This window comes from Collimonas sp. GW821-FHT02H07 (genome assembly GCF_059421505.1).
This window is the reverse complement of record NZ_JBWKVC010000021.1, coordinates 1-57,671: the sequence shown is the minus strand read 5'-3', so window position 1 is coordinate 57,671 and position 57,671 is coordinate 1. Positions and strand designations below refer to the sequence as shown.

Genomic DNA, 57,671 nt, shown 5'->3' with positions numbered 1-57,671 from the left:
CCGTCTGGTTCGTCACTATTGGAACAAGAAGGGACATCCAGAACGTCAGGTTATTATCAGCCGCCTAAATGCCTATCACGGCAGCACGATGGCCGGCGCATCGCTAGGCGGTTGGCCCAGCATGCATAAGCAGGGTGGGTTGCCGATTCCAGGTATCGTCCATATCGGACAACCGTCGTACTTGGAAGGTGGCAGAGGCAAAACGCCAGAGGAATTCGGGCTGGAAGCGGCTTCGTGGCTGGAGAAAAAGATACTCGAACTCGGCCAAGAAAATGTCGCCGCATTCATCGGTGAGCCTGTACAGGGCGCCGGCGGCGTCATCGTTCCGCCTACGACCTACTGGCCAGAAATCCAGCGCATCTGCGATAAATATGGAATCCTGCTGGTTGCGGACGAGGTGATATGCGGGTTCGGGCGTCTCGGCCATTGGTTCGGTTCCGAATATTTCGGCATCCGGCCTGACTTGATCACTTTCGCAAAGGGGGTTACTTCCGGCTATGTCCCGCTCGGCGGTGTATTGGTCAGTGATCGCATCACTAGTACGCTCATCGAGAAGGGGGGCGAATTCAATCATGGGTTTACCTACTCGGGCCATCCGATAGGTTGCGTCGCAGCCTTGGAAAATATTCGGATTCTCGAAGAAGAAAAGTTGGTCGATCGCGTGCGTCTGGACAGCGGGCCGTATCTGCAGAAAAAATTCGAGGCGCTCGCAGCGCATCCGTTGGTGGGAAATGCGGAGGCTATAGGTTTCCTCGGTGGGATGAATCTGGTGCGGCACAAGGGCGCTACCGTGCATGACAACGTCCCGTTTGAGGCATCGCTCCACATAGGACCGATCTGCCGCGCCCATATGATCGACAGCGGCGTCATTATGCGGGCAATTCCCGGAGATCGTCTCGTGATATCGCCGCCATTGACGTTGACACACGCGGAAATCGATGAAATGATCAAATTGATTGTTTTAGGGCTTGATAAAACCGTGGAGGACCTGAAGCAGCGAAAATTGCTGTGAGCCGTAATAATAATTGGCCTTCGATTCGAACCTGCAGGAGACGAAAATGAATAACACGAACCGGGCGCAGAAGCTGCGAAATTATATGCGGCGCAGCCTGGCCAAAATGACCGTTACAGCGGCGTTCGCCGCTGCAACGGTTGTTACGATGCCGGCGATCGCTGCGGAGGAAAAGATTCTCAATCTTTTTAACTGGTCAGACTTTATCGCCGACGACACAATTAAGAATTTCGAGAAAGAGACTGGCATCAAGGTTCATCTCGATACCTACGACAGCAACGAAATACTGCATGCAAAGCTCAGCCTTAAATCGACTGGGTACGATATCGTGATACCAGCTGCGCACTGGGGAAGCATGCAAATCAAGGCTGGCCTGCTGCGAAAAATCAACAAAAGTAAATTGCCGAATTTATCAAATCTCGATCCCGCAATTGAGGCCCAACTGGCGAAGCTTGACCCTGGTAATGAATACCTGGTTCCCTGGCTTTGGGGTTACACCACTGTTGGCATCAATACTGCTAAGGTAAAGGCGGCGCTCGGAAATTTACCGATGCCGGTGAATCCATGGGACCTCGTGTTCGACGTCAAATACGTGTCGAAACTAAAGTCATGCGGTGTCTCCTTCCTCGATGCGCCATCCGACATTTTGCCGGCAGCGCTGGCGTATATCGGGAAAGATCCTTTCTCGACGAATAAAGCCGACTATGCAGAAGCCGGCCTCATGTTGGCAAAGGTCCGTCCGTACATCACCCTGTTCAGCACGACGAGCTACGTGGCCGACATGACCAACGGTTCATTGTGCGCGGCCATCGCATGGTCGGGTGATATGAACCTAGCTCGCCGGGATGCGCTCGAAGCAAAGAACGGCAACAACATTGTCGCCTTGATACCAAAAGCCGGTGGTGTACTGTTCTTCGATACCATGGCGATCCCCACGGATGCCCCTCATCCTGAAAATGCGCACCTATGGATGAACTACATCATGCGCCCGGAAGTGCAAGCGAATTTGACCAACAAGGTGCGCTATGCAAACCCAAATGCCGCCGGTCGTAAGTTTGTCCTCAAGGAATTGAATCAGGACAAAACGATATTCTTGACTGAGGAAGACATGAAGAACATGGTCGCGCCGAAAGTCTTGAGTACTGATCTACGCCGAACAGAAACCCGAGTGTTCGTGCAATTTAAATCCGGAAACTGATGATACGCGCTTTGCCACCCGCTGCGTGGCAAGTGCTCGATTAATCGTCCGTTCCTTCGTCCCAGTTCCAGATCTCCTTACCTTTTCCCGGATCGAGCTTGCCATGACGTTTGTTCCTCAATTAGCATTGCCAACTGACGTAGATCTTCCTACAGCTTCGAAAAACAATATCAATGTGGGACAACCGTTCCTTATAATAAATAATCTCGTCAAAGAATTTGGCGGGGTGAACGCGGTTGATAATGTGTCCATCACCGTCAACAAAGGCGAAATTTTTGCGCTGTTAGGAAGTTCCGGCTGCGGCAAGTCAACATTGTTGCGTATGCTTGCCGGTTTTGAAACGCCTACATCCGGACAAATTTTTCTTGCCGGTGAAAATATCATCGACCTCCCTCCGTACCGGCGTCCGATCAATATGATGTTCCAATCGTATGCATTGTTCCCGCATTTGTCGGTATGGGACAATATCGCTTTCGGCCTACGAAGGGACGGCATACCGAAAAAGCAAGTGGCGGAACGGGTTAACGATATGCTCGATCTCGTTCAGCTAAAAGACTATGCAAAACGCCGGCCGCATCAGTTATCCGGCGGTCAGCAACAGCGGGTCGCCTTGGCGCGCAGTCTGGCCAAACGACCGCAATTACTATTGCTGGATGAGCCATTGGGCGCGCTCGACAAGAAGCTGCGAGAACGCACGCAAATCGAATTGGTCAACATTCTCATGCAGGTCGGTGTCACTTGCGTCATGGTTACTCATGATCAGGAAGAGGCGATGAGTATGGCGTCGCGCATCGCAGTCATGAGCGAAGGCCATATCCAGCAAATCGGAAAACCTACCGAAATCTATGAGACACCGGACTGCCGATTTGTCGCGGACTTCATCGGCAACATCAATATGTTCGACGGATCATTGATCGAAGACGAGCCGGATCACGTTGTCATTGAATGTCAAGATTGCCGTCACTATGTTGGACACGGCATCACAGGAACGATTGGAATGGCAGTGTCGGTCGGCATTCGCCCGGAAAAAATTTCAGTAGGTTTTACGGTGCCTGCCGGTCCTGATAATTACGCGCAAGGGAAAATTCTCGAACTTTCTTACATGGGAAGTTACACCGTGTATCACTTGCTGCTGTCGAGCGGAATGATTCTGAAGGCCAGCGCCGCCAACACAGTGCGTAACGACGCGCACCGGCCGCAATGGGGAGATATGGTCTTTGCCAGCTGGAATAGCGACGCAATGGTCGTATTGACTCGATAAGGACTATGTTATGAAACAATATTTGATGCGGATACTGTTGTGGCGAACGATGCAGCTCGTCGCTTCTTCGCCCGCAACGCACATTGCACATAGCGGCGCCCGTCTCGCGTCCCGGTTGCGGCTTCCCACGGGGAGCGGCCGTCGATTCGTGATCGGCATGCCGTTTGTATGGCTCACGATTACCTTTCTACTACCCTTTCTGATCGTGTTCAAGATCAGTTTACTTGATACCGATGTCGGGGACCCCTTCGGCAGTTTGATGAGCTATGTTGACGGCATAGTCCACATCAAGCTAAAGGTAAGCAATTATCTTTTCATCCTTCAAGACAAACTGTACGTCTTGACCTATCTGCGATCTCTTAAGTACGCAGCGGTTACGACCATGACATGTCTGGTGATAGGGTACCCCTTTGCCTATTTGATGGCGCGCGCCAAAGAGACAATTCGGCCGATTCTGTTGATGCTCGTGATGCTGCCATTCTGGACTTCCTTCCTTCTGCGCATCTATGCGTGGAAAGGAATATTGGCAAACGATGGTTTACTTAATCACTTCCTTCTGTCAGTCGGTATCATCGACGCACCCCTGCACATGATGAACACCGTCGTCTCACTGATGATAGGAATGACGTACGCGTACCTGCCTTTTATGGTTCTTCCGCTGTATGCGAATTTGGTCAAATTGGATATCCGTTATCTGGAGGCCGCCGCAGATCTTGGTGCGACGCCGTGGTACACCTTTTTTCGCGTGACGATTCCGTTATCGAGGTCCGGCATAATCGCCGGATCGATGCTGGTATTCATTCCTTGCATCGGCGAATACGTGATTCCGGAACTGTTAGGGGGGCCGGAAACGCTCATGATCGGCCATGCGCTGTGGGATGAATTTTTCACCAATAACGACTGGTCACTAGCTTCCGCCGTTACGGTCTTCGTGATTTTGCTAATCCTGGTACCTATGGCATTTTTCAATAAATATAAGTCAGTGCAACGGGAGGATAGAGTATGAATCGATTTCGGATATTCGGCCGGGCATGGCTGTCAGCGAGTTACGCCTTTTTGTACCTTCCCATCGTAGTCTTGATCGTATTTTCATTCAACGATTCGCGCCGAAGCATGATATGGCACGGATTCACCCTGCATTGGTATCAGGAACTTGCAAATGACGTCGAAATAATCAGCGGTTTCGGATTGTCGCTGCGAATTGCGCTGATGACAGCCTGTTCTTCGGTGGTGCTCGGCACTTTTGCCGCGTTCGTGTTGACCCGGTATTGCCGTTTCACCGGTCGCACGCTGTTTAGCGGCATGGTCAGCGCGCCGCTGGTGATGCCTGAAGTGGTCATAGGCCTTTCTTTGCTGTTAATGCTGGTGTCGGTGCAAAGGGTGTTCGGATATCCGCACCCCGGGTTATTGACGATGTGGATCGGCCATACCTTGCTCGGCATCGCCTATGCAACCGTCGTCATACAGTCCCGCTTGCAAGAGATGAGCAAATCCTACGAAGAAGCCGCCATGGATCTGGGCTGCCGTCCGCATCAGGTGTTCTTCTTAGTGACACTGCCCAACATCACTCACGCGCTCACGGCGGCCTGGTTACTGACGTTTACGTTGTCGCTAGATGACGTCGTATTGTCCGAATTCTTGACCGGCCCCGGTTATTCGACAATGCCGATCATCATATTTTCACGTGCGCGCCTGGGACTTGATCCGCGCGTCAATGCCATCGCGACGTTGACGATTTTGTTTGTCAGTGTCGGGGTGATTCTGTCGAGCATCTATCTCGCGCGTAATGAACGCTTGCGCCAAAAGCAAATTTCCATGGCGTTTCAAGTCGGAGCGACGGGTTGAGAGTCGTTTGAAGGGATCGGAAAAAACGATGCACGCGGCGACACTTCATTCGAATAAGGGAAATGGTTCGACTTTCAATTGCAATAGAACCTTGTTGTAAGTGATAGACCGTGCTGGCAATCCATCGTTACTCATCACGTCTATTGTATGTAGCTCACAAACTTTCAGGAGAATGTCATGCTGGTCGGTGTGCCTAAAGAGATCAAGAATCATGAATACCGTGTCGGGTTGACGCCTGCCAGCGTGCGCGAGTTGACATCGCGCGGTCACCAGGTCATTGTGCAAAAGAATGCGGGCGCCTCGATCGGCTTGTCGGACGACGACTATGTCGCGGCTGGTGCTACGATGCTGGACTCGGCCCGGGAAGTCTTCGCGCTTGCGGACATGATCGTCAAAGTCAAGGAACCGCAGCCCGAAGAATGTGCAATGTTGCGCGACGGTCAGATACTCTATACGTATCTGCATTTGGCGCCCGATCCCGAGCAAACCGCGGCGCTGATTCGCTCAGGGGCCATTTGTTTCGCCTACGAGACAATTACGGGCGCGGGCGGCGGCCTACCTTTGCTGGCGCCGATGAGCGAGGTGGCTGGCCGCATGGCGATACAGGCAGGCGCGACGCATTTGGAAAAATCCAAAGGCGGCATGGGTATGCTGCTAGGCGGCGTGCCCGGCGTGGCACCCGGCCATGTGGTGATTATCGGTGCAGGCGTGGTTGGCACGAATGCCTTGCAAATGGCCGTGGGACTCGGCGCGCGCATAACGGTGCTGGACAAGAGTGTAGATCGTCTGCGGCAACTTGACCTGATTTTTGGCAATCGCATTGCGACTCTGTATTCCAATACTCAAACGATAGAGGAGTCGGTCCTGCAAGCGGATCTGGTGATCGGCGGTGTGCTGGTTCCCGGCGCGGCGGCTCCCAAGTTGGTGACGCGCAACATGATTGCGCGCATGCAGGCCGGCGCGGTGGTGGTGGATGTCGCAATTGATCAGGGCGGTTGTTTTGAAACATCGCACGCAACGACTCACGCCGACCCCACTTTTATCGTCGATGGTGTCGTGCATTACTGCGTCGCCAATATGCCCGGTGCGGTCGCACGCACTTCAACCTTCGCGCTTAATAACGCGACCATAGGACACGCGATCGATTTGGCCGGTAAAGGATGGAAACAGGCTTGCCGCGACAATGTGCACCTGAAGAACGGGTTGAATGTATGCCACGGCAAGGTGACGTATGCAGCGGTTGCATGTGAGCTTGGCTATGAATACGTATCGACGGAAACTGTCCTTCAATGATTAGCCAAGGGCAATGATTGGGCAAAGGATCGGCCAATTATCTGATTGAACGTACGAATTAACCTAATCCGGATATTTCACCCTAACGTGGGATGATCAAATATCCGGGCTATGGTCTGAACGCAGTCGGAGGGAAATTTTATGAGTTCGACGATTTACGGTGATGGAGCGATTCGTTGCACATCACTATATGGCGTTTCGTTTGAAAACACCTTTGCGGGCGTTCTCAGCTTCATGCGGCGCAATTATAGCCGGGACTTGACCGGGGTCGATGTGGCCGTGTCCGGCATTCCGCTCGACCTGGCAACGACCTTTCGTCCTGGTGCAAGGCTCGGGCCGGCAGCAATACGGGCCGCGAGCGTGCAAATGTCCAATCTGCTTCCATATCCATGGGGCTTCGACCCGTTTCAAGATCTAGCCGTAGTCGATTATGGCGATTGTTGGATCGACTCGCACAATCCACTGTCGATTCCCGCAGCCATCGTCGAGCATGCACGCACCATTCTTGCGAGCGGCGCGAAAATGCTGACTTTTGGCGGCGATCATTTCGTTACCTACCCGCTCTTGAAAGCCCATGCGGAAAAATATGGCAAACCGCTCTCGCTCATCCACTTCGATGCGCACTGCGACACCTGGCCTGACGATAACCCCGATTCCCTAAATCATGGCACCATGTTCTACAAGGCTGTGAAGGAGGGACTGATCGACCCGGCCATGTCCGTCCAGATAGGAATGCGCACATGGAATGACGATTTCATGGCTTTTAACGTCATCGATGCATCGTGGGTGCATGCTAACGGTGTGCAAGCGACGCTGCAAAGGATTTTGGCTATCGTGGGCAACCGCCCGACATATCTGACCTTCGACGTTGATTGCCTTGATCCGGCGTTCGCTCCTGGGACGGGCACGCCGGTTCCCGGCGGGCTCAGTACGGCTCAGGCGCTTTCGATCATACGCGGAATGGAGCCGGTCAATCTCATCGGCATGGATGTGGTTGAAGTATCGCCTCCGTTCGATCAGAGCGAAATCACGGCATTGGCCGCAGCGCATATTGGCGTCGATCTGTTATGCGTTTAGCGCAATCAGAAACTGGCCGCGCGCAAATTTACCTGACATCGCGGTGAAACAATTGGAAATTTCGAAGAAATGGGTATGAAAAAACCGACATTTCAAGCATTGTCGCAATTTGTCCCAAAAATCGGTCTCACAAGCAATATGTGGAAATGAATGGATAATTCTTCCGGATAATTTTGGTGTCGATGTATGCCGCGCAATATTGCGAAAATATTCGGTTGGGAGAGTTTCACTATTCTGGAAATCAGTAACAGAATCATATTAGCCATTTGTTTTCATTAATCTCTCAATGAATGCGGAGATGTTCTTTCCAGATTCAGCACCGCTCACCTTACCGGCCCTACCTGAGGTGAGATCGCACTCAAATGTTGCCCAGAATTTCGATGTACTTTTAGATCTAAGGGCACGAGGCGAGGTCTCCGGGGATAGAAAAGCTGCGGTTCCAATAATACTTTGAGCTTGGGCACAGTGGTTTTGGTTCGGTATTCGAAAGTCGGAAATCCGCCGCCAACTTCAGACGTTTGTGCTTTCGTTGAAGCGGTCACTCGAACGTCAGCTTACCCCCAAGTAACTGACGCTGGCTCAGCCACGACGAATCTTCACGTCGAAATAAGTTCGATCGCGCGCTCAGCGAGCGGTGACACGTAACCATCATCTCTTAGCACCAGACCTAGGGTCTGCTGGCCGCGCAACACCGGGGTGTTAATGCGCCGCAGCCTACCAGCCCAGCCTTCCTCAAAATTTCGATGCCAAGGTACAAGCGTGAATAGGTCAGTGGCCGCTACTGTTTCAAGAATCGTGTTCCAGGAATTGGATTCGAGCGTGACATGATGGGGGGCTTCGGCCGCTTGCCGCCCGGCGCCAAGAGTTTTCGGATCAGCGCGAACGTAGGGGCAACCGTCAGCTGGCGTGCCCTGGAAAATTCGACGATCAGTCGCGCGGGCTCACTTCCCGACTTTGGTTCGTGATGCCAAGTTTTCATATTGAACGATGTTTTTTTAAGTCGCGGGGAAACTTGCAAATGAAAATCGACGCGTAATTTATAGAGCTTTCATTGCTGTTACTACATGACCTATCGGGATTCATTCCGCAGGAAGATTGTGGCTGCCGATCAGGAAAAATCTTGCTTGATCAGTCTGCGTTTCCCAGGCGGGAGGCTGTGGCTGGCCCTCTCCGCCTTAAAACGAAGATGTTGTTTTATCGGCGCTTCACGAACTTGTCAGGATTTTCTCAGGATGCCGTCAGGATTGGCGAATATGCTCAGCACCGATGCTCACTGGTGCTAGCCGTTGACCGGCATGACTTCCGCTGTCAGCCAGATTCCTGCTTCTATGTTGCTTGCACGGCTGGTGGTTTTCCGCCCCTGTGAGACATCGCTGCTCCACCTCAAAAACGCTTAAGAGCATCCTGAGAAGCTTGCTCATGCTGCTCATGTGCAGTCATAAAACGATAGCGCTAGTACACCTACCGGATCCGGCAATCAAGGAAGCGTGTACTAGTTCCGAGGATAGGTATTTCAGCCAAAAATTTGAAAAGAAAAAACATGACTCGCATCAAAAAAAGCTCTTGTAAGGCAGCAGTGCCGGACGCCATTGCCGCATCTGACATCACTAAACCGGCCGACCTGGCCATCATTTTAAAAGGAATCGTCTGGACGGAATTGGCGTTGCTGGCAGCATTTTCCGTACCGGTATTCGCGCAAAGCCAGCCTGTTGCCAGTGCACCTATCTCAACGGCCATTGACAGTGCGCCTGCATCTGCTGGCCAGGCTGCCGCGCCTGCGGGCCCAGCTTACGTCAACGCCGCCACGGCGGCGCCGGGCAGCGAGTCCGCTCCAATCAACCGGGTCGAAGTGACAGGTTCCATGATCCGCAGTGCAGACAAGACCGAATTCAATCAGGTCCAGGTAGTGAAGGCGACCGAAATCCAGGACAGCGGCGCCAGGACAGTGGCGGATTACCTGCGTCAGATGAGCGTCAACTCGGGCAGCAGCTATAGCGAGAGTACGGTGCTCAACCAGTCGCCCGGCGCCACGGGTGTCGCGCTGCGCGGCCTGAGCGTAAAATACACTCTGATGCTGGTGGACGGTCAGCGCGTCGCACCGTACGCCTTTCCTTCCGGAGGCACCGACACATTCTCCGATCTCAATACCTTACCGCTGAACATGATCGACCGCATCGAGATCGTCAAAACTGGCGCGGTGTCGCAGTACGGTTCGGATGCTATCGCCGGAGTGGTTAATGTCATCACGAAGAAGCGCTACCAGGGCCTGCAGGTTGACGGCAACCTGGGCGGGGCGCAGCAAGGCGGCCAGGGTACGAGCAACTTCGGTGTGCTGGGTGGCTTCGGCGATCTGAATGTAGATCGTTTTAATGTCACCAGCGCGTTTAGCTATCTGCGCGAGAGCGGCGTTTCGATGGCACAGCGAGACATTACGAAAAACGAGAATTACCTCGGGTTGAGCGGCGGCTTCTTCGCCCAGCCTAGTTCATTCTGGACGACACCGGATGGTCCACAGGCGTTGAGTACCTGCGGGCCCGGAGCGCAGGTTAGCTCGGCGGAAAATAGTCTGCAGACGAAAGCCCCGGGCACAGTCTGCTCGCAGAATGGCGCCAGCGCACAATCGCTGGCGGCGCAGGTCGAACGCACCAGTCTAAAAGTGCACGCGGATTTCAGGATCAGCGATAAGGTTCAGGCTTTCGCCGATATATGGGGCAGCCACAACAGCACCAGGCTGTCGTCGGGATTAGCCGGTTTCGGCCCCAACGCGCTGGTGTCATCGCTTTACTACACGCCGGGTGTGGGCTTTGCACCGTTCGCGCCGACTGTCGGCGGCAATTCCTTGTCCTATTATTTCCCTACCGCTCAGGCTGTCAACACCACCTCCAATTTCTATCGTATTTCATCAGGACTCAAAGGCTCGTTCAGCAGTGCGAATCTCGGCGACTGGGACTGGGCGGCATCCTACGGACACTCTGAAAGTGATGTGACCAATGCGTATACCAACCAGATCAATGCATCGGTGGTGCAGAACTATCTCAACAGCGTAACGATGAACACCTTCAACCCGGCGGCGTTGAACACCTTGCCGGGACTCTTTGGCACATCCAGCCCCACCGCCAGGTCGAAACTTGATACGCTGGACGCAACCGTTTCGACCGCGAACCTGTATAAAATGCCTGCCGGCGACGTCGGCTTCGGATTCGGTGCGCAATTTCAGCATCAGAGCGAATACGTCGGTTCTGGCTCTACCGACTTTGTGAACCCGATTACGCTGGCGGTCAACGGCCGGCGCAATATCGCTGCGGCATACTACCAGCTCGACATTCCGCTGCTCAGCAGCTTGTCGTTCAGCCAGTCGGGCCGCTATGACCACTACAACGACTTCGGCGGCGTATTTTCGCCTCGCTTTGCACTGCGCTTCCAGCCGTTGCGATCGCTGACCATGTACGCTTCCTATGACCGTGGATTCCGCGCACCGACGCTGCTTGAGCTCGATGCAAAAGGGAGCGTGACCTACCAGGTCGTCAACAACCAGAACGTGAATGAGTATTTTATCGGCAACCCAAACCTGCAGCCTGAGCGCACCAAGAATTACAACCTTGGGTTCCAGTGGTCGCCGAGCCGTAACACGGATTTCGGTCTGGACTGGTACCGGATCGACGTCAACAACGTGATCACTCAGGTGAATATCCAGTCTTTGGTTGACGCCAATCCAGGACAGCCCGTCTATTCGCTGCCCTATGCGAACATTGCATCCCTGAATACAGAAGGCTTTGAAGCCACTTTCAGGCAAGCGCTGCCAACCAGGATTGGAACCTTTATCTTGGCGGGCGACTGGGCCTACGTGTGGCATTTCCGGATGTCCGGAATCACTCCACCCGACTTTGCGGGCAACAACGGCGCGAACAATACGGTGTTCGGCGGTGCTCTGCCTCGCTGGAAAGGCAATACCAGCCTGAGCTGGGCAAACAGGCAATGGACCACCACGCTGACCTGGCAATACACTGGCCCTTATCAGCAGGTGATTAACATCCCCGGCGCAAGTGCTGCCTCATACAGCCAGTTCAATCTGTCGGCCAGCTATGCCAGGTCCAAGCATTGGAAGCTGTATGCGAGCATCAACAATATCTTCAACCGCGCGCCGCCTTATGACCCGGTATGGACCTCTACCTACCGCGGCTACTACGATCCGTCGTTGTACACGCACATCGGCCGTTACGCCCAGATCGGCGCGACGTACACGTTCTGATGCACCAGCCCGTTAGCTAGGGTGAGTCGCTCCGGCTGGCTATGATGGCCACGCCGGAACGACATTCGGGCCTATGTAAATTCGACGCATAATCTAGTCAGCATTATTGGAAAATGTGCTCGCTAACAAGTAGAAAAAGAAAGATCTTAAAGGTACGTCGTTGATGCTCGGCTACCAGCGCATCGCCAACCCTGCCTACAATGCAGCTCGTGGCCCAGTGAACGTCGGTACAGTGCGACTACACGCAGAATTCTAAGTTGAATCATCATGGCCAAAAATTCTACTGTAAAGAAACTCTACACCGATTTTTGCGCTGTCCTTGATGATGTGCATGTTCGCGATATCCACGCGTTTTCGGTTCGACCCGCATCAATGACCATGGCCAGCGCCATACCTGGTGGAGAAAATTCAAGACCCTGCTGGCGATCCTCGGCTCCGGACTTTTTGTCATGGTATCCGCCTGCGGTGAAGGAAATAGCACAGGCTCTGTCCCGTCAATGCCGACACTCCTGATACGAATTCCTCCCACGAAAAAGCATCAGTTGAAAATGGAATTTTCTTAAGTACATCTTTAGCCCGGCAATTCTCGCCTGCTCAAAAGTGCTCAAGTTGAGCGTTCTTCACACGGCCTTCATGTTTCTTTCAGGATTTTGACAGGATCGTCCGATATGCTCCGAAGATCTCCTACCGGTGCTTCATTTCGATTCTATGATTCCTTCAATCTCCAAATTCTCGGTGTGATGCCGCTCCCGCTGTTTGCCAAGGCGTGGCCAGCCGCGCGAGCACAGGACACCGTTGTGTTATATCGGCGGCTTTCGTACTGGATCGATTATGCGGCAGTAGCTTACGCGCCTTGCAATACGATGTAGAAGCACTAAACGCCCAACTGCTGGCGGAACGTGCCGCACCTCACAGCCTGGAGATTTCCTGCAAATCGGTAGAACTGGGAGCCAGCACTCCGCAGACCTTGTTGACCGCCTAGCAAACTTATCAACAGGCGGTTATCAATCTGGCGCAGGCGCAAGCGGCACGTTTTGCCGATAACCGCGGCTTTGTTTCAGGCGCTGGGCGGCGGCTGGTGGAATCGACTAGAAGACCAAACAAAGGCGATGGCGGACAAGATGCCTAGTGTGCTGAATTTCAATCGAAGTCATAGTCAAAATTTTTTTATGCTGACTTTATAAGCCGATTTTTATTAAAAATATTTTCGTTTAACGATTAACACTCATGAAAAGACGAGCATTGTAAATGAGCCATGTTTTAGCACATCAACCATACACGCAAGAGGTTCGATCATGCGTTTTCTGGTAATCGAGGATGACAGCGATAGAGCTCGTTACATTTGTAACGGGCTGGAAGAAAATGGGTATACGGTCGCCTGGTGTGGTAACGGCACTACTGGCTTGAGCCGTGCTACAAGCGAGCAATGGGATTTAATTATCCTCGACCGAATGCTCCCAGATATAAATGACGGGCTGGCCATTATCAATGCAATCAGAGATGTCGGCAAAGTCACCCCAGTCCTAATCCTGAGTGCATTAGCTAGCCTGGATGAGCGTGTGCACGGGCTACGCATTGGCGGGGATGACTATCTCGTCAAGCCATTTGCGTTCGCAGAGCTACTGGCGCGGTGCGAGGCGCTGTTGCGGCGTGTCGGTGGGCGGGACGAGTCGCAGGAACTATGGGTGGCGGACTTGAGACTAGATTTGAGAACGCGGCGCGCAGATCGGGCCAGTCAACCGATTGCACTACCGCCCAGAGAATTTCGGCTACTTGAATATCTGGTTCGGCAACAAGGGCAGGTTGTCACTCGCTCAATGTTGCTTGAGTCCGTGTGGGACTATCACTTCGATCCGGAAACGAATGTGATTGATGTCCAAATCAGTCGCTTGCGCAATAAAATAGACAAGAATTTTTCCTTGCCGCTGCTACATACAGTACGCGGTGTTGGCTTCATGCTAGGTATTCGTGGATAAATTTTGGAATTCGGCGGCGTTTCGTTTGTCGCTTATCTGCGGCGGACTGGTCGTGGCATCTGTGATTTTTTTGTCGTTAGTTTTTTATTTCGGGACTGTCGAGGTGTTGAAAAATAAGGTCGACGACAAAATAATTTCGATCATGGGGCGGCTCACACAGCACGGCGAGCTGGACGATTCCAGTAAGTTTGGAAAAAAAATTGAGAAAATTCTTAACGATGGTGTCGACTCAGATACTGAGATTTATTTACTCGCGGATGTGTCGGGGAAAAAGATCGTGGGCAATATCCTGATAGGGAGTCTTTCGACCAAACCTCTCGATCGTCTGATTGAACTAGATGTAGTCCGAGGCGGAAGGCCGACTTTCGGCCGGATGATGTTGCACAAATTGTCGGATGGATCACTACTGGTGGTGGGGCGTGATCTAAGTGATATAGCAGAAATCAATGCGCTCATTTGGCGCGCCATCAGCATCGGCGGATTACTAGTTTTGATGCTCTCCGTGGGGATAGCCATCTTCTTTCGCTTTCGTATAGAAAGCAATCTGCGGGCAATCCGCAATGCGGCGTTGGAAATCGAAGCTGGTAATTTGAGTCGACGCATCCTGGTGGTCGGTGTGGGTGACGAATTCGCTCGGTTGAGTCACGACTTCAATCGTATGCTAGACCGAATCGAAGTCTTGATGGATGGTGTTCGCCATGTCTCCAATACCATTGCGCACAATTTGCGCACCCCGCTCGACCGAATCCGATCCCATCTCGAGGAAGCATTGCTGGTCAAACCTGGCGAGAAAAGGTTGATGGCAGCGAGCAGTTTTGCGATCGAACAGATTGACGGATTGATTGGCTTGCTTGACAAGTTGCTACAGCTCGCCGAGACGGAGTCTGGGATGCGGCGCCAAATCTTTGAAGCTGTGCCACTGCGAGCGGTGGTGACGAACATCGTTGAACTTTATGATGCAGTTGTAGAAGAAGAGGGAGGGGCGTTGGTCGCGGAAATCGAAGGTAATCCAACCATTCTCGGCGACAAGGAATTGTTAGCAAGCATATTGGCCAATCTGCTCGACAACGCATTGAAGTACGCAGGACGTCCCGTCACGATCGGTGTGCATGTAACTCAACAAGGAAATAGCGTTACCGTGTTGCTTCATGATAGTGGCCCTGGCATTCCGCTAAAGGAGCGAACAAACGTTCTGCAACGTTTTTATCGTCTCGATCATAACCAAAATGGCAGCGGGATCGGTCTCGCCATCGTCGCGTCCATCGTTAATCTTCATGGCGGCACGCTCCATCTGGAAGATGCTGCACCTGGTCTTTTAGTGCGCATGGTGTTCCCTGCGGTCGACGGCGAAGTCTAACCAAATCGTAATGTTTTGTTGGTATTACGAATAGGTTCGCAACGTTAGAATATGTGTCGAGATTTCCGTCTGGAAAATATGTTATCTAGAATTGCATCGGCAGAAAGACCGATGCAATTCATGCTGGCTAACGCTTATAAATTACTTAGTTTCACGGATCGCGTGACTGCAAAAAAATGCCAATTCGCTCTTTGTTTTTTGGACCAACTAGTCTATCGAGATATGAGGCCCAGATGCTTGGGCCGATGGCGATACCTGCTCCGGACGTCCAATCAATCTTAGCTATTTTCCCTGTCCCTCAACGCGGGCAATTTAGTAGTCCATTTCTTCTCCGGAAATTACCGGCCAGACAGCCTCGCATTGCGGGATTCACGTTGATTGAACTTTTGATCACGATCGCTATAGCCGCGATTTTGATGGCGCTTGCCGTGCCGTCCTTCACACCCATGGTGCTGAATAATCGTCTGTCAGCACATACGAATGTTTTTGTGAATTCATTGAATTACGCTCGATCCACCGCGCTCACTCAAAATCTCAATGCTAAGGTCTGTCCATTAGGTGCTACCGGATCTGTCGCGTGTGGTACGAACTGGGGCTCAGGATGGATCGTCACAACTGCGCCCGCTACGGGCGCTGGGGTTCTTCTGCAAAGCTATCAAGCCGGGCCGCGCGATCCTGTGCTGTCAGCTGTCGCATCTAATGGGGTAACAGCGTCAAGCATTATCTTCGATCCTCGTGGGCTCGCTACGACCCAGTCCAATTTCAAAATCTGCGATAGCCGCGGCGCCGACTTTGCGCGCTCGCTGCAAGTAGTTGCCACGGGGGCCGTTCAACAAGGGCCCAGCCCGGGCCAGGCGGTATGGGGGGGCGCGGTCAGCTGCCCTTAAGTGAGACATAATGAATCAGAAAAAATATTCTAGTCAGCGCTCGGGATTTGCTTTGTTGGAAGTGATGATCGCGGTTGTCGTATTAGCTTTTGGCATGCTGGGTATAGCGAGTTTGTTAATGGTAGCCCATAAATCCAATAGCTCGAGCTATATCAAGCAGCAAGCGGTGCAGTCCGCCTACGATATCATCGATCGCATTCGCGCTAATCGGCAAATCGCTGTTGACGGCGGCTATGCGGCTAATAACATTGCTGCTGCCGGTCCCTTAGCGGCGGCCTCTCCCGATTGCAGTACGACTGCCTGTAGCCCAAGCCAATTGGCAACATACGACGTTTGGTATTGGCTTGCCAGGGACCTCGCTCAGTTGCCAAACGGTAGCGGCTCAATTGTTACTGGTGCAACGCCGACCGGTACCAATACGCTTTTGACCGTGACGGTGCAATGGGATGACAGCCCGGCACAACACAAACTCGATGCAGCGAGCCAGGCACAGGCGTCCAAACCCAGTCTTGTGCAGTTTGCCGTGCAGACACTCTTATGAAGACTATACACAAAGCATTGCGCGGATTTTCTTTGGTAGAGCTGATGGTGGCAATGGCCTTAGGGCTGTTCGTGAGCGCTGCAATCATCGGAGTTTATCTGGCGCAAACACAGATGTATAAATCTACCGTATCGCAGGTCGCCATTCAAAGTGCAGAAAATGCCATTGCTGCATTGGTGACACCAGTCGTGCGTTCCGCCGGATTTAACGGTTGTTCATCAGTGACGCAGTCTGTTTCGAATTTGAACGCTGGAGGTCCGCCACCACTAGGCACGCTGGCTTCGGCCGCAAGTCTGTTGTTCGGTTATGACGCGATAGGAACCGCTGGCAGTGGTAGTTCATTGACCATCACGCAGAATAACAGTACGAATAGTGTCAACACCGGTGACTGGTCGCCTGCACTCGATACTACGCTGGCCGGCAATGTCCAGGCGGGCAGTGATGTTCTTGTTTTACTTGGTGCAGTGCCAGGTACCAGTCCTGTAGGCGTCACGTCGATCGCAGCTGGTAACAACACGATGACATTACAAAACGCGGGCGGCCTCAGCGCAGGTCAATTCGGCATTGTTTCCGACTGCTTGAAGGCAAGTGTTTTTCAAATCACGTCAGTCTCTGCGGATACGATTACTCACGAGGCCGGCAGCGATGCGATGACCAATAGCAGCGCTGCGTTAGCAGTGAACTACGCTGTTGGTTCACAGTTTGTTCCGCTTCAACAGACCGCATTTTACGTGGCTCAAGGGCAGGGAGGTCAGAGTACTCTTATTCGTGCGACTTACAGTCGCGGCACATGGGCGGCACAACCTTTGGTGCCGGGCGTCGAATCGATGCAAGTTTTGTATGGGATCGGCACAAATAGTATCGTTACTCAATATGTTGCCGCTAGCGCGGTGACAGACTGGACCAAGGTCTACGCTATACGTCTTGGTTTTCTGATCCAGGGGCAGGTGGGATCGAGTACCACGAATAACGTTGCTTCCAGGCAGTTCACGGTTCTGGGCACCACCATCACGGTCCCCGCGGATGGGCGTTTGCGGCATGTTTATGAAATGACTGTCAATACGAGAAATGCGGTATGAAAACTCGCTTGCCCCAATTCCTTCCGTTACGAGCCCAGCGCGGCGCAGTGTTGCTGATCACTATTATGCTGGTATTGATGTTAACCATTGTTGGAATCAGTCTGGTGGCATTGAATAGTACCCAGACAAGGGTTGCGACAAACAGCGCCGATGTTCAAATCGCATTTCAGACTGCAGAGGGTGCGCTTAACCAGGCGCAAAGCAATATCCTCGCCGGCAGCTATCCAATCAGTAGTTTTTTGGCCAACAACAACGGCCTATATGTATTTAATCCCGTCAACGCTCCTTTATCGACGAGTGTCAATTGGGGTAGTACCAGTGCGGTCATCGAGAGCTTCCAGGGCGGCTCAAAGGCCCCGGCAGCATACATCATCGAACTTCTCCCATCGGTCGTTCTACCGGGGCAGAGTTTCAAGACCCCGACTCGGGTGCTGCGAGTCACTGCGCGTGCGGTCGGCCCCAGTGGGGGAGCACCAGTGATGCTGCAGACTACCGTACAAATCCAGCAATAAGTTTGCAGTAATCGCCAGGAAATAGAAGAACAAATCATGAAGCAACCGCCAAAAAACAGGATTAACTTGCCGCGCGTTTCCATCATTGGGGCGCTGGTAGCAGTCGTCATATTAGTTGTAGCATCGGTGTCCGTTCTTCTTTCAGCACACGCTGGGGCGAGCTTAGTTTTACCGATTTCCCAAGTACCATTGACCGTTTCGACATCGGTACATCCCCAGATATTGATCGCCATGGGCAACTCGGAATCCATGGATGGAACTTTAAGTGGCGCGATTATGACCGGCTCAGGTAATTTGTCGAACAGGTTGACATCACTCAGTGGTTCCAGCTCTCCAGCAGCCTACGCTGTACCAACGGGGTTTACTCCCCCACTTCAAACGGCGGATAGCGCGGGAAACGCGCCTTATACGGTCAGTCATGATGGCAATCTGGCCGACAATGGTGCAAGTCGTCTGAACATCGCCAAAGCTGGGATACAAGCGATTATTCAAGCTTACATGCAAAATACCGACTTCGCGCTTGCGACGTACGATACTAGCGGCACCAGTCTCTACTCAACGTGGGTGTACTACATGTCCCCAGTCGCGGGTGATTTTACGTTCACGAATACGCAAACAAGTGGTAATCGTTATGTCGCGAATCCATGTTATGGGTACACGACCGCATCATCCGATGTCAAAAGGAATTGCAATTCAATTGCCCGATCCGGCTTATACACCTCGTCCGCCGTATCGTCTTCGGCTTATATGCAGATTGGCGCGTCCAGTGACGATGCGAATATCAACGACGTCTTATATACAAGTTCCGGAGCGGGCATTTACATAAATTACGGCCAGATATCTCCCAGTACACCTTACCCGCCAAATTATTCACTGGCGAACTACAATAACAACTCCATCACTATTACCTACGCCAGCAGTGTACCGTCTGCGGGCCAACAGGCTTCGCCTACTAACGCGGGATTTGTGCCGTATTCACCTCAAGTCATGTATGCGCAAAGGGGATTTGGTTATGGCGGAAGCCAGTCCTCGAACTCTGGCAACGTGCTGGTTCCGATCACTACAGCCGGCGCCACTCCTACCACGAGCTCGATAACGACTGCTGTCAACAAATTTTTGCCTTACCTGGCACCGGAAACGAACAGCTTGCAAACAGGTGAAATCAAAGCTGTAGCCGGGCAAGCGCCAACCGCAGGATTGCTAGCGAAGGCGCAAAGCTATCTTGCTTCAGTGGCGGCGTCCAACACCGGCTGTACACCAAAGCAATATGTGGTACTCATTTCTGACGGTTTGCCAACCCAGGATTTGAACGGAGCCTCCTGGCCGCCGCTGGGCAGCGCAGCGGCTCAAGGGTACGGCCTGACCGCGACGTTCAATGCCGACGGTTCTTTGAATACGACTAACGACCAAGCTTTGACCGATACGATTACCAACCTCACTAATCTGAAGAGCGCTGGTATTAAAACCTACGTCATAGGTTTAGGTGCCGGTGTCGATCCGACCATCAACCCGCAGGCAGCAGCTACATTGCAAGCGATGGCGATCGCTGGTGGTACCGCAAATTACTACCCAGCCAGCAGCCCAAGTGCATTGGTTACCAATCTCAATACTATTCTCATCTCGGTCCAAAACGGGTCGCTATCGACGACGGCGGCTGCCGTGAACTCGACTACCTTGCAGAATGGCAGCGTAGAATATCAATCGAATTTCACCTCAAGCGACACACCGTACCAAGACTGGACAGGAAATTTAATCGAAAAGGCACTTAATCCTGCTACCGGGGTGCCTACTGGTTCAGCACTATGGTCAGCACAGGCCCTATTGGACTCTCAAACGAGCCGGATTATTACAACTTGGAATACGGATATCAATAGCGGCAGCGGTGGCGGCGCTCCGTTTGAATGGGCAAATTTAAGCGCTACCCAGCAAAATTTGCTGCAATCCGCCGATACTCAGGGCCAGAATCGGCTCGGATATTTACGTGGTAATACGGCCGTGGAACAGCGCAATGGCGGTAGCTTTCGCAATCGATCCCATATCCTAGGAGATATCGTCGATAGCCAGCCGCACTACGTTGGAGCGCCATCGGCAACTTATTTGTCTTCGAGTTACCTCGCTTTTGCGCGTGCTCAAGCTGCGCGACCGCCGATGTTATATGTGGGAGCCAACGATGGCATGTTGCACGCTTTCAACGCTAACACCGGTGCCGAGCAATTTGCTTTTGTGCCGAATGCCGTTTTTGCGAATCTGCAAGCCCTTACTGCTCCGTTGTACAACCAGAACCATCGTTTTTTTGTTGATGGATCTCCACAAAGTGGAGACGTCCAGTTCAACGACGGCGTTTGGCACACCCTACTGGTCGGCGGCGAGGGTGCGGGGGGGAAAAGTATTTATGCGATGGATGTAACCAACCCCAAATCACTTATTTCCGAATCTGCGGTAGCCAGTTCGGTTCTATGGGAGTTTAGCGATACCGACATGGGGCTAAGTTATAGCGAGCCGCAGATTGCGCCAGTCGCCGTGGCACCCGGTTTTGGTGTCTTCTTCGGTAATGGCTACAACAGTTCGAACAACAAGGCAATCTTATACACAATAAATCCGCAGACAGGACAGACCATCAGCAAAATTGACTTGTGCGCTGCCGTCACGAACACGGCCTCAGCGAACGCTTGCAATAGTACTTTGCCGCAGGGCCTATCGACTGTGGCCATCGGCAATTCAGATGGTCTTCAAGGGCAACCCATCACGCAGATCTATGCGGGAGATTTGCAAGGAAACCTGTGGGCAATCGATGTTGGCAATTCTGATACAACGAAGTGGTCAGTGCGCCTGTTATTTCAGGCTCGCGATGTCGACGGCATTATTCAAGCAATCACCACACCGCCACTAGTAACCCTCCATCCAAATTACCCGCGTTTGCAAGGCCAATTCATCATGTTTGGCACTGGTCAATTATTGACATCAACCGATCTGACTAGCCAACAAAAGCAGACTGTTTATGGCATTTGGGATAAACCTGGAAATACAGCCGTGTCGGCTCGCAGCAATCTTCAATCCCAGACGCTTGCGTTGGTGACTGCGGCGTCATCCAGATTGCCGCAGGATGTGCTGACGGCTACGAGAAATACGATCAATTGGACCACGCAGTTAGGCTGGTATGCCGATCTTACCTCGGCCGGTCAGCGTATCGTCACGACGCCGCAGTTGCTCCATGGCGCATTTCTAACGTCGTTAAATACCCCGCCGGCTGCCAATTCCTGTAGCGCTGGTTTTACATCGATGCTTCTCGAATTGAATTTTCAGACCGGCGGTGCATTCAGTCAGCCCCAACTCAACGTCACTGGCAGCGGCGTCATTAATGCGAATGATGCTTTGAACGGCACTAATCCTGTGGGCATTGGGCTGGGAACAGGGTTTTCCAGCACTCCGACTCCCATAGGTCCCAACAAAAAAAATCAAATCGTCAAACTGGTTACGATGTCAGGAGGGCAGCAGGTGTCCGTTATTGATCCCAACAATACACCACGGCGTCTGACGTGGTGGCAACTTCAATAAGATTTATACAATGTATCTATTCCGCTTGCAGAGTCGGTCTCACCGCGGGTTTACGCTAATCGAATTAATGATAGTTGTGGCGATTGTAGGTATCCTTGCCGCTGTTGCATATCCATCCTATCAAGCGTATGTCCTCAGGTCGCACCGTGCCGATGCATTGACGACACTGTCACAAAATCAAGTAATCTTGGAGCGTTGCTATGCGCAGAATTTTGCATATAGTCAGGCTTGTGAGTCACTTCTAACGTCAGTCTCCCCGCAGGGATACTACACCGTCACGTTGACCAATCGGACTGCAACGACTTACACGCTCACCGCTACCCCCATCGGGGTTCAAGCTAAGGATACCCAATGTGCCGCTCTGGTCATTGACCAAGCGAATCAGAAATCGGCAACAGACGCTAATGGCACCTTGCAAACCCTGTGCTGGAATCCCTAAAAAATCACCGTTTCCTAGGAGGCCTTCATAAAAAATTGGACGGCGGTCGTCAATACTTCGACGTCGACTTTGTTCTTAATGAGGCTAATCACGGTCAATGAAACAGCTAAGCATGCCATGGTTTGCAAAATCGAATAAGCAGGAGCTAATGTGAGCAATCGACGACGGACTTCAGGTCATGCGTCAAAATGGCGGCTGCAAAACCGTGTTCGAAAATCACAAATTCACGTCCAGTTTCTTGCTTGTTAAATTGTGGGGTGGTTAACCATCACCCGACCGTCGTCAGTCAAGGCTCCGATCCTGGCGATTGCTTGGTTCTCACGTCCGATTTCAGCCGTGCGGAAAACGCTCTCATCAAGTGCCGTGCTCTACGTCGGACGGGCGAGCGAGGGGCCGGTAAGACAGTATGGAAATAGTTGTGCCAGCGCTACGGGGTGTAGGTGGGTCTCAATCATTGGTTTTGGAGTGATTGACCGTTAGCACGCTGGCGGCGGTTCCAAAGGTGAGGGAGGCGTAGACGGTGTGTGTCGGCGACGGTTCGCTCGACACGGCACGCCGTGCAGGCTTGCAGAGAAATGCCCAGCCAGGCGTTGGTATGGTTTTGACGGCATGAAAATTGCGCCAGAAAACTCGTCCTATACATTTATGTGCAGGGCCATCCGACCAACCGGAAGCCGCGATGAGGCCCTTGCAATGTTCCGCACGCAGCACATGACTTTCAAATGCGTATTGAAGTAAATTATATTTAAGTCGGTCGACCGGTTTTTCGTTGACTTTATTTTTTTAATGTTTATTATCGTATTTAGTCGGTCGACCGACAAATTGATGATGTAAAAAAAAGAACCGTAATTACAATACGGCGAACGTTGATGCGAGGAAATTACATGTTCAAAGGTGAGGGATCTAGATCTCGCACCGGCAGCAAAAAAATCGAAAAATATCACATGGGGGAGAGAGAGTCATGCGTCAAAAAAGCAGGTGGTTCTTTGCAGCACTATCGGTATTCATGATGAGCAGTGCCTCGGCATATGACTTCGAAACTGAATCGACTAACGGCTCGATCAATTCGAACGTCACTGCCGGCATCGGCATTCGCACCAAGAACCAAAGTTGTGCTCGTATCGGGGCCCCATATGTTGATAATTGCGGGGCCGATGTTAATACCGCGCAATGGGCAAATGGTGACAATGGAAATTTAAATTACAACAAAGGAGACCTGTTCACTGGGTATCTGAGCCTGACCAGCGAAGCTTTATTGAAAATCCCCGGTCAAAATCTGAAGTTCCTCGTGCGTGGCACCGGTATTTATGACCCAACGGCGGCCAACACTCGAACCACGCCTTTGGATAGTGATGTACGTGCTCAGATGGTGCAACGCCTCACCCTGCTTGACTTCTGGGGCCAAAAAGATTTTCAAATCGCTGGTGAGAATGCGCATGTTCGTCTGGGTAATCAAGTGATCAATTGGGGAGAAAGCCAATTCGCATCGGGTGGCATTAATGCGACCAACGCGCTCGATATTCAGAGTCTGTATATTCCAGGGACCCAACTCAAGCAGGCATTATTACCGGCCCCGATGATCAGCTTCGCGACCACATTGCCGGCTGGCTTTAACACTGAAGCCTACTACCAGTTCGGATGGAACGCCAATCGTTACCCAGCAGTTGGCACCTATTGGTCACTTAGCGACAATGTTGGACGCGGATCCGTACCGGCCTTGTCCAACTCGTCAAACGTCAACCAAAGCGGCCTGGATCCAGCGACCGCCCTCCCGTTCATCACCGTGAAACCCGGCAACGCGCCGCAATACGGTATTCGTTTAGGTTACGTTCCTGCAGGAAAATCGATCAGCTTCGCCGCCTACTACGAAAACTACACCGACAAGAACCCCGTGTTCGGCTCCATCGCAGGCGGTACGGTGGAGAAGGTGCAATACCTCAAGGGCCGAGACCTGTTTGGCGTCAGTACGAACTTCCCGATCGGTCTCTGGGCCATCGGTGCCGAATTGTCTTATCGGCCGCATGATGCCGTCGCCATGTCCGGATGTTTCCTTCCTGGCGGGCCGTCCGATTTCAATACGAATGGGGCGTCAGGCAATTGCAACTCGTGGAAGGACAACAAGAAATACCAGCTTATCGTAAATGCCCAGGAACAGATGTCGCCGACCAGCCATCCGACTATTCTGAAACTGCTAGGTGGCGCCAATACGGCAACCTTGACCGCAGAAATGGCATTCATCTACTACCCAGGGATTGATGCCAACAAAACTTATCCGACCACAGTCGCCGGGCAGCCCGCCTATACCATACCGGCGGCCGGAAACTCTGTCTGGCTCACTGGTCAATCGAATCTCGGCTATCCGATCACGGCAGGGCAGGGCACTGCTAAATCTGCTGGTTACGTCATTGACTTTAATTGGACCTATGACGGCAGCCTGCTTCCCGGATGGGGAGTGACGCCGGGCTTGACGTTCAGTAACGCATTTTCTGGCTACACACCGAATTACGCGGCGAACTATATGCGCGGTGCAAAATCGGCCAATTTCTATCTGGTATTGACGAGAAATCCCGCCAGTTGGCAGGCCGGTCTCAACTATACGGCATTCTTTGGTGGCAATAATCCTAACTCCCAGCCGTTTGCGGACCGCAATTTTGTCGGTGCCTATGTCACGCGCAATTTCTGACCCACACGCCATGAGTCGTCGCGCTATGCGCCACTGATGGCTGTTGCTGGAAATTGGTGAATGGAATACGTTTTTGTTTGGAAAAAAAAGGGACAAATGCTCTGCTGTAAACCGGCTTGACTCCCGCTTGCGCAGGGCATCGATAAAATAACCAACACTCTCGGACCTAGAAAATTGAAGGAAAGCAAAATGAACATGAAGATATCGACTTTCGTTACCGCCATCGTCTTGTGTGCCGCAACTGACGTGTTCGCGGCTGAGACAGACAAACTTGGCACGGAATTGACCCCGCTTGGCGCAGAAAAAGGGGGGAATAAGGATGGCAGTATTCCTGCGATTGGGGCGCCGGATGCTCCACAGTCCGGCTGGGTTTTCGGCAAGAATCGCGAAGACTATTGGTCGCACAAAGGCGAGAAGCCTCTATTTACCATTGATGCATCCAATGTTGACAAATATGCTGACAAATTGTCGCCATCGCAAGTGCAGATGTTGAAGCAAACAAAGGGTTACCGGATGGACATCTATCCGACGCACCGGAGTTGTTCGGCGCCGGACTTTGTTCAAGCGAACACAAAGACCAATGTCACGCGCGGGAAAATCGGCAGCGACGGCTGGTCGCTGGAAGATGCTGCCTTACCTGGCGTACCCTTTCCGCTGCCGAAAAAAGGAATTGAAGTGGTGTGGAACTACCTGGTCGGGTATCAAGGCGTCGGAGTCGAACTGAAAACCGGCTACACCTACATCTCTCCACGGCCGGGATCAACGGAACCGATTAACGCTGGTTGGGAGCAGGTCAATTATTGGCCGTGGGCCAAAAAGGGAGTGACGTCGCCCTCTGAGGTGGGCGGGTATAAGGGAGGCTTCTACTATGCTTACCATACGCCAGCTGCCTTTGCCGGCCAGGGTACCGTGCAAAATATCTATTTCAAAAAAGAGCTGGAGGCATTTTATTATTTTACCGGACAGCGCCGCGTGCGTCGCCTGCCTGCCTACGCATATGACGCGCCGGTGATCGGCTTTGAAAATCAATATCCGATTGATGCAACGAATTTATATTACGGTAACCCAGATCGATTCGACTGGAAGCTGCTTGGCAAAAAGGAGATGTACATTTCCTATAACAATTTCAAGTTCAACGATGGATCGGTCAAGGTAGCGGATGCGTTCCGCGAACACGGCATCAATCCCGCTCTGGAGCGCTATGAGCTACACCGAGTTTGGGTGGTCGAGGGAACCGTCAAAGCAGGCTTCCGTCACTCCGCGCCAAAGAAAGTCATGTATTTTGACGAAGACAGCTGGATCGCAGCTGCCGGCGACGACTATGATGCCCAAGGCAAGATTTGGAGAATGAAGGAAAACAAGATTCTTCCGGTCTGGGAACTTGGCGGCGCATGTGCCAACACGGTCATGGACATGTATGACCTTATAGGCGGTCGTTATGTTGTCGATAACGTTGTGTTTGGCGGCGGCGCCGGACACGACATGCAATGGTTTTCCGAGGCAGGAAGCAATCCGAAAATGAAAGACAACTACTATACCGCCGACAATTTGAAGTCGATCAGCGAGCGATAACAGTCGGAGCCAATGCGTCTGGCGGCGTGAAGAGATAGGTCGTGCTTCGCGTCTATCAAAGCCCTGCCAGGCGCACCGGGAAAAGTCTTCGTACACTTTGCAAGCGGATTATTGAACAAGAAAAATCGATGATGCCGGCATTCTTACGGCACCAGGTTTTCTCGTTCTATTGCGTGCTGTCGCCGCAGATGGCGTTTTGCAGGATAGACCGATTATCGGCGTGCGCGCTAGCGCAAGCGAATCAATCGTTCCGTCGGTAAATTCAGAGACGTTCTGTTCATGTCAAGGCTCCGAAGTGTTGGCCGGAACTGAGATTTTCTGCAACTTGAATATCTGTACTCCCAGTTTGAACAAGAGAGAGCCACATTGTGTTAAATAAATTAGTCACCCGAACTGAAAACTGGTTTTTCTCGCATCGTGCGCTGACCTTGAGCGTGTTGTTTATTGTTACTGCGGTCATGGCGGTTTTCGCAGTCGGCCTTCGCATGGAGGCCGGCTTTGAAAAACAGATGCCCATCGGTCACGAGTATATCAAGACATTCCAACAGTATCGAGAGGAGCTTTTCGGGGCGAATCGCGTCACGGTGGTGGTTCGTGCACGCACCGGAACAATTTGGACAAAAGAAGGCTTGACACGTTTACATGATGTCACTCAGGCGGTCACATTCTTACCCAACGTAGATCGCCCTAACGTGCAGTCTTTATGGACGCCAAATAGCTTTGTTACTGAAATCACAGAAGAGGGGCTGCGCGCTGATCCTGTGATTTCCGGAGCGATTACACCGGAAAGTCTTACGCCCGAGATTATCGACGGAATCCGGAGAGGAGCAAGTCAAGGAGGATTTATTGGCCAGTTGGTCTCGCGCGATGAGCGTGGCGCCATGATCACCGCGGAATTAAATGAATTGACGCTGGACGGCAAGACCTTAGACTATGTGGCCTTCAATCGGCTTCTGGAATCGGATATACGCAAAAAATTCGAAAACGATAATTACGAAATTCAGATTATCGGCTTCGCCAAACAAATCGGCGATATCGCCGACGGCGGTTCAGGGGTGTTGGTGTTCTGTGCCATCGCCTTGCTGCTGACGGCGTTGGCGGTGTACTGGTATTGCCATTCGATGCGCCTGACTATCCTGGTGATCATATGTTCGTTGACCTCGCTGGTCTGGCAATTCGGGACTTTGCGCTTAATGGGTTACGGGCTCGATCCTCTAGCCGTGCTCGTTCCTTTCCTCGTATTCGCAATCGGCGTATCGCACGGTGTCCAGCAAATCAATTTCTTTGTTCGTGGTCTGAGCAACGGTTTGAACGTCATGACGGCGGCGCGGGCAAGTTTCAGCGGGCTGCTCATTCCGGGCGTTCTGGCGCTTGTCACTGCGCTGGTATCGTTCTTGACTTTGCTGATGGTGCCAATCCCTATGATCCATGAACTGGCAATCACCGCCTCGCTTGGCGTAGGCTTCAAGATCGTGACAAATCTTATCATGTTGCCGGTGGCACTTTCTTGCCTGAAATTCAGCCCGGGTTTTGGAGCGCACGCGGAAAAGAAACGTGCTCAGCGTATACGCTGGACCAAGACCTTGTCAGTTTTTGCGAAACCACGGACTTCCATCCTCACGCTATGCATCGCGCTGGTAGTTTTCTGTGTATCCGTATACGAAAGCCGCAATCGTGTCGTCGGAACGCTTGAACCGGGGGCACCGGAACTTCGCTCGGATGCGCGTTTCAACCGCGACGCGGTCTCGATTGCAAACAATTTCGACATCGGCCTCGACTGGATCTCTATTGTGATTGAATCTCCGCGCGATTCCTGTATCAATCCGGCGATCGTGGATTTTGTGGACGACTATACCTCGTATATGCGGGGCGTTCCCGGAGTAGCATCGGTCAATTCGTACTCCACGGAGGTACGCAAAATTAACGAGGGCGAAAACGAAGGCTATCCAAAAATGCGCGTAGTTCCGATAGACGGTGGCAACGACGCGAGCGTCAGTACTGAAGTTGGACGAATTCGTGGACACGCAAATGCCGATTGCAGCATGACGGCGGTGCACCTCTACCTGACTGATCACAAGGCTACCACGCTCAAGAAGGTGTTAGCCGAAACAAAACAATTTGACTCGGAGAATCATGTTGCCGGAATTCACATTCGTCTCGCTGCAGGTAATGCCGGTGTGCTTGCTGCGACCAACGACGAACTGGAGAAATCGGAACTGCCGATGCTGCTGTATGTTTATCTCGCGATTGTCCTTCTAGTTTTCGTCGTCTATCGAGATTTTCGTGCGATGTTGTCGTGCTGCCTTCCTTTGACGATCGGAACGTTCATTGGCTATTGGTTCATGGAATATTTCCAAATTGGTTTGACGGTGGCTACGCTACCGGTGATGGTGCTCTCAGTCGGGATCGGCGTCGACTATGCCTTCTATATTTACAACCGGCTTACTTTGCATCTGGCAAAAGGCGATGATATCCATGTCGCGATGGAGCACGCACTGGAATTTGAAGGGATGGCGACAATTTTTACAGGTTTGACGTTGGCGATCGGCGTGGCGACATGGTCGTTCTCTCCACTCAAGTTCCAGGCGGATATGGGAAAACTGCTGTCTTTTATGTTCATCATCAATTTGGTAATGGCTCTCACTGCGTTGCCCGCGCTTGTCGTGCTGCTTGAAAAGGTGTTCCCGCGCCGCAGGCCGGTTCGCGCACCGGGCTTGTTTTCCCACTAACTCGAAGGCATCAGCATGATTAAGATTCATAAATTTTCATATGATTGGATGCGCAACCGGGCTCCGTTGATGAGGGTGTCACTGGCTGCGCTAATCGGACTGTCCGTGAATTCAGTACTTGCACAGGGGACGCCGGAGGTCAGCGCTCCCGCAAATGCGGAAGCGCCCAGTCTCAAAATTAAGCCGGCCAGAGTCGCCCCGGCGGCGCAGACAGCAATGATGCTCGCAGCGACGTTTGCGGGGGCGCGTATTGTTGCCGTTGGCGAACGTGGAGTTGTTTTGTTATCCGATGACTCGGGAAAAACGTTCCGCCAGGCCAAATCGGTTCCGATTTCCGCAACCTTGACTTCGGTGCATTTCGTCGATAAGAAAAATGGCTGGGCGGCAGGGCACTGGGGCGCAATTCTGAAGACTGGGGACGCTGGAGAAACCTGGCAGTTGCAGCGTAGTGACATTAAAGTCGATCAACCATTGTTCTCGATTTATTTTAAGGATGAGCATACGGGTTGGGCCGTCGGTCTTTGGTCACTCGTACTGGCGACGACGGATGGGGGCGTCACCTGGCAATCATTGTCACTTCCTGTTCCGGCGGGCGAGTCGAAGGCGGACCGAAATCTGTTCGACATCTTCCCGGATCATGAGGGCGGACTCGCCGTCACGGCAGAGCGCGGAACGATCGTGCGTTCGGCGGATGACGGAAAGACGTGGACCTATACTGACACCGGATATAAAGGTTCGTTGTGGACGGGCCGCGTGCTGCATGACGGCACGTGGTTAGCCGGTGGCTTGCGCGGAACGGTGCTGCGCAGCGCCGATCACGGTAAAACGTGGCAGCCATCGCGTACTGGTACAAAAAGTTCAATCAGCGGAATTATGCAGGACGAGGGTGGCAGAGTTGTCGCGGTCGGTCTCGACGGCGCATTTCTGACGAGCCGAGATAATGGCGTGACATTCTCGATTGCGCAAAACCCCAACCAGGCCGCGATCACAGCGGCGGTAATTGCTCCGAGCGGAAAATTGGTGGCGTTTTCCGAGTCGGGGCCGATCAAGGATGCTGGCGGCATAAGTGAATGAATGAAACGCTCGTCTAGCGCTCTCGAGGGCTTTATTTGTACGATGTTTCCAATGAGGCGAGTCAGCACATTTTCTGTCAATGATACGAAGGCCGATCTTTCTTGACGATTGTTGAGTAATCCAACTTTTGCTTATCTGGGACATGCGAATTCCATCACTCAAGCTACTCGCGGGTTTCGAAGCTGCGGCCCGTCTCGGTAATTTTTCGCGGGCGGCCGACGAATTGCATGTTTCGCAATCTGCAGTCAGCCACCAGATTCAGCAGTTGGAAGAACACGTCGGCATGGCACTATTTCGTCGTGTAGGGCGTGGCGTTGAGCTGACGATGGCAGGAGAGGTTCTGCAGCGTTGTGTGTTTCGCTCATTGGAAACCTTGCGCAGCGGTCTCGATCGAATTTCCACCTATATGAATCCGGGAATGGTCGTGCTGACATGCCCAGGTCCACTTTTACATGGTTGGCTTCAGCCACAGATGGCGCGTTTGCAACTCACAATTCCAAACCTGTGTCCTATGCTTTCGACGGACGAAACGGCTCGCTACATCGATGAAATCAACGTTGACATCACGATAGGCGATCGTCCAATTCAACAACCCGGGTTGCTGGAACAGCCGCTATTGAAGGACGAATGGGTCGTTGTCGCTACCGCTAGCGTGGCAGCACAGCTAGTCAACATCCCGCTGGCACAACACCACCTGCACATCGGCATGGTGTGTCTCGAGAAAAATCTGACCGATGACGCGACTGCGGGTATCTTCCGCAGTCAGTTGGCGAAGTTTCGCCATTGCGGAATCTATGACGACCAGCGCCTGCTGCTGGATGCGGTATTGCGAGGTCGGGGAATTGCGTGTCTTTCGCGTTTGGTTGCTAGAGATGACCTAGCGAGTGGGCGTTTATTCATTCTGCCCGGCTACCCGCGTTTGCCTGGGACCACTTGGTGGCTATCGCGTACTGCTGGTGAGCCTCGAGCGAGAATCGTGCTTGAGGTATTCAACTGGTTACTGGAGCAAGCCGAACAGGAAAATTTGACGTGGAAGCCATGAGGGTGTTATCACTAGTTTGTTATAAGCGATTTGCGAGTTGCGGTTGTATTCAAACCAAAAAAAACATCTCCGTATGCCAATAACCGCGTCATGGATCGTAGCGTCGCCAGCGATCTGAGCATTTCTAGAAGCGTGAAAATTCATTTTGTTCACCCATAAGGCACGATAAAGATTTTGGCGAGGTGTGCTCATGGGGACGCCATACATCGCGCTACGTGACAGCAATCGGTGCCATGATCAATTTTGATTCAGGGGCTATGACGCAGCTTTATGCGCACTTCAAATGAATGTTAAAGGAGCTTCGCATAGGGCTGCTATCTCCAAATCAATTATAAATACGTTTGACGCGTTTCATGCACTGTCTGCAAATTGATCGAATCAATCATCGGGAAATTCTGTCGGTCGCGCCCGTCGAACGGAATGCTATTTTGGGAATGAGTATTGCGGCCATCAATTTTATGGCGTCACTGTAGCTCGTCAATACCGTATCGGATACAGATTCTGTGCGTACGAACGCTTGTGCAGACGATTCAATCTTTTGCCGTGAAAGAAAATCAGGCGTCGAAGCTGAAAATAGTCATCGCTTATGGGTACCAAATCCTTCGGTCAGATATGACTAAAACCGATCGATAGCCTGGAAATAATTCATCTATGAGTAAGTCAATTTGTGCCAATATGGTCTGAGAGATAAAGTGTCATCTTGTTCGGTAAAGTGGACATTGTGCAACCGAATGACTCAAATGGCTATCGTGTTATTTGTGAGTTTTACGATAGAAAACGTCACCGAAAGTTGCCGCGTAGTGTCGCAGTTATCGCGTCATATTTTCGTCAATCTTGGAAAAAAAGACTCCCAATAATTGGGGGAAATAAGGAGAGTGAAATATGGCTGACTTAAAAAATCAATCGCGTCGTGATTTTGTGAAACTCGCGAGCGCAGGTGTGGCGGGTCTTGCAATGTCGGGAGTTGCCGGTAACGTTTTGGCGCAAAGCCGCGCGTCAGCATCGGGTACTTTTTTCGTTCCGGATGAAAATCTTCCACATACGCGCACTTGGATGGCATGGCCTTCTAGCACGGCGATCTGGGGCTCCAGCCTGCTTAAAGGGATACAAACCGATATCGCCCTCCTGGCGCGCACGATCGCCAAATACGAACCCGTCTACATGATCGCCAACGGTTCCAGCAACGCAAGTGTTGCAAGGAGTAAGATTGGCACGACAGTTTTTCCGGTGAAGATCATTTCTACTATTCCGAATGACGATTGCTGGATGCGGGATATGGGCGCAATCTTCCGCAAGGACGGCAACGGCAACCTTAATTGTTTCGGTTTGAACTTCAATGGCTGGGGTAATAAACAGACGCACGTCAATGACGCCAGAGTTGCGCAAGGCGTGGCGTCCTATTTGGGGCTGAATTTCACTGCGGCCGCTGTTGTCGGCGAAGGTGGCGGTGTAGTGGAAGACGGCGATGGCACCTTGTTGGCCAATCAAAGCTGCTGGGTTAATTCCAATCGCAATCCTGGCAAGACCCAAGCGCAGATCGAGGTAGAGCTGCTCAAGCAATATGGCGCGACCAAGATGATCTGGTGCACCGGTGTAATCGGCCAGGATATCACGGACGATCATTGCGACGCGACTGTGCAGTTTACCCAGCCTGGCACCGTCGTGATCCATGTACCTGACCCTTCCGTTACCGACGCATTTGCGGCGAATGCCGCGCAATGGCTGCAAACTCTCAGCACCTCGACCGATGCGAAGGGTCGTGCATTCAGCATTATCAAGATGCAAGCGCCGAGAGCGACGTCCAACCTTATGCTGTCAAGCTATATCAACTATTGCGTCACGAACCACGCAGTGATCGAAGTGGCTATGGGCGCGCTTTGCAACGATCCAGCCAAGGACGTGATTGCCAAGGCCCAGTTGGCTGCCGCTTACCCAGGTCGCACCATCGAAATGCTGAGTCTCCCCACTCTATATGGTCAAGGCGGCGGCGGTATCCATTGCGTTACGCAACAACAGCCTGTGCCTTGATTGAATCACCATCGTCCACGTGATTGTGTATTGGTTTTTCAACGCAGGATTTTAGTCTTGAGCTGCCCTCCCCCTCGGCCTGAAAATGGTTGAGGGTTTTTTTTGCGATCTGTTGAAACCTGGGTCACTTGCACTCAATGCCGATAGGATCGACGCGGAAGACGCCGTGCCTAGGTTAGGTCGATGGATTGCACTGTCGACGCCGCGATGCCCCGCGTGGACACTTTTAACGGAGCCCATTGAGTGCATTCTCTATATCGCGCGACATCATGGACTTGGAAATCTTCTCGAACCAGAAATTGCCCGCAGATTGTCCTGGCGAGATATGAGCAAATATGAAGAGTTCCTTCAAAAGAATTCAGCAATGAATTATCAGATTTGTGTCAGCATCAAAGCGATATCCTATGCGTTCTGCTAATGGTGAGATAACACATTATTCACAGGACTATTTCGATATTGAAGGGACAAGTTCAGGCATTAGAACACGCACTTATTTGAATGAGATTCTGTAGATTGTTTTTATGCTGTTTATTCATTACCCGTAATAAAAAACACTCAATAATTGGGCACACTAAGGAGGAGAGAATGAGCATGGATAACATTAAATTTACCAAAAAAGATCAATCACGCCGTGATTTTATGAAGCTCAGCGCCGCTGGCCTGGCCGGTTTGGCAATGTCTGGAGTTGCCGGCAATGTTCTTGCACAAGTAGTGACAGCATCAAGTGGCTTAATTGTTCCAGATGAAAATACGCAGCATACGCGCACCTGGATGGCATGGCCCGCTAGCACTGCGATTTGGGGCAGAGATTTGCTCCCAGGAATACAAGCGGACATCGCGCTGCTGGCACGCACTATCGCCAAGTACGAACCCGTCTACATGGTTGCCAATGGCTATTACAATGCCGAGGATGCCCGCTATATGATCGGCTACACGGATTATCCAGTAACGGTGATTGAAAGCATCGCCAACGACGATTGCTGGATGCGCGATATCGGTGCGGTATTTCGCAAGGACGGCGCGGGCGGGTTCGATTGCTTCGGCGTGAACTTCAACGGCTGGGGAAATCATCAGATTCATGCCAATGACGCTTTGGTTGCAAAAAAAATGGCATCCTATCTGGGCCTTCCTTTCACGGCGGCCGCAGTCGTCGGCGAAGGCGGCGGTGTGGTGGAAGACGGCGAGGGTACCTTACTGGCCAACGAGAGTTGCTGGGTCAATCCTAACCGCAATCCTGGTTTAACCCGTGATCAGATCGAAGCAGAGCTGCTCAAACAATATGGTGCGACCAAGATGATCTGGTGCAAAGGGGTGATAGGGAAGGACGTCACTGACGACCATTGCGACGCTACTGTGATGTTTACGCAGCCGGGCACAGTGGTAGTTCATGTGCCAGATCCTTCTGTTACCGACGCTTTTGCGGTGAATGCAGCAGACTGGCTCCAAACCCTTAGCACATCGACCGATGCGAAGGGCCGATCCTTCAACATCATCAAACTGCAAGCACCGAAAGCTACAACAAAAAACATGTTAGCAAGCTATATCAATATGTGCGTCACAAATAACGCTGTGATCAACGTAGCAATTGGTGCGATTTGCAATGATCCAGACAAGGACGATGCCGTTCGTGCCCAGTTGGCTGCTGCCTATCCAGGGAGAACCATTGAAATGTTGAATCTCCCAACGCTGTACGGTCAAGGCGGCGGGGGCATCCACTGCGTCACGCAACAGCAACCAGTGCCGTAAATGGAACGCAGTTTTGAAGACGCATGTTGCGTGGCCGGGGGAGAGCGGATGCGTGGCCATTGATAGACGGTTCACTCATTTTTCTCCAGTCCAATAAGATGCAGGCACGCAGCGCTTACGTGCTGCGTGCCTGCGCGCTTTCAGTAAAGAGAAATACCGTGAAGATTTCACCGCGTTTTAATTTGCAATCTGCTTTGGCCGGCAGTTTGCTGTATGTCTGCGCTGGTAACATGGCGGGTGCAAATTTTTCAATGAACGCTCCGGTCCTGACGTGTGCCTTGCAGATCATCAATAAGCTGAGGTCTCTTGCATTCAGTCCGCAAATTGAACAAATGGTTACGCATGAATATGGCAACATGGCGTTGTGAATTTTTTTGTGGAAACTCGATGCCGTCAGGTTTAGGCTACTGGCACGACAGATTTTTATTGTCGACACCTGAGATAAGTCGAAGGAAAATGGCTAGTTGACGCGCGTTATGCGCCTACGGCCGATAGTAAAGGCAAGATCATTCACGGCGTCGCTGCGCCTCAAATCTGCTGCGAGAAGAAAATATGATTTTTTCCACGTTATCCGGTCGGCGCTGGATGTTGGCCGGTCTTATCGCCCTGATTGCAGCGACGCTCTGGTTTTGGCAAAGTGAGCCTGAACCCGCAACGCCTGCGCCAGGCAAAAATATCCAATCATCACCGGGTCGCTTTGGCCCCGGTGATTGGACGGCGCCAAGCGTCGACAATGGCGCGTTTTCTGATGTCGGTGTGCCGCGAGGACTGGCGACGACGCCAGATCAGCGTTTGGTTATCAACCAGGCGTTGCGTGAGGTCATGGATTTTTTTCTATTGTGCGGCAGGGACGGCGACCGCGACATTCATGCGAATGCCTTGCTTCAGTATTTGCAGAAGAAGCTGCCGCTCCCTGCGTATCAGGATGCGTCGCAAATACTCCAGCATTATCTGAACTACATGGATGCGCATGATCAACTGCTGACGGGGCAGACTTTTCCTGCACGCGGCAGCGAGCTCACCGAGCGAGACGTGCAGCGCCTGTTGAGTTGGCTTGAGCAAAGGATGCGGCTGCGTCAAAGTCTTTTAGGCATGCAAGTGACGAAAGCCTGGTATGAAGACGAAGATGCGCAACTCAAGCAAACACTGAGCTATTTGCGTGATGCTGCCGTTGGCGGTGGCCATGCAAGGTTTGCACGCGGTATGCAAGATGCGCTGGTCAATGTCGAAAAAAGTTTTCAGCGTGAGATACAGGAAGCGCGTAAGAACGAAAACGCACATTGAATTAACTGGACTGGAAATGTAGAATTCCTATTTCCAAAACAGATGAAGCCGCGACAAAGCCTGCTTAATCGCTACGTCCCTGCCATACTAGATCCAAGGCGCTTTGCCAACGAATAACGCTGCATGCATCGTTGTATGCCGTCGAGAAATGCAAGGTCCGCAGCGTTCATCTTGCGTTCGTGGTTCCACAGAAGATGAATGTGGACATCGACCAGGCCCTCGTCCGGAGGTAGGCGCCACAGATGTTGCTGCCGAAGATCTTCTCGTACGATATGCTCCGGCAGGCAACCAATGCCAAAACCGGCGAAGATCAGGCGCCGCACCTCGTCCAGACTCGATGAAGACGCAACGATGCGTCCGGTAAATCCGCTCTGATCGCGAAATACCGCAAGTGGCGAGAGCTATCACCTATATGGTCGCTTGTGAACGATACGAAGTTTTCAGCGAGTAGATCTGCCGTCGTTAGTTGCGAACGGCCAAACAGGCGATGGTGGGGGCCGCAGAAAATCGCATAGCGTTGATGCAAAAAGCAGTGCCGTTCCAGTTTCCCAATTGGGCTGCGGCACAGACCCAAGCCGGCCGTCGCGGTTTTTTGTAGCAGTGACGAAATAATGTCGGATGATCGCATCACCGCGATCTGCAGGTCTATGCGTGGATACGCGCGATGAAATTCGGCTAGAAACTCATCGTAGACCGCCGATTCGATCCGGCTGATTGTCAATATACGTATCGAACCGGTGATTTCATCGGTCTTATCGTCCAGTTCGGTTTCAAGCCGCGAGATATGACCGTAGATATCACTCGCAATCCGGCAAACCTCTTCACCCGCTTCGGTGATTTCAAAATGCGAGCCGCGCCGCTCAACCAGTTTGCGACCTAGTGTTTCTTCCAACCGTCTCAGCGCCTGACTTACTGCGGGCTGCGTTATGTGCAATCTTGCTGCCCTTGGTCCGGCTCAAATTGCGTTCCTGCATGATGACCATGTAGGTGCGCAGCAGGTTCCAGTCGAGTCGGTTGTTCAGGTAATGTGAAATGTCGCGGCGCATAGGGAAACACCTAAGTATTAGTTAAATTTATAATTCGGATAATAATTCGAAATTTTACTAATAAAATCTCGTGTCCCTCGACAATTTAGTTGCACATCCAACTTGCTGTGCTGTGCGAGGTGACCGCAACAGCGGCGTCGCTAAATAGAGGGCGCGCCGCAATTCCATGTGAGCGCACTCAAAGGAGATCGCATGACCCATTCAATACCTTCCGCGCGCCAGCCCGTGTGTGCTGCGCAACGTGCTTGACCAATTTCACTTGTTTTTTTCGCGTCCCCCGGATTCACGGAGTATTCAGGGAAGTACCGTAACGTGGTTTTTGTTACCCACGAGGTGTACCTTGATAAAAATGAACCTGATGACACAGGGGCATACCGTCTGCATTGGGCATAGCAAGCGAACCCTTTCGCTCAAGCCGATTACAGATACGCGATTTCTCTCATTCGACACTCGTTGTTTGATTTTTTTTACTTCACACAAAAGCCGCCTGTTCTTGTTTCGGAAGGATCAAACTACGGAAGGGACTTCCGCGCGATTCCAGCGCTTGCAAGCATCGCGCCAAGCAGAACCTGACATCCTGCAGCCAAATGCTCTGGCTTGGCATCCTCAATTTCGTTATGACTTACTCCATCCTTGCACGGTACAAATATCATCGCAGTGGGCGTCACCGATGCGATATAGACTGCGTCATGCCCGGCGCCGGTGACGATATCCATATGCGACAAATCCAAGGCAGATGCACTTTCGCGCACCAGTTTAACCAAGCTCGATTCGAATGGCGTTGGAGGGAAATACTGCACATCCTTTAGTGCGACCGTCAATCCGAATGCCCGCTCTACGGTTGCGCACGCATTGCGCCAACGGGCGTCCATGGCGTTCAAGATTGAAACGTCTTCGTGGCGCAAGTCGACGGTAAAGCTAACCTCACCGGGAACTACGTTGCGAGAACCGGGGTACACCTGCACGACGCCGACCGTGCCGCGCCCATGAGGCTGATTGGCATTGGCAATAAGAATGACTTGTTGCATCAAGTGAGTCGCGACAAACAAGGCGTCTTTGCGAACTTCCATCGGTGTCGGGCCGGCGTGCATTTCCATGCCAGTTACCGTAACATCATACCAGCGCACGCCGAGCGAGCCGGTGACCACACCGATCACTTTATGCTCCTTTTCAAGGATCGGCCCCTGTTCGATGTGAGCTTCGAAGTAGGCGCCCAACGGCCGCTCACCGACAGAGGCAGGTCCGGCGTACCCGATTGCGCGCAATTCATCGCGCACAGATTTACCTTTAATATCACAGGCGTTCAATGCTGTTTCCAGCGGAAATTTCCCGGCAAAGACCCCGGATCCCATCATTACCGGCACAAAACGCGAGCCTTCTTCATTAGTCCAAATCGCTAACTCCAAAGGAGCCTCGGTCATCACGTCGTTATCATTCAAAATGCGCATTATCTCCAATCCGGCCAACACGCCGTAACAACCGTCGAATTTTCCGCCGGTTGGCTGGGTATCAATGTGGCTGCCAGTAATGATCGGTGCAAGTGTATTATTACGCCCATCGCGTCGGCCAAATATATTGCCAATCTGATCCACAGTGATTTTCAGCCCTGCCTGTTCCATCCAACTCACGACAAGATTTCGCCCTTGTCCGTCTTGCTCTGTTAAAGCCAAGCGGCAACTACCGCCTTTATCGGTTGCGCCGATAACCGCGAGATCCATTAGCGATTGCCACAGGCGTTGGCTATTAACAGCCAAGGTATCCGAACGATGTTGCATCAAATTTTCCTCATGTCAGCAAGTCTTATACCTGCGCGGCATAGTGATTCGTAGCCAGTCTGGTATCAAATCTATTGTGCTATGAGCGCATAGAAGTCACGCCATTTCGATGATGCCTTGCAGGCAAGGCAGTCCCCTCGTTATTCGCTCGCTATCCGAGCTTGATCCAGGTAGTCTTCAATTCTGTATATTTGTCGAATGCATGCAGAGACTTGTCGCGTCCGTTGCCGGATTGCTTGTAGCCTCCGAACGGCACCGTGATGTCGTCTTCGGCGTATTGGTTGACATGTACAGTACCTACACGCAACGCGCGCGCCACGCGATGCGCTTTGTTGAGGTTGGCGGTCCAGATACCCGCCTGCAGACCGTAAGGTGTGGCATTCGCTTCACGTACGGCGTCGTCCAGATCTGTAAAAGAAAACACCGACAAGACCGGTCCGAAAATTTCCTCACAGGCGATTTTCATCGAGCTATTAACATTGTTGAACAAAGTCGGAGCCACGTAATAGCCGCCGCTATCTACGCGTGTCCTGGTGCCGCCGGCAAGCAGCTGCGCTCCCTCCTGTTTTCCGGATTCAATGTAGCCGAGGATTGTGTTCATTTGAACTTGATCAACAATCGCCCCCATTACCGTCGCTTCATCGAGTGGATCGCCGGCCTCGAACTCAGGAATGATTGCAAGCGCTTTATCGAGAAATTGCTCTTTGATGGACGCTTCAACAAACAAGCGTGACGGCGCATTGCAGCTCTCGCCTTGGTTGTAGTACAGTCCGCCAACTGCCGCACGCACAGCGCTGTCCAGATCCGGGCAATCAGCACAGACGATATTGGGAGATTTTCCCCCCAGTTCTGTCCAGGCACGCTTCAAATTCGATTGGCCCGCGTATTGCACAATTTTCTTTCCGATCGCAGTGGACCCGGTAAAACCGATACAGTCGACATCCATATGTGTCGCCAATGCGCTTCCAGCCTCAGCACCATAGCCTGGTACGACGTTAAAGACACCCGGAGGAATCCCCGCTTCCAATGCGATTTCGGCCAGACGCAAGGCAGAGAGAGGCGATTTTTCCGATGGCTTCAAGATAACGCTATTGCCTGCCGCCAAGGCTGGCGCGATTTTCCAGGCCGCCATCAAGAGCGGGTAGTTCCACGGCACGATAGCGGCAACGACACCCACCGGCTCACGTGTAATCAGAGCTAAACTTGTATCTGGGGTAGGTGCAATTTCATCGTAAATCTTGTCGACGGCTTCTCCGTACCAGCGTATGCAGTTGGCAGCCGCCGGAACATCCATATTGCGGCTATTCTTTATCGGCTTTCCCATATCAAGCGTTTCCAGCAACGCTAGTTCGTCGCCGAATTGCAACATCAAATCGGCGAACTTAATCAACCTGCGCTTGCGTTCGCCTGGTGCCAAGCCAGCCCAACGTCGATCATTGAAGGCGCGCCGTGCAGCAGTGACGACAACATCGGCATCTGCTTGATCGCAGCGCGCCACTGCCGCCAGGACGCGGCCATCGATTGGCGATATACAATCGAATGTTGCCCCAGACAACGCGTCGACACGCTCGCCATTGACGAATGCTCGGCCATCCGACACAAACGCAGCGGCACGATCATGCCATAGGGTATTATTCATTTGATCTGTTTACCTTTATGCAAAGACGCGGCTAACCGCACGGAATTAATTTTTGCTAAAAAAAGCATCTCTCGTACTCGATTCTTGAGGTGACTACACGTCGCATTTCCGTCAAGTAAGTAGTATTTGAGGAGACTCTTCGATATTTTTAAGTCATTTGACCAATATTTTTAATATTATGCATTTTCAATATGTAGGTCAAGCGATTAATTCGCTCGACCGACTAAATTTATGATAGCATGAAGATACTATTTTTTAACCTGTCAGACTTGTAATGGAGCAGTAATGGCACGCGCTCGAGGAATCGAAAAAAGAGCACAACTCAAAGAGCAAATTATTCGAGGCGCCGTTGATGCCTTGATAGAAACTGGGTTAGCTGCAGTAACAACCAGAAAGATTGCCGAAAAAGCAGGCGTGAATTTGGCTACGCTGCATTATTATTTTGATAATAAAGATGCACTTCTTATTGGTGCGCTGGAAATGATCATCGCGGAGATGAGTCGCGCCCTGAGTGCCGACCTCACCCAGCAGTTGGATATCGAGACATGCATTGACAGCGTCATCAGTAGTTCGTGGCGGCTGATTCTGCTAACGCGCGACATTCAGATTTTGCAATATGAATTGACGCTCTACACGATGCGCAACAAGGAGACACAAGCGCTCGCAAAATTTCAGTACGACTCCTATTGCAAGGTATACGAAGATGCATTTCGCCATGGCCTTGGCGATGTTGATGAAGCGTCACTTATCGATCTCGGTGATTTGGCGCGTTTCGTCGTTGCCGGCATGGATGGCTTGATTCTTCAGAATTTAGTCGATCCGAACGAGGAGCGCTCGGATCGGGGATTGAAACAATTAATTTGGGCATCTCAAAGGCTGGTTTTGTCAAGTTGAGGCATATCGGATTCACTTCGTTCAGACAGAAATTGAAGAGATTTTTTTTCGAGAATTTCTGCGTATTGACAAAATCTTGTAGCAATCAAGGCATACCTATATTCATCATCCAGAGCGCAGTGCTCCTGGCATGACATTTCCCAATGCAATGAACTAAAATTTTAGTCCTGGTTACAGGACGCTCGTCGTAAATTGTTGCGTGAAAATGGTATGAGAAATACTAATCAATTGAAGGAAAAATCGTCGCTTCCGAACTAATTTTGTTTGCCGTACGATTGTGATGTGACGTAACTTCATTGAGGATGTTGAGATGATTCCAAGTGATTTTGATTGCCTTCGGGATGGCTACAGAATGCCTGCCGAGTGGGAGCCGATGGCTGCCACCTGGTTGGGATGGCCGGTTTACAAGAATCGCGAGGAACTATGGGGCGAACATTACCATGCCGTATGCACCGCCTTTGCTCTGCTAGCGCGAACAATCGCGCGCTACCAGCGTTGCATCGTCGCTGCCCATGCGCCCCTTGCGGCCAACGTCCGTGAGCTCTGCGGGCCGACTGTGAATGTGGTCCCGTTGGCAGTAGAGGACAACTGGTTGCGCGATTGCGGCCCCATTATATTGGCCAACGAATCCGGCGATAGTCAATTAATGTTGGGCTTCCGTTTCAATGCTTGGGGCGAAAAATATGCGCCCTACGACGGTTGTGCAAGACTGGCAAGTGACCTGGCGGAAATCACTCGAACTCGTTTCGAACGATCCAATATGGTCCTGGAAGGCGGATCTTTCTATGTCGATGGTCAAGGTACGCTGTTGACTACCGAGAGTTGCTTGCTGCACCCAAATCGTAACCCGGGAATGTCACGTGCCGAAATCGAGACGGAATTAAAGCGCATGCTGGGAGTGACGAAGATCGTCTGGCTTCCCGGCAACCCTGCGGAAGTCGAAACCAATGGCCACGTCGATGGAATCGCGTCATTTATCGCACCCGGCAAGATTCTGTTTAATGGGGCCGATCCGGATATGGGTGATTTCTTTCGGACGATGCAGGAAAATCGACGTGCGCTTGAACTAGCGACCGATGCCCGTGGCCGACGCTTCGAGGTGCTCGACTTACCTGTACCTCGGAATCCTTACAACTACGGGGTTGACCGCTTTTGCGATACTTACGCAAATTACATACTGGTCAATGGCGCTGTGATTTCGACGGCTTTCGATGTGCCGCAGGATGCTTTGGCGCGATTGGTCTTTGAGAAAGCGTTCCCGGGCCGGGTCATCGAACTGCTGCCAGTGACAGCAATCTCGATCGGCGGCGGCGCTCTCCATTGCTCGACGCAACAGCACCCTATGCAAGGCAATCAGTTATCTGGCTGCAACCTTGGCTGATGAAAAAATGATTGCGGCATGCGAAGGGGATCCGTAAATAGGCTAGAAGAAATTTTATGCAAATGGCCAGCACTATCTTTTGCCAATTGCGGTGATGTCATAGACAATTCTCTCAATATTGTCATCTGAGAAAGCGGTCCGGACGAGCCACTGCTAGATCGATTGAACATACTTTGGGTAAGGAGAAATTGATGGGATCATTTAGTATTTGGCATTGGCTAATCGTGCTGGCGATCGTAATGCTGGTGTTCGGCACTAAACGAATCGGCAGCATGGGCTCTGACCTTGGTAAGGCTGTCAAAGGATTCAAGGATGGTGTGAAAGGCGAGGAGGTCAAGGCGTCAAATTCCTACGACGATAAGGTAGTTGTTACCACCGACGCAAAAGGAACCCATACGCCATGAAAGTCACTGTTTGTGAATTGCACAGTGCACCGGGCCTACTGGATCAGCAATGGCAGCGCCTCGTCGACCACGTCACCGAAGTGCAAAGCGAACTGCTGCTCTTGCCAGAGATGCCTTTTTACCCGTGGTTGTGCGGCACGCGCGAATACCAGGCGACGGAATGGCAAGCGGCAGAGCAGGCACATCAGGTGTGGCTCGAAGTGATGAACACACTGCCCTGCGCGGTGGCGGGAACGCGACCAGTGACAGAGAATGGTGGACGTTTTAATCGTGGCTTCACGGTGGAGAAAAATCAGTATACCGATGTGCACACCAAGTACCATCTGCCGGATGAAGACGGTTTTTGGGAGGCCGTGTGGTATCAGTCCGGAGACGGCGCATTTCGAACCTTCAGCGCGGCGCAAGCCACATGCGGCATGTTGATTTGCACCGATGTATGGTTTCTGGAGCGCGCCCGCCGGTACGGTCGCGCCAATGCCCACATCATTCTCAATCCGCGCGCCAACTATGACGGTGTCGAAGACCGCGCAATATGGCAAGCAGCGACAAAGGTGGCAGCGTTTAGCGGCGGAGCCTGGGTTCTGACTTCCAACCTGTTGCCATCAGACGCTGATGAAAGCGCGGCGGCACAAGGATGGATCATGAGTCCGGATGGCGAAGTCGTAGCGCATACCACGGCGGAACAACCATTTATCACATTCGATATCGATTTAGACGCTGCGGTGCAAGCCAAGAAGCGCTATCCCTGCTATGTGAATGAGTGAGATCCGGACATGGCGCGCATCCTGGCAATTCATGCTGGAAAAATCAAGAGCTACACAGCTGACGGCGTCGCGTTTGACACTGCCATTTGCAAGCAGGCGATCCACGGCCCGGTCACCGTAACCAAAAGCGGCATTGAGGGCAATGAGGTCGCCAATCACAAAAACGCCCTCTACGCCTTTTGCGCCGAGAATTACGTTTATTGGAATGAAGCACTGACGCCCAATCCGCCCTGGCAGTACGGCATGGTCGGTGAAAACCTCACGCTGGAAGGCATTGACGAATCCACGGTACAAATTGGAGATCTGTTCAAAATAGGCGCGGTCACTTTGCAAGTGTCAGGCTGCCGCGCCCCCTGTGTGAATTTTTTGTGGCGCGTCAAATTACCGGCAAGTTTTTTGCGGGTCTACCAAGAATCGGGACGCACTGGACTTTATCTGGAGGTGCTGGAAACTGGCGTGATCGAAGCGGGCGACAGCGTGCAGCACCTTTCCTGCGTGCACGACAGCATATCGGTGCCAGATCTGGCCCGATTCTTCCTGAACCCGCAACCCCGCGCGCAAGAACTGGACCGCCTGCTGGCGGTCCCAGGCATGGGGCCGCAAATGCTGAGCACGCTGACTGCTGCGCGTAACCTCATCATCGAAAAAAATCTGGTGCAAACCAATCGATGGAGCGGATGGCGATCCTTTGCTGTGCGCGAAATCGTGCAGGAGTCGCGCGACATCAAGTCGTTCTATCTGGAACCTGCCGACCAGGCAGGTGGTGTGGCAGGCTACCGCGCAGGTCAGTTTCTGACAGTGCGTGTGCCTCAGGAAAATGGCGAATCCATGCCACGCTGCTGGAGTATTTCTGCCTACGACGAAACCCTGAATCGCTATCGCATCAGTATCAAACGCGAACTGCAAGGTGCCGCGTCGGGCGCGATGCACGACCGTATCAAAGTGGGCGATGTGCTGGACCTGCAATCGCCCAGCGGGCATTTCACCCTCAAACGCGGCACGGTGGCGCAACCGGTGGTCTTGATCAGCGCGGGCGTCGGCATCACGCCGATGGTGAGCATGCTGCATTCGCACGCTGCGCGCCTGGACAAGAACCTCCCCACGCTGTACTTCATACACTCCACGCAGGACAAGCAGACCCACGCGTTTCGCGCGGAAGTCGATGCGGTAGTCGCCCGATATCCGCAGTTTCAGACTCACTATATTCACAGCCAGCCCAGCGACGACAGCGTGTCAGGACAAGATTTTCATTCCAGCGCGCGCCTCAACGCCGCAACACTGGAACGGCTTTTCAAGGACATGGGTTGCTGGTTTTCAGAAAAATGGATTCCGGTGACGCCCGCCGAATGCGCATACTACCTGTGCGGCCCAGAGCAATTTGTGCGGGACGTGGTGACGATGCTAAATGAACTAGGCGTCTTACCGAGCAACATATACCAGGAATCCTTTGCAGGCGGATTGGGCTCGCTGGCAGGGTTGCAATTACCACCCGCACAGGTCGACTTTCGTCAGTCGTTAACGCAGGCAAGGTGGCATCAGGACGACGATTTGTCCCTGCTGGAGCTGGCTGAAAGAGCCGGACTGCGCCCCGAATTCAGTTGCCGCAACGGCCAATGCGGCCTGTGCCGCACACTGCTGCTGGAGGGCGAAATATTTTATGCGCGCCAGCCGAGTATCGAACTGGGCGCGAATGAAGTGCTGTTGTGCTGTGCCTTGCCCAAAGGCGATGTAACGTTACAAGCTTAAAGTGTGCGATTCACGGATATCGTTTTAATTTTCTTAGGACCAATTCGTCGCGATAATTTTTCGCCTGGACACGCTCTTTGGACGAATCAAACTTCGCTGCAACTTCCTCCCAAAGCAAGGCTTTGTCTGCAAGTTTAGTGAGGCGTTCGACAGGTGTCTTTCTCTCCAGAGAACTATGTGGGCGATCCCAGTTGCAGTAATGCTGCCATTTCGTGAGCTAGTCTGACAGCTGAGAATCCTTCAGGTCGACTGTCGAATAAAATTCGTCAAGGTCGGTTCACCGGGACCGCCCAACTTTGCCATTCAGATGAGGTAATGCCGGTTTGATGGGGTGAAATTTGATGCCCCATTCGAGTAGGCGTTCCTGAAATTTTGTGGATCGTCAATTTTTTTGCGGATCGCCACTTAAAAATTTTTCAAGAGTCTTTTCGACTTCGTCTGAAATATTTGGTCCATCTTCGTCCTGGCTGCCGAGCGGGATGATTTTTATCTGATTAGACGCTGGAGCGATCCTACGTAGTACAGACGTGCTGAGCGCGGCCATCATCTGGTCAAAGCGAATCTAGTAGAAGTCCAGCAGACCGTGGTGTGAGTTGCAATCCTTGGTAAGAAGTACGACAAAGCGATTACTGAGCTCATCATGAATGTCCGCAGCGTCATCCATCTGTGAATCTGGGATCGCCGAACGCAGCGACCGATCAATGCGCTTTAAGAGAATACAAAAGATCTTCTCAAACTACTCGACGTCTCCTGCCGCCCAAGTTCGTCGCAGAAAATAGAGCTGCACTTCTGGTGGTACATATTTTCCTAAATGAAAGAAACAAGTGACCTCATTTGCGGCCAACAGCACTTTTCGGAGAGCCACAGCGCTGCACCCATATTGGTGATCGTGAGAGCGACATCTATGAGCAATTTTGTACGGCTCAAGACGTCGAAACGCATTTCCTTGCCCGTACCTGCGTCGATCGATTAGCCGGTGATGGCGGCCATACCATTTCCCAAGAGGTGAACGAGGTGCAGTTGAAAGGTTTGCATCGTGTTCAGACTGCAGATCAAAAAGGAAACGTCGTTGACGTGGTTCTTGAAATTCGCTATCGCCGTATCAAAGTTCTCCCGCCCATCGGAAAGCAAAGTCGCTATCCTGCGCTCCAGTTAACGGTGATCCATGCACGGGAGAGAGAGGACCCGGCAAATCGCAAGCGCATTGAGTGGAAGTTGATCACCGATCCGCCAGTCACCTCACGGCGCGAGGTAATTGAAAAGCTGGATTGGTATGCCCTTCGATGGAAGATCGAGACCTTTCACAAGATTCGAAAATCTGGATGCAAAGCTGAGGATTCACGGCTGCGTACCGCAGACCGACTCGCCAATCTAAGCCCCGTCTTTTGCATCATCAGCTGGCGTATCTTCTGGTTGACGATGCTCAACCGCTCATGCCCAGATGCTGATCCAGAACTGGCACTAACTTATACAGAAATTGACTTCCTCAACCGCTTGGTGAAGGATAGCAAGAAATCTCGCGAGGCGCTTCCTTTTTCTCGCTACCTTGAAAAAATTGCGCAACTCGGCGGCTATCTCGCGCGCACCAACGACCCGCCACCTGGAAATACGGTCATGTGGAGAGGTATGCGCCGGTTGACCGATATGCAGCTAGGTTTCAATCTCGCATCCGAAAGATATGGGTAATTGCAAGGCAGCCGAGGCGCTTACGCTGTTCAAGATGCTGCCGCTGGCACAAACCGTCGACGACTACGACGCACTGCTGCCATGGAACATGCCGGCAAACCAGCAGTAAACCTCACACTCTCTCGCATTCTCAAGACGCTCTGTGGGGCGTCCTTAAACGATCGCTTGCATTCAATCAGCGCCAACAGGTAAGGGCCAGCCAGAGGCGGATTTTAAAGTGGCAAGACTTTGGCAGGTACTTTGGTGGATTTCAAATCAAGAATGGCGCCGTAGTGCTGGCTCATTCCGATCCGCACCCGCAATGGCACGCCATCTGTCGCCCGCAACCAACATTCGACGCTGGCATCGTCCGCCGAGGCAATCCTGCGCGTCAGCTTGACCGCCTGCCACTTCCCGGAAGGCAAGGACAGGGATTCGCCGTGCACATCGAAAGTAGCCTGTTTGATCGATTTTCCATCTGATAATGTCACTGTGACAGGACGGGTCGGGAGATTACCGACAAACGCATAGCTCAGCGATAGCACATCTTGCGGCTTGGACTGGAACGTGGCGCGGCGGGTCATGTTCTTGCCGTCATAAAAAAAGACCGTTTTGCTTTTCTCGTCGACCAAGGTGGTCAAGGGCGCCTTGCTTCCTCTGATATCCACATAGCGTATGGTATTCAGAGTGCCGCCGGCGATCTTGCCTACGCTGGTGCGTTGCAGCGATCCCGACATGAACATGCCTAGCACATGGCCGAGCGTGCCTACCGACTGGATCTGGTATGAATCCTGTGAAAAAGAGACGGTGTCCTTGACATCGGCAACCGAGACATTGCCGCCCATGAAACCGGTCAAGGCGCTGATCGCGGTTTGCGACATACCGGTATTGCTGGCACGACTTGGAGTCGACGGTCAGTTGCGCGTCGAAACTGACGGAAAACTGCTGCGTCGCGGCGGCAAAAGCAGCGCCAGGCATGCCAATTGCGAGAAGAAGCAAGGCGCTAGCGCTTAAGGATAATGCCATTTTTTTATTCAAATTCATTGGCTCTGCTATTCAAACAAGAAATGAAGTTAGGGCTAGGACAGGGAAACAATCCTTAATGCACGCATCCTGTGGGGACTTGCGACGGTGCCCTGACAATATTCAGCGATTGAATGGCTGTCTTCTTGGATGAAAAATGCCGAGTCAGAATATAGGCGCATGCCAGCAGGAAGCCCAGAATCAAACCGATCAAAGCCGATTGCAGCACGCCTGGGCTGCGATGTTGGGGTAGCACAGGGTTGGCGATGAAGCGCACTTTGTCAAAATAGCGGGATTGCGCATCGAGATTTGCGATAGCGATGCTGTTGTAGACCCCCATCTCAACGTCATCTTCCTGATTCAGCTTGAGTGAATCCTTGATCGCAGGCAGTGCTTTCAGGAATTCTTCACCCGAGTTGCTCTTGTCCAGCAGGGTCAGCGCTTTTTCATAATAGGAAAGCCAGATGCCGTTGATGCGCTGATCGCGCCGGATCTTGGGCAGGCTTTGCTTCATGTCCGCGATATGCGCTTCGATGGCAACTAGTTGCGTGACAGGGGATAGGTAACGTTCGCCACCTTCCGTAATTGATACCAGCTGGCGGTTCTCCGTCTTGGCCGACTCCGGGTATTCATGCAGGATGGCTTGCATGGAAGTGCGTTTGATTTCAGCCTGTTCAAGCTTGTATTTGGTGTCGAAGGTGGTGTTCTCAAGCTTCTTTTGCTTGTTAAGCAGATCGGTGTACTGGGTGCGTAAGGTATCTCTGTATGTCATCAGGATAGCTGTATCGCGCAAGTAGTCGCCCAGCACCAGTACGCCACGTTGGGCCAGCTCCGGGTTGTTTGCCCTGTAGGCAATTGTAAGGGCCGAAATTCCTGATGCGGTGTCCTTGTTAAAGGCATCAGGCAAGTCTTTCAGTTCGGCTTTGGTGACAGGATAAATCGGCTGTATCAGCTGCTGCATTTGTTTTCTGTCGCCCAATATTGCACCTGTCCGTTCAAGCCCGGCCAGGGTTGGCGCCTGACGCGTCTTGGAAAAATTGTTCCATCGCACAAGATCCTCGACGTTTGCCTGAAGCCGTTTGAAATCCAGCAAAGACATATCGAACTGAAAATAGCCTTCACTTTTATAAGTGCCCAGAGCCCATCCTGCAAGAGAGGCAACAATCATCGCTGAAATGGCGAAAATCATTACGGTGGACTTTGCCTTAAAGACAGCATGGAATATTTCGTCCAGAGGCAAAATGTCAGGGTCAGATGAGGTTTTGGCGTCTTGCATGAATGTTCCATAATGTCAAAATAGAATGTTAAAAATTGTGGGGCTTCGTAGAATGTACTGTGATTTTTTAGGCCATCACCAGTTTCAATTTGCCACAATGAAACTGAATCCTTGCCCGGTAGTTGGTGAAGTTGCGAAACCCGCGCGCATTGGCTTTGCTGGGCTGAATGGCACTATTGAAGTCCTCAGTACAGGCGCTGCTGATTCGATTTTGGCTATAGTTCAGTAGTCCCTCCTCGTGGCGTCTGAGCATCTTGACGACCTTTTTGACTGGCTCCAACTTTCTGTGCATCGCGATGCTTCCGGCAGTCTCTCTGGAACCAAGTCCAGCACCCGCGAGCGCTCAATCTCGGTCGGACCTATCTGGTCTGTATGTGCAACGGGATGGGGGGAAGTGACGGTCTGTTACAAATTATTTTTCGTCCTGCGATGACAGTCATGGAATTGGCCGGCACACGGAAATATTTGTGCCGAACACGGCGTAGCCGATGAACAGACTCCGCGGCAGCGTCAGCATGAGCAACTAGGCCAGCAACAGACGGCGCACCAGGGGCGGCACCAGTGCCGTATCATTTTCGCACGCTGCATGCCAGCGCCTGCTGATCTATCACGAAGCCAACTCCGCGCACGGTGCGGATATAGCCGTCGCCGATCTTGCGGCGTAAATTGGCCATATGCACGTCCAGGGTATTACTGGTATGGCCCTGCCCGCCGGGCAACGCCAGATCTTCCAAGGTGTGGCGCGTCACCACCCGGTCTGCGCGTATCAATAAAGTGCTGAGTAAGGAGTATTCGGTTGCGGTTAGTGCCGCCGGCCGGCCCTGCACGCTGACACGGCGGGTCGGCATATGCAGCGACAGGCCGCGCAATTCCAGGGTTCCGTCGTCGAAACCGTAGCTACGCCGGGCCAAGGCACGCACGCGCGATACCAGTTCAGTCAGCACGAAAGGTTTGACCAGGTAATCGTCGGCGCCACTGTCAAGGCCAAGTAGGCGATCGCTGAGTGCATCGCGGGCACTCAGGATAATCACTGGCAAGCTGCTTTTTTCGCGGCGCAAGCGCGTCAGCAGGTCCAGGCCGTCGCCGTCCGGCAAACCGAGATCCAGCAGTGCCAAATCGCAGTTGTCGGACTCCAGTGCATGCAGCGCATTCCCCAGCTGGCGCACCCATACCACATCCATGCCTTGATCGGACAGGGTAATACGGACTCCATTGCCCATGTCCAGGTCATCCTCGACAAGCAATATTTTAATAGCCTCGCATTTACCCATCCAACAGTTGAAGACGTGCTCCACCGAGCACCATTTACTTCATCAAGCCTCAATGACTGGCTCATGCATTCCTCATGACGAGACACGGTTGATATAGTTTTTTTGCGTGGATAAATTCATCGTCAAATAGATGATGATTCCGCCACTCGACGACGACCCGGGTGTGATGTAGCCGGGCGCCTCTCATGCATCTATCATGGGTACTCAACATCAAAGGTGACGGTATCCCCCGCTGGTTGAACATTATTAATTTTTATCCCAAATAGTGAAGCGCTCTCACCAGCCCCCAGGGTCTCATTGCTCAATAAATCATCGTTTTTATTGCCTCTTTTCCTCAAAGCCATATCTCTGACATTAGTCAGATCGGGTGGATTCGGAGGAATGAAAATAACCCCTTGACCATTGACGTCCTGCATCTTCATCAGTTCAAAAACCAATGATTGCCGTTTGGGATAATCCGTGCGAAAAATCTCATAGTCTTTCCCATCAATATCTTTGGAGTTGTAATAGGAAATCCATAGTTCAATTTTATTTTTACTATTCGGCAATTCAATGGCCACAGCCTGGTAGCCGGGGATTGACGGCGCAAAGCTGGAAGTCAGCGTGACCGTTTGTTTTTTGGGGCCGGTTCCTGCGGGAACCTTAAGGCGGGTAATATCGCCCTGTTCTTCAGAAATGAAACCTGCGCCGAACCGTGTGCCGGCTGTCCAACCATAAGTATAGCGATCGTCACTAGCAGAACCGACGGCATCAAATGGATGGTTCCAGCGCTTAAACCCCGTGTTGTCCGTCGTGCCATACGTCAATACCGGTAGATTACCTGAGACATCAAATGCCTTTACGTATTCACTCCCGCCAGTATGACCGGTATTTGTTCGAAACCCAAAGGTATGAGCCAACTCATGGAATATAACGGAGGCGCAAATTTGCTTGGTAAGATACTGTGGAATATCTACTCCATCCAAACTCTCCATAATATTATGCGTAAAAATTGGTTGAAAATAGTCTTTATGGGTAACTGGCAAGGATAATGGTTTGCAAGCTTTGTATCCTTTTTCATACCAGATATTGCGTGCGGGATGGTCGCCAGGCAATTGGGCATATCTCTTATACACGTCGTCGCCTGATGTATTGGGGGCATTTTGAGGTGGAACAGGATCGAAGGCAGTCATAAATATTTGGCCCGGCACAAACTCTTGGCCGTTGGTTACCACCGAATACGCGCCATTAAATTTTAATGCGGAATTAGTATCTACCTTGGTGGTCGCCGTTAACGCTATTGGATGATCCGCCATATTTATTCCATTTCCACTACAATCAAGCAGCACAACGATCCTATCAGTGACTGCGTTGAAGTTGAGATCCTTGAGGGATTTGCTCAGCTGATAATCAAACGGTGCTTTGTTAAAATTTGCGTCACCAATACATTTTTGGGCGTCGGCTTTTTGCTTATCGTCATCTCCATCCGGAATGGCGTATGGCCGCCACTCCTCAACATATTTGATTTTAATTTTTGTTCTACCCCTGCTAATTTGATTAAATACTCCTTGAGCAAAATCCTGGGTAAAGTAATAATTTGCCCATTCCTCTACCGTGGTAGTCGGTTTCTTGGCAGCTTGATGGTAAGCGCCCAATATAACAATACCCAGCTCATCTGTTTGCGGCACTGGCGGGCCAAAATCCAGTTCTTCTTTTGACCGGAAAAAACCAGAGTAATTGGCGATAGGTGCTAATTGCGGCTTGGAAACCCGAACACTTGCGCTCGTTTTAGCGCGACTTGAAGGGGGCGTCTGAACTGAAGATGATTGACCGTCGCCGCACCCTTGAAGTATGAAACCAAATGAAATAGATATACATGCTAGAAATGCTATTGCCTTACATTTCTTATAAATGCGTTTATTCATAGAAATCTGCCTCAGGTTAATTCGTAAGATATTGTTGTATGCCATGAATTATTGAATTGTTCGAACTCAAAACAACGTCAATCCAACTCCCAATGAAATTCTTTTTCGGTGTATCCAACGATCCCTTGGAGGAGCGCTGATCTCTTGAATATTTTGATATCAACGCTGACTTGCAAATCAGAAATGTAATCGCCAACCGCAATCTTGCGATTCATGCGGGCCATTCGTATTCAGCACGCTGACCAGTTCACCTCCGCTGTCAAATGAATTTATCGGGCCTATCTGCTCTGTATGTGCAACGAGATGAAGAAAGTGACGGTCTGTTACAAATTATTTTTTCATGCTGCGATTACGGGACATCTCGAATAACCATCGATTTTGGTACCGGAGCATCTTTCTCGCGAAGATCGGGTGTGATCACCAGTAACCCAAACATGTCCGGCCTGTGGCGGCGGCTTGCGTTACCTGCGCGAAGACGTCTCGGAACAGCTCGAATTCGTGCCGGCCAGTTTCAAGGTGATTCGCCACATCCGACCGAAGATGGCTTGTGTTTGCTGCGATGGTATCGTGCAGGCTTCAGCGCCGAGCCGTCCGATCGAGCGCGGTCTGGCCGGTCCTGGCCTGCTGGCCCATGTGCTGGTATCGAAGTATGCCGATCACTTGCCTGTATCGGCAATCGGTCATCTATGTCCGTGAGGACGTGGAACTGCGCCGCGGGTTGATGGCTGATTGGGTTGGTGCTGCAAGTGCTTTGCTACACCCCCTTGTTGAAGCAATTCGACGCCATGTGATGGGTGCCGACAAGTTCCACGCCGACGACACGCCGGTTCCTGTGCTCGCTCCTGGCAACGGCAAGACCAAGACCGGGCGGCGGTGGACGTACGTGCGTGATGACAGACCGTCCGGATCGCTCACTCCTGCTGCGGTGTGGTTTGCTTACACGCCAGATCGCAAAGGCATCCACCCACAAACGCACCTGACCGACTTCCGCGGCACGCTGCAAGCCGATACCTATGCAGGTTTCAATGCCATCTATGAGAACGGCGAGGTGCAAGAGGCCGCATGCTGGGCTCACGCTCGACGCAAGTTCTACGATTTGCATGATGCACGCCCCTCGGCAGTGACGACCGAAGCACTGCGCCGTATCGGCGGACTCTATGTCGTCGAAGCAGAAATCCGGGGCAAGCAGCCGGATGAGCGCCTGCTGGCACGGCGTACCCGATCACGCCCCTTACTCGATGAACTTGAAACATGGTTACGCACCACAATGGCAACGCTGTCGCGCAAATCAGATACAACTGCGGCGATCCTGTATGCGCTCAATCGATGGCCAGCGCTGACCTGCTATTGGGAGGACGGCACGATTGAAATCGACAATTCAGCGGCAGAACGTGCTGCAGCAATCTACACCCTCATCGGAACGGCGAAACTCAACGGCGTTGATCCCGAAGCATGGCTACGCTACGTCCTTACCCACATTGCCGATCATCCCGTCAACAAGGTTGATGACTTCCTGCCCTGGAATATCGTCGACCAGCTTACTTGATTAACCCCAGTCTTCGTGCTGGATCGCTTCCTGCGTCATATCCCAAAGCATCGGATGGTAATGGATATCAAACCATTCCTTGAACATCTTCAGGCTGCGTTTCTGCGGCCACAATGATTCTTCAGTATACCAATCGTTTAACTGCAGCTCGAAAAACATCTTCCACCGGCGATAGATCCAATTCTGTGCGTCCTCAGTAGTCTCAATGCTCTCTTGCGACACCAAAAAACCATCCTGTTCCTGACGTTTTTTTTCAAGCGTCAAATTCGACGGCATAGGATCAACTCGTATGGTCCAGTGGAGAACGGGCTGCTTTGGCATGAGAATGATCATGCCGCGATTGATTGTGAAGCGAGGATAGTCGTCCATGGCTGAGTATTTAGTACAAAATCGCCATTTTAACGTCCGCCATAAATCACTCCGTCAAGACGGCTCAGAGAGGAGGCTTACCTATCTGCAGCACCTGTGCGTCATTCGCGGCTTGCATCCGAAGACCTGCGAAGGGTTCGTGTTAACAGCGCGGCGGATCCTAGACTGGCAAAGGCAACACATGTCTGGCGCGCCTCTTTCCACTCTCGTTGCAAAGCATGTTCTGGTCATGACGCACGACCTGTTGTCCGAATGCCGCAGCGATAGTACCAAATTGTCCACCACGTCATACATGTGCTCGTTCCTGCGCTACCCGCAACGCGCGTCTCACAGCGATACGCTCATTCTTCCATCATGTCGCTGCTAGCGACCCCGCCTCGATCGGCGTCGCTCAGCGCGTGCTCTCGGTCCCAAGCAAGAAGTCTTACGTGCCCATGGCCCATTACCTTTTCCGAGCCGAGCTTGACACCCTCCTTGATGCGCCAAGCAAGAACTCGCCACTCGGACGTCGTGACAGTGTGTTGCTGTTATTCCTCGCGCGAACGGGGGGGCAGGGTCTCCGAGGCTCTCGGCGTTGAGACAGCCGACCTGTTGTTGGACGGAGCGCGCTCGCAGGTTATGCTTCGCGGCAAAGGCCGCAAGCAACGTGCCGTCCCCTTGGCCAGCGACATAATTGCAGCAATCGACAGCTTGCTGCGCGAACGCGGTATTGCTCGGCACGAGCATGTGCCGGTACACGACCTTGTCGGCGTCGTGGGAGACGACGACAAGGCAATTGTTGGAGTGGAGGTCTATGCCGCAAAATAACGTGCTGTTCTCCTCGATAAAGTTCGGATTCGTACCGTGACTTTATTCCCCGACGCCTGCTGGAGAGAGGACGGCTAGATGATTATCGTGCGACACGAAGTCGCTTGTGGAAGTTGTTTCCACTTCAACGGAGGGAACCACCAGTGTCACCTGGTGAATCTAGGGGCCTGAATAAAGAGCGGCTCTGACAACGTAACGAAGCACCGCAAGGTGCGGGGTATCAATCGCGAGAAGCGTACCCTTCTGGCAGCCACACGCCGGATGAGTGCCAGATAGTCGGTACGGTGAAAATATTCTAATCTGCGATAACGATCGTCATCTAGAACAAGCGGAAGTGGCTATTACGCTTGCACCAAACGGTAATGGAGGCGAGAACAGCGTCTGATAATTACGCTCTCGTGACCCAAACGCTTCCCGGTCAATAGCAGGCACCTAACCCGACAGACTTTTGCAAGTGGAACGTGGAAACCCGTATCGCTCCCTTCGGGGACAGCTGGCCGTAAGGTTTGCCAATGGCGGTGCGGGAACAGGATCGGGGACAAAGCGAACGCCGCCCTGTAATGGGACGGATAAGGGTTGCAACATCACCCCACGCGAAAGCGGGCAGACTTCCTCTTGGTCTCTCCTCACAAGAGAGTTTATAGAACCATCTTCACGGGAGGAAAGCAAATGAATGCTACAACACTGGCGTGTGCACCTTCCGGCGTGGCATGGGACGGCATCAATTGGGCCGATGTCCAGCGTCATGTAAGACGGCTGCAAACGCGTATTGTGAAGGCTACACAGGACGGCAGGCACAACAAGGCGAGAGTCCTGCAGTGGTTGCTGACCCACTCGTTTAGCGGCAAAGCACTAGCTATCAAGCGAGTGACTGGAAATAAAGGCAAGAACACCTCCGGTGTGGACAAGGTAACGTGGAAAACACCGGCGGCAAAGACCAACGCGATTGCGTCGATGAAGCGGCGGGGTTACTCGCCGCTTCCGCTTCGGAGGGTGTTAATTCCGAAGAAAAATGGCAAGACAAGGCCGCTCAGCATACCCGTAATGAAATGCAGGGCCATGCAAGCGTTACATTTGCTGGCGCTAGAACCCATTGCGGAAACCACTGCCGACCCGAACTCGTACGGGTTCAGGCCGGAACGCTCAACTGCCGGTGCAGGGGAACAATGCTTCAACTCTCTCGCAAAAAAGGTTGGTGCGGAATGGGTGCTGGAGGCCGATAACCGCTTCCAGCTACCCGACAATTCAGCGCGCAAACGGACAATTTCGTGAAATTGAGAAGTGGTCCCGTTTGGCTGGACACGAATTTTATTTCGTTAAGTGAAGCATGATCTGCTTGGATTTGTTGGACTAATTTCAGAATTGGTTTTCGGCCAAATCCATTAGCCACCCATCGAGGTGTCCGGGAAAATTAGATCACTATGGGCTCGCCGATCTTCAGCAAGCCGTATTGATGGTTCAGCAATCCGTGCGCATTTGTAACGGTGAACGTCCGCATCAATCTTTGCGGTACAAAACGCCCGATGAATTTCATCGGGCGTTTCTTACTGCTATCTGATCGGTGCAGCGGCAGATGTCAAGCTAATCTAGGACGGGTCAGGGTGAATTAAGTTTTACGTCCATGGCCATGGTTAGTCCCGGCAGCGAGGGTGTGCTGGATTTTGTGTAAACGGAATTTCGTTTAGTTCGGCGTCATCCGCTCTTCAAACTGGATTGTGAAGC

At 52.1% G+C, this 57,671-nt stretch carries 42 protein-coding genes and 3 pseudogenes (1 of these 45 running past the window's edge); 34 read left to right on the top strand and 11 right to left on the bottom strand.

Annotated elements, in window-relative coordinates; translation table 11 throughout:
* The 7 genes from AC07V8_RS23730 to speB all read left to right on the top strand — a co-directional run.
* Positions 1-1,012: the 3' portion of an aspartate aminotransferase family protein gene (locus AC07V8_RS23730; RefSeq protein ID WP_494680652.1), read on the top strand. Its footprint begins 383 nt before the window's first position; only the last 1,012 of its 1,395 coding nucleotides appear in the window; its start codon lies off the left edge, out of view; it ends in the stop codon at positions 1,010-1,012.
* 46 nt (positions 1,013-1,058) lie between these two features.
* The gene (locus AC07V8_RS23725; RefSeq protein WP_494680614.1) at positions 1,059-2,210 is read left to right on the top strand and encodes an extracellular solute-binding protein; all 1,152 of its coding nucleotides are present in this window, start codon (positions 1,059-1,061) and stop codon (positions 2,208-2,210) included.
* 103 nt (positions 2,211-2,313) lie between these two features.
* Positions 2,314-3,471 (top strand): ABC transporter ATP-binding protein, encoded by a 1,158-nt coding sequence (locus tag AC07V8_RS23720; protein ID WP_494680615.1) that lies wholly within the window; start codon positions 2,314-2,316, stop codon positions 3,469-3,471.
* Positions 3,472-3,481: 10 nt separating this feature from the next.
* Positions 3,482-4,477: an ABC transporter permease subunit gene (locus AC07V8_RS23715; protein WP_494680616.1), complete on the top strand. Its 996-nt coding sequence runs from the start codon at positions 3,482-3,484 to the stop codon at positions 4,475-4,477.
* A complete protein-coding gene (locus tag AC07V8_RS23710; protein ID WP_494680617.1) occupies positions 4,474-5,316 on the top strand; it encodes an ABC transporter permease in 843 nt (280 codons plus the stop codon). Before AC07V8_RS23715 ends, AC07V8_RS23710 begins: the two co-directional genes overlap by 4 nt.
* A 177-nt stretch (positions 5,317-5,493) precedes the next feature.
* The gene (gene ald, locus AC07V8_RS23705; protein ID WP_494680618.1) at positions 5,494-6,609 is read left to right on the top strand and encodes an alanine dehydrogenase; all 1,116 of its coding nucleotides are present in this window, start codon (positions 5,494-5,496) and stop codon (positions 6,607-6,609) included.
* 141 nt (positions 6,610-6,750) lie between these two features.
* Entirely contained in the window at positions 6,751-7,686 is a 936-nt protein-coding gene (gene speB / locus AC07V8_RS23700; RefSeq protein WP_494680619.1) for an agmatinase, read from the top strand.
* A gap of 596 nt (positions 7,687-8,282) precedes the next feature.
* Here speB and AC07V8_RS23695 read toward each other — a convergent pair.
* Positions 8,283-8,606: a LysR substrate-binding domain-containing protein gene (locus AC07V8_RS23695; RefSeq protein ID WP_494680653.1), complete on the bottom strand. Its 324-nt coding sequence runs from the start codon at positions 8,604-8,606 to the stop codon at positions 8,283-8,285.
* Between the two features lie 620 nt (positions 8,607-9,226).
* On the opposite strand from AC07V8_RS23695, the gene AC07V8_RS23690 reads away from it, so the two are divergent.
* The 18 genes from AC07V8_RS23690 to AC07V8_RS23605 all read left to right on the top strand — a co-directional run bounded on the left by AC07V8_RS23690 (position 9,227) and on the right by AC07V8_RS23605 (position 36,439).
* Complete coding sequence (locus tag AC07V8_RS23690; protein WP_494680620.1) at positions 9,227-11,935, top strand: TonB-dependent receptor; 2,709 nt, start codon at positions 9,227-9,229, stop codon at positions 11,933-11,935.
* 1,295 nt (positions 11,936-13,230) lie between these two features.
* Positions 13,231-13,911, top strand: coding sequence for a winged helix-turn-helix domain-containing protein (locus AC07V8_RS23685; protein ID WP_494680621.1), 681 nt, complete (start codon positions 13,231-13,233; stop codon positions 13,909-13,911).
* Positions 13,904-15,268 carry a sensor histidine kinase gene (locus tag AC07V8_RS23680; protein WP_494680622.1) on the top strand — a complete coding sequence of 455 codons (1,365 nt, stop codon included), beginning with the start codon at positions 13,904-13,906 and terminating at the stop codon, positions 15,266-15,268. Before AC07V8_RS23685 ends, AC07V8_RS23680 begins: the two co-directional genes overlap by 8 nt.
* 176 nt (positions 15,269-15,444) lie before the next feature.
* Positions 15,445-16,155, top strand: coding sequence for a GspH/FimT family pseudopilin (locus tag AC07V8_RS23675; protein WP_494721501.1), 711 nt, complete (start codon positions 15,445-15,447; stop codon positions 16,153-16,155).
* Positions 16,156-16,165: 10 nt separating this feature from the next.
* On the top strand, positions 16,166-16,696 hold the full coding sequence (gene pilV, locus AC07V8_RS23670) for a type IV pilus modification protein PilV (RefSeq protein ID WP_494680623.1): 531 nt from the start codon (positions 16,166-16,168) through the stop codon (positions 16,694-16,696).
* Positions 16,693-17,775, top strand: a complete 1,083-nt coding sequence (locus AC07V8_RS23665; protein WP_494680624.1) for a PilW family protein — start codon at positions 16,693-16,695, stop codon at positions 17,773-17,775. The genes pilV and AC07V8_RS23665 overlap by 4 nt, the downstream gene beginning before the upstream one ends.
* Complete coding sequence (locus AC07V8_RS23660) at positions 17,772-18,287, top strand: pilus assembly PilX family protein (protein ID WP_494680625.1); 516 nt, start codon at positions 17,772-17,774, stop codon at positions 18,285-18,287. The genes AC07V8_RS23665 and AC07V8_RS23660 overlap by 4 nt, the downstream gene beginning before the upstream one ends.
* Before the next feature lie 36 nt (positions 18,288-18,323).
* Complete coding sequence (locus tag AC07V8_RS23655) at positions 18,324-21,842, top strand: pilus assembly protein (RefSeq protein WP_494680626.1); 3,519 nt, start codon at positions 18,324-18,326, stop codon at positions 21,840-21,842.
* Positions 21,843-21,852: 10 nt separating this feature from the next.
* Positions 21,853-22,281, top strand: coding sequence for a type IV pilin protein (locus AC07V8_RS23650; RefSeq protein WP_494721500.1), 429 nt, complete (start codon positions 21,853-21,855; stop codon positions 22,279-22,281).
* 961 nt (positions 22,282-23,242) lie between these two features.
* The gene (locus AC07V8_RS23645) at positions 23,243-24,964 is read left to right on the top strand and encodes a DUF1302 domain-containing protein (RefSeq protein ID WP_494680627.1); all 1,722 of its coding nucleotides are present in this window, start codon (positions 23,243-23,245) and stop codon (positions 24,962-24,964) included.
* Between the two features lie 189 nt (positions 24,965-25,153).
* On the top strand, positions 25,154-26,536 hold the full coding sequence (locus AC07V8_RS23640) for a DUF1329 domain-containing protein (protein ID WP_494680628.1): 1,383 nt from the start codon (positions 25,154-25,156) through the stop codon (positions 26,534-26,536).
* 368 nt (positions 26,537-26,904) lie between these two features.
* A complete protein-coding gene (locus tag AC07V8_RS23635) occupies positions 26,905-29,265 on the top strand; it encodes an efflux RND transporter permease subunit (RefSeq protein ID WP_494680629.1) in 2,361 nt (786 codons plus the stop codon).
* A 15-nt stretch (positions 29,266-29,280) separates the two neighbouring features.
* On the top strand, positions 29,281-30,339 hold the full coding sequence (locus AC07V8_RS23630; protein WP_494680630.1) for a WD40/YVTN/BNR-like repeat-containing protein: 1,059 nt from the start codon (positions 29,281-29,283) through the stop codon (positions 30,337-30,339).
* A gap of 142 nt (positions 30,340-30,481) precedes the next feature.
* A complete protein-coding gene (locus AC07V8_RS23625; protein WP_494680631.1) occupies positions 30,482-31,381 on the top strand; it encodes a LysR family transcriptional regulator in 900 nt (299 codons plus the stop codon).
* An 882-nt stretch (positions 31,382-32,263) separates the two neighbouring features.
* Positions 32,264-33,409 (top strand): agmatine deiminase family protein, encoded by a 1,146-nt coding sequence (locus AC07V8_RS23620; RefSeq protein ID WP_494680632.1) that lies wholly within the window; start codon positions 32,264-32,266, stop codon positions 33,407-33,409.
* Between the two features lie 591 nt (positions 33,410-34,000).
* Entirely contained in the window at positions 34,001-35,155 is a 1,155-nt protein-coding gene (locus AC07V8_RS23615; protein WP_494680633.1) for an agmatine deiminase family protein, read from the top strand.
* A 23-nt stretch (positions 35,156-35,178) separates the two neighbouring features.
* On the top strand, positions 35,179-35,523 hold the full coding sequence (locus tag AC07V8_RS23610; protein WP_494680634.1) for a hypothetical protein: 345 nt from the start codon (positions 35,179-35,181) through the stop codon (positions 35,521-35,523).
* Positions 35,524-35,707: 184 nt separating this feature from the next.
* Entirely contained in the window at positions 35,708-36,439 is a 732-nt protein-coding gene (locus AC07V8_RS23605; RefSeq protein WP_494680635.1) for a hypothetical protein, read from the top strand.
* Positions 36,440-36,510: 71 nt separating this feature from the next.
* Here the strand turns inward: AC07V8_RS23605 and AC07V8_RS23600 are convergent.
* The 3 genes and pseudogenes from AC07V8_RS23600 to AC07V8_RS23590 all read right to left on the bottom strand — a co-directional run bounded on the left by AC07V8_RS23600 (position 36,511) and on the right by AC07V8_RS23590 (position 40,899).
* A pseudogene (locus AC07V8_RS23600) lies at positions 36,511-37,485 on the bottom strand (LysR family transcriptional regulator).
* Positions 37,486-37,997: 512 nt separating this feature from the next.
* The gene (locus AC07V8_RS23595; protein ID WP_494680636.1) at positions 37,998-39,260 is read right to left on the bottom strand and encodes a Zn-dependent hydrolase; all 1,263 of its coding nucleotides are present in this window, start codon (positions 39,258-39,260) and stop codon (positions 37,998-38,000) included.
* Between the two features lie 151 nt (positions 39,261-39,411).
* Positions 39,412-40,899 carry an aldehyde dehydrogenase gene (locus tag AC07V8_RS23590; RefSeq protein WP_494680637.1) on the bottom strand — a complete coding sequence of 496 codons (1,488 nt, stop codon included), beginning with the start codon at positions 40,897-40,899 and terminating at the stop codon, positions 39,412-39,414.
* 285 nt (positions 40,900-41,184) lie between these two features.
* Here AC07V8_RS23590 and AC07V8_RS23585 point away from each other — a divergent pair, with 285 nt between their 5' ends.
* The 6 genes from AC07V8_RS23585 to AC07V8_RS23560 all read left to right on the top strand — a co-directional run bounded on the left by AC07V8_RS23585 (position 41,185) and on the right by AC07V8_RS23560 (position 47,774).
* Entirely contained in the window at positions 41,185-41,793 is a 609-nt protein-coding gene (locus AC07V8_RS23585; RefSeq protein WP_494680638.1) for a TetR/AcrR family transcriptional regulator, read from the top strand.
* A 310-nt stretch (positions 41,794-42,103) separates the two neighbouring features.
* Positions 42,104-43,174, top strand: coding sequence for an agmatine deiminase family protein (locus AC07V8_RS23580; RefSeq protein WP_494680639.1), 1,071 nt, complete (start codon positions 42,104-42,106; stop codon positions 43,172-43,174).
* Positions 43,175-43,365: 191 nt separating this feature from the next.
* The gene (tatA, locus tag AC07V8_RS23575; RefSeq protein WP_494680640.1) at positions 43,366-43,578 is read left to right on the top strand and encodes a Sec-independent protein translocase subunit TatA; all 213 of its coding nucleotides are present in this window, start codon (positions 43,366-43,368) and stop codon (positions 43,576-43,578) included.
* Positions 43,575-44,342, top strand: a complete 768-nt coding sequence (locus tag AC07V8_RS23570) for a carbon-nitrogen hydrolase family protein (RefSeq protein ID WP_494680641.1) — start codon at positions 43,575-43,577, stop codon at positions 44,340-44,342. Before tatA ends, AC07V8_RS23570 begins: the two co-directional genes overlap by 4 nt.
* A gap of 9 nt (positions 44,343-44,351) precedes the next feature.
* Positions 44,352-46,088 (top strand): MOSC domain-containing protein, encoded by a 1,737-nt coding sequence (locus AC07V8_RS23565; RefSeq protein ID WP_494680642.1) that lies wholly within the window; start codon positions 44,352-44,354, stop codon positions 46,086-46,088.
* An 834-nt stretch (positions 46,089-46,922) separates the two neighbouring features.
* The gene (locus AC07V8_RS23560; protein ID WP_494680643.1) at positions 46,923-47,774 is read left to right on the top strand and encodes an IS4 family transposase; all 852 of its coding nucleotides are present in this window, start codon (positions 46,923-46,925) and stop codon (positions 47,772-47,774) included.
* 212 nt (positions 47,775-47,986) lie between these two features.
* On the opposite strand, the gene AC07V8_RS23555 is transcribed toward AC07V8_RS23560, so the two are convergent.
* The 6 genes and pseudogenes from AC07V8_RS23555 to AC07V8_RS23530 form a co-directional block, all read right to left on the bottom strand.
* A complete protein-coding gene (locus AC07V8_RS23555; protein ID WP_494680644.1) occupies positions 47,987-48,634 on the bottom strand; it encodes a DUF3108 domain-containing protein in 648 nt (215 codons plus the stop codon).
* A gap of 218 nt (positions 48,635-48,852) precedes the next feature.
* Positions 48,853-50,052 carry a hypothetical protein gene (locus AC07V8_RS23550; RefSeq protein WP_494680645.1) on the bottom strand — a complete coding sequence of 400 codons (1,200 nt, stop codon included), beginning with the start codon at positions 50,050-50,052 and terminating at the stop codon, positions 48,853-48,855.
* A gap of 67 nt (positions 50,053-50,119) precedes the next feature.
* Positions 50,120-50,347: pseudogene (locus AC07V8_RS23545) on the bottom strand (transposase); the annotation flags it as partial.
* Positions 50,348-50,621: 274 nt separating this feature from the next.
* Positions 50,622-51,305, bottom strand: a complete 684-nt coding sequence (locus tag AC07V8_RS23540) for a response regulator (RefSeq protein ID WP_494680656.1) — start codon at positions 51,303-51,305, stop codon at positions 50,622-50,624.
* Positions 51,306-51,517: 212 nt separating this feature from the next.
* A complete protein-coding gene (locus AC07V8_RS23535) occupies positions 51,518-53,227 on the bottom strand; it encodes a hypothetical protein (protein WP_494680646.1) in 1,710 nt (569 codons plus the stop codon).
* Between the two features lie 77 nt (positions 53,228-53,304).
* Positions 53,305-53,442 carry a hypothetical protein gene (locus tag AC07V8_RS23530; protein ID WP_494680647.1) on the bottom strand — a complete coding sequence of 46 codons (138 nt, stop codon included), beginning with the start codon at positions 53,440-53,442 and terminating at the stop codon, positions 53,305-53,307.
* 205 nt (positions 53,443-53,647) lie between these two features.
* Between AC07V8_RS23530 and tnpC the strand changes: the two are divergent.
* Positions 53,648-54,773 (top strand): annotated as a pseudogene (gene tnpC, locus AC07V8_RS23525) (IS66 family transposase); the annotation flags it as partial.
* Here the strand turns inward: tnpC and AC07V8_RS23520 are convergent.
* On the bottom strand, positions 54,774-55,142 hold the full coding sequence (locus AC07V8_RS23520; protein WP_494680648.1) for a hypothetical protein: 369 nt from the start codon (positions 55,140-55,142) through the stop codon (positions 54,774-54,776).
* A 618-nt stretch (positions 55,143-55,760) separates the two neighbouring features.
* Here AC07V8_RS23520 and AC07V8_RS23515 point away from each other — a divergent pair.
* The gene (locus AC07V8_RS23515; RefSeq protein ID WP_494680649.1) at positions 55,761-55,949 is read left to right on the top strand and encodes a hypothetical protein; all 189 of its coding nucleotides are present in this window, start codon (positions 55,761-55,763) and stop codon (positions 55,947-55,949) included.
* A 669-nt stretch (positions 55,950-56,618) separates the two neighbouring features.
* Positions 56,619-57,221, top strand: a complete 603-nt coding sequence (locus AC07V8_RS23510; protein WP_494680650.1) for a reverse transcriptase N-terminal domain-containing protein — start codon at positions 56,619-56,621, stop codon at positions 57,219-57,221.
* Positions 57,222-57,671 lie beyond the last annotated feature (450 nt).

What these genes read in the sequence shown, in the direction of transcription:
- AC07V8_RS23565 (WP_494680642.1), top strand. Translation starts at nt 44,352, where the DNA reads ATGGCGCGCATCCTGGCAATTCATGCTGGAAAAATCAAGAGCTACACA.
- AC07V8_RS23585 (WP_494680638.1), top strand. Translation starts at nt 41,185, where the DNA reads ATGGCACGCGCTCGAGGAATCGAAAAAAGAGCACAACTCAAAGAGCAA.
- ald (WP_494680618.1), top strand. Translation starts at nt 5,494, where the DNA reads ATGCTGGTCGGTGTGCCTAAAGAGATCAAGAATCATGAATACCGTGTC.
- AC07V8_RS23595 (WP_494680636.1), bottom strand. Translation starts at nt 39,260, where the DNA reads ATGCAACATCGTTCGGATACCTTGGCTGTTAATAGCCAACGCCTGTGG.
- speB (WP_494680619.1), top strand. Translation starts at nt 6,751, where the DNA reads ATGAGTTCGACGATTTACGGTGATGGAGCGATTCGTTGCACATCACTA.
- AC07V8_RS23610 (WP_494680634.1), top strand. Translation starts at nt 35,179, where the DNA reads ATGTTGCGTGGCCGGGGGAGAGCGGATGCGTGGCCATTGATAGACGGT.
- AC07V8_RS23660 (WP_494680625.1), top strand. Translation starts at nt 17,772, where the DNA reads ATGAAAACTCGCTTGCCCCAATTCCTTCCGTTACGAGCCCAGCGCGGC.
- AC07V8_RS23650 (WP_494721500.1), top strand. Translation starts at nt 21,853, where the DNA reads ATGTATCTATTCCGCTTGCAGAGTCGGTCTCACCGCGGGTTTACGCTA.
- AC07V8_RS23690 (WP_494680620.1), top strand. Translation starts at nt 9,227, where the DNA reads ATGACTCGCATCAAAAAAAGCTCTTGTAAGGCAGCAGTGCCGGACGCC.
- AC07V8_RS23715 (WP_494680616.1), top strand. Translation starts at nt 3,482, where the DNA reads ATGAAACAATATTTGATGCGGATACTGTTGTGGCGAACGATGCAGCTC.
- AC07V8_RS23510 (WP_494680650.1), top strand. Translation starts at nt 56,619, where the DNA reads ATGAATGCTACAACACTGGCGTGTGCACCTTCCGGCGTGGCATGGGAC.
- AC07V8_RS23655 (WP_494680626.1), top strand. Translation starts at nt 18,324, where the DNA reads ATGAAGCAACCGCCAAAAAACAGGATTAACTTGCCGCGCGTTTCCATC.
- AC07V8_RS23515 (WP_494680649.1), top strand. Translation starts at nt 55,761, where the DNA reads ATGCTTCGCGGCAAAGGCCGCAAGCAACGTGCCGTCCCCTTGGCCAGC.
- AC07V8_RS23520 (WP_494680648.1), bottom strand. Translation starts at nt 55,142, where the DNA reads ATGGACGACTATCCTCGCTTCACAATCAATCGCGGCATGATCATTCTC.
- AC07V8_RS23535 (WP_494680646.1), bottom strand. Translation starts at nt 53,227, where the DNA reads ATGAATAAACGCATTTATAAGAAATGTAAGGCAATAGCATTTCTAGCA.
- AC07V8_RS23615 (WP_494680633.1), top strand. Translation starts at nt 34,001, where the DNA reads ATGGATAACATTAAATTTACCAAAAAAGATCAATCACGCCGTGATTTT.
- AC07V8_RS23530 (WP_494680647.1), bottom strand. Translation starts at nt 53,442, where the DNA reads ATGAATCGCAAGATTGCGGTTGGCGATTACATTTCTGATTTGCAAGTC.
- AC07V8_RS23620 (WP_494680632.1), top strand. Translation starts at nt 32,264, where the DNA reads ATGGCTGACTTAAAAAATCAATCGCGTCGTGATTTTGTGAAACTCGCG.
- AC07V8_RS23685 (WP_494680621.1), top strand. Translation starts at nt 13,231, where the DNA reads ATGCGTTTTCTGGTAATCGAGGATGACAGCGATAGAGCTCGTTACATT.
- tatA (WP_494680640.1), top strand. Translation starts at nt 43,366, where the DNA reads ATGGGATCATTTAGTATTTGGCATTGGCTAATCGTGCTGGCGATCGTA.
- AC07V8_RS23605 (WP_494680635.1), top strand. Translation starts at nt 35,708, where the DNA reads ATGATTTTTTCCACGTTATCCGGTCGGCGCTGGATGTTGGCCGGTCTT.
- AC07V8_RS23625 (WP_494680631.1), top strand. Translation starts at nt 30,482, where the DNA reads ATGCGAATTCCATCACTCAAGCTACTCGCGGGTTTCGAAGCTGCGGCC.
- AC07V8_RS23590 (WP_494680637.1), bottom strand. Translation starts at nt 40,899, where the DNA reads ATGAATAATACCCTATGGCATGATCGTGCCGCTGCGTTTGTGTCGGAT.
- AC07V8_RS23570 (WP_494680641.1), top strand. Translation starts at nt 43,575, where the DNA reads ATGAAAGTCACTGTTTGTGAATTGCACAGTGCACCGGGCCTACTGGAT.
- AC07V8_RS23675 (WP_494721501.1), top strand. Translation starts at nt 15,445, where the DNA reads ATGCCAATTCGCTCTTTGTTTTTTGGACCAACTAGTCTATCGAGATAT.
- AC07V8_RS23580 (WP_494680639.1), top strand. Translation starts at nt 42,104, where the DNA reads ATGATTCCAAGTGATTTTGATTGCCTTCGGGATGGCTACAGAATGCCT.
- AC07V8_RS23550 (WP_494680645.1), bottom strand. Translation starts at nt 50,052, where the DNA reads ATGCAAGACGCCAAAACCTCATCTGACCCTGACATTTTGCCTCTGGAC.
- AC07V8_RS23555 (WP_494680644.1), bottom strand. Translation starts at nt 48,634, where the DNA reads ATGTCGCAAACCGCGATCAGCGCCTTGACCGGTTTCATGGGCGGCAAT.
- AC07V8_RS23645 (WP_494680627.1), top strand. Translation starts at nt 23,243, where the DNA reads ATGCGTCAAAAAAGCAGGTGGTTCTTTGCAGCACTATCGGTATTCATG.
- AC07V8_RS23630 (WP_494680630.1), top strand. Translation starts at nt 29,281, where the DNA reads ATGATTAAGATTCATAAATTTTCATATGATTGGATGCGCAACCGGGCT.
- AC07V8_RS23710 (WP_494680617.1), top strand. Translation starts at nt 4,474, where the DNA reads ATGAATCGATTTCGGATATTCGGCCGGGCATGGCTGTCAGCGAGTTAC.
- AC07V8_RS23665 (WP_494680624.1), top strand. Translation starts at nt 16,693, where the DNA reads ATGAAGACTATACACAAAGCATTGCGCGGATTTTCTTTGGTAGAGCTG.
- AC07V8_RS23725 (WP_494680614.1), top strand. Translation starts at nt 1,059, where the DNA reads ATGAATAACACGAACCGGGCGCAGAAGCTGCGAAATTATATGCGGCGC.
- AC07V8_RS23640 (WP_494680628.1), top strand. Translation starts at nt 25,154, where the DNA reads ATGAACATGAAGATATCGACTTTCGTTACCGCCATCGTCTTGTGTGCC.
- pilV (WP_494680623.1), top strand. Translation starts at nt 16,166, where the DNA reads ATGAATCAGAAAAAATATTCTAGTCAGCGCTCGGGATTTGCTTTGTTG.
- AC07V8_RS23720 (WP_494680615.1), top strand. Translation starts at nt 2,314, where the DNA reads ATGACGTTTGTTCCTCAATTAGCATTGCCAACTGACGTAGATCTTCCT.